Origin of the sequence: Amphibacillus cookii (genome assembly GCF_016908375.1) — a bacterium.
Taxonomy (GTDB): Bacteria; Bacillota; Bacilli; order Bacillales; family Amphibacillaceae; genus Amphibacillus_C; species Amphibacillus_C cookii.
The window spans coordinates 1-50,065 of sequence record NZ_JAFBDS010000014.1; the positions used below are offsets into that span (position 1 = coordinate 1).

Genomic DNA, 50,065 nt, shown 5'->3' on the forward strand with positions numbered 1-50,065 from the left:
ACGATACTTAAATTATTGAACCGCCGTATACGGATCCGTACGTACGGTGGTGTGAGAGGTCGACTAGCCAATTAATGGCTAGTCATCTACTCGATCACGCGTTAGGAAAATCATAAAGAGTCGAAATTGCCGAAGTGGAGTTTTTCTAATATAAGCGGATCATTTAGCTTGTTAAATAGCTTTAAAAGGAATTAATAAAGACTTATTCATTCAATGAGCCTAGGTCGTTTTTCCTTCTTGGAGATTTCGTTCATTTAAACTCCCTACTTTAGTCATATTCAAAAATTAACCATAAAATCTGTATAATGGAAGGGTTGTTTAGAGGAGATTATTATTAAACGAACGAGGTGAACGAATTGGATAAAGAATTACGTAATGCGCTAACTATAGTTGCTGCATTGATACTCTTAATATTACTTCTTTATGGTAAATATGACGTTGATGAAGCAAAACAAATTGAGAACGAAGAACGTACAAGATTGTCGATGATAGCGTCTAGATACTCATTAGGAGTACATATCCAAAATTCAGATGGTGTATTAGATATCGATTTATATCCTACTGATGATACACAAATACTCATAGATAAACTAAGCCTTGTAGCAGAAGTCGTGCCCATTTTTGAAGCGCCTAGGCAACAAATTAATGAAAATGATTGGGTAGCTGTTAGTGATATTTTGGGGGATCAGCGTTTAGAATATAAAGCCTATTATAGAAGTTTAAATGAGGAATTACAGCAAAATTCCGTGCATCCAGAGTCAATAAAGTGGTTTATCTACTCAAGCTCTTTATATGTAAGAGAGGATTTAGAACAGCTATTTAATGAACAAGGAGTTGACTATGATTTTTAAATAAAAGAAAGTATTACTGTAGTAATAGTGTAGAAGATGGTGACAAACGTGCGAAATAAATTTAAAGCTAGATTTAAAGTAGGTGTAGCGCTCTTAGTTATTGGCACTTCATTTAGTTTTTTGTTTCGCCCTAATGATGACATACTAATTAAACAAGAAATTGATCAATTCCTTTATAGGGATACTAATATTTATCATAGTGAAACGAATGATAAGAATGAGGCAATAGCTTTTTATCAATGGTATCGAGCAGATCAATTAGCAGTAATAGAGTTGAACAAAAAACGATTTAATTGGGAAATTGTAAGAGGAGTAACCGAAGGATTTACAGGGGATATACAATTCATTCAATTAGATTACTATGCCGTAATCTTTCAAAGAATTCCTGCTCGTGTCGTGAATGTTGAAATATTAACCCAGAATGAAACGGTCCATAACGGAAGAATAGTAGTGGATGAGCATTATCAGCCTTTTTGGTTTTACTATTCTGACACAGAAGATCTTTCAAATGCAATCATAACGACATATGATGAAGATGGCGAGATTGTCGAAGTTATCGACGTACCTGATCAACCTAACGAAAATTTACAGCGGACCATAACCATTGAATGATGACGAGGAGCTTAGTAACTATATATAAGGTTACTAAGCTTTTTGCACTGAACAGGACAAAATTCTTGTTCGATTGTGAAAGAAGATATGTCAATTGCCCGCTTTTGTTTCAACTGCTTTGCTCTATGGCTACATGTTTAATGATCTCTTAGCTTTTGTTGTTTTGCTATTAACCCCCGGAGGATAAGTCATTTGGTCGATATGGATCGAGTATGTTATTATTTAGCTAATCATACTTGCGAAAAGGGGAGAAATGATGAATATTCTATTTGTCTGCACAGGAAATACGTGTCGAAGTCCAATGGCAGAAGCGATAATGAAGGCAAGAACAAATCATCATGTGAGGTCAGCAGGTATTTCAGCTGTTGACGGCATACCAACGAGTGAGGGGACGGTTAAGGCACTTAAATCAATAGATCTTGATTTTGAAGGGCAATCATCACAACGCATTAATGATCAACTGGTGGATTGGGCTGATTTAATTTTAACGATGACGCGTCAGCACAAACAAGTTGTTGCTACACAATATTCACGTGCTTTTGAAAAACTGTTTACATTGAAGGAATATGTGAGTGAAGACGCTGATGAGAAATGGCAAGACTTAAAGCAAGCCTATCTTAACTTGGAAGAAAAACGCATGCTTGTTCATGAAGAACATGGTCATCAACAAACAGAACAACAACTCAGAGCATTTTTAAGAGAAGAACAAGATGAAATCGAACGGATAGAGAAAGAATTACCAAACTATGATATTGCCGATCCACTCGGGATGGATCAACAAGCATATCAAAAGACATTAACCGAAATTAATGATGCGCTTGAGACGTTAATAAAAAAATTGTCAGAATAATAATAAAGCAACTGTTCTTTCTATCGAAAAATGAGTACAATATAAAAGACTATAATGACTGAGAGGTGTGTGTAAGGATGAAAGTCGTACTAGCATCAGATCATGGTGGGTTTGAATTAGCCAGTGAAATCGAAGCCTTTCTGAAAGAACGAGGTATTGAAGTCGACAATATCGGGTGTGGTTGTCCAGACTCTGTCGACTATTCAGATTATGGAATTCCAGCTGCGGAAAAGGTGGCTGAAGGCGAATATGATCGTGGTATTGTCATTTGCGGGACAGGTATTGGCATGTCGATAGCGGCAAATAAAGTTAGAGGGATTCGCTGTGCGCTTGTTCATGATGTGTATACCGCGCGTGTAACGCGTGAGCACAATGATTCCAATGTCTTGGCAATGGGTGCACGTGTAATTGGTGTCGATTTAGCGAAAGAGATCGTTAAGACTTGGATTGGTGGTCAATTTGAAGGTGGTAGACATGCGCGACGTATTGAAAAAGTGATGGACTATGAATCGAACGAAAACTGAGCCACTAAATTGTGAAGAGCTTGATCAGCAACTTAATCAACTGGTTAAAGAATGGCAAGCGAATGACGATCTTAAAGCAAAGCGTTCTCTAGTCATCGGTTGTTCAACGAGTGAAGTCATGGGTCATGTGATCGGAACATTGGGTAATGAGCAAGTAGCTGACCGTATTTTTAAGGCGATGAAGCAACTTCAAGAAAAAACAGGGGTAGCTCTATTATTCCAGTGCTGTGAACATTTAAATCGTGCCCTCGTTACTGACCGTAATTTTGCTGAAGCTAAAGGTTATGATCCGGTTCATGTGGTGCCAGCCTTAAAAGCAGGTGGGGCAATGGCTACTTATGCCTATCGCAATCTTGATGATCCTGTTTTAATTGAATTTGCGCAAGTCGAAGCAGGTATTGATATTGGCGATTCTATGATTGGGATGCATATTAAACATGTAGCTGTTCCTGTAAGGTTAGAACAAAATCGGATCGGTCAAGCGCGTGTGAACGCGGCTTATTCACGTCCTAAGTTAATTGGGGGAGAGCGTGCAGTCTATAGATAATACAGCTTAAGGAATATTCAATTTAGATAAGGGGATGAAGTAAGATGGAAAACGTAAAAGCTCACGACAAAGAACTATTTGAAGCAATTGAAAAGGAAAAGGCACGTCAACATGATAAAATTGAGTTGATTGCCTCAGAAAATTTTGTATCTGAAACAGTGATGGAAGCACAAGGGTCTGTGCTAACAAATAAATATGCAGAAGGTTATCCTGAAAAACGTTATTATGGTGGTTGTGAGTACGTCGATATCGCAGAAAACCTAGCACGTGATCGTGCCAAGAAATTGTTTGGTGCTGAGCATGTGAATGTCCAGCCACACTCAGGGGCACAAGCTAATATGGCTGTTTATCATGCTTTTTTACAACCGGGTGATACAGTGCTTGGCATGAATTTATCACATGGTGGTCATCTAACCCACGGAAGTCCTGTTAATTTTAGCGGAAAGCTTTATCAGTTTGAAGAATATGGTGTTGATAAAGAAACAGAAACGCTTGATTACGAAGCGGTACGTCAAAAAGCATTAACTGTTAAACCAAAGCTTATTGTCGCTGGAGCAAGTGCCTATCCGCGTTCAATTGATTTTAAGACATTTCGTCGTATTGCTGATGAAGTGGGAGCTTATTTAATGGTTGATATGGCGCATATTGCTGGCTTAGTCGCAAGTGGTGAACATCCAGATCCGATCCCTTATGCAGATTTTGTCACAACCACGACGCATAAAACATTGCGCGGCCCAAGGGGTGGTATGATCTTAACGAAGGCAGAATATGCGAAACAAATTGATAAGGCTGTTTTTCCTGGTATCCAAGGCGGTCCCCTTATGCATGTCATTGCAGCAAAAGCAGCTGCTTTTAAAGAAGCACTGGACCCTCGTTTTGCTGACTATGCGAAACAAATTATTTCAAATGCTAAAGCTTTTGCACAATCGCTTGAAAAAGAAGATGTACGTCTCATTTCAGGTGGAACGGATAATCACTTATTATTACTTGATGTACGCAGTCTTAACTTGACGGGTAAAGAAGCTGAAGAAGCGCTTGATGATGTTGGTATTACAACGAATAAAAACACGATTCCATTTGATCCGGAAAGTCCATTTGTTACAAGTGGGGTGCGTGTTGGAACGGCTGCCGTAACGACACGTGGCTTTAAAGAAACAGAGATGGAGGAAGTCGGAAAAATTATTGCTTTCACGTTAAAGCATCATGCCGATGAAACGAAAAGAAAAGAAGCACGTGCGCGCGTTAAAGCATTAACAGATCAATTCCCTTTATATCGATAAAAAAATAAATGAGTTAATATGATAATCGAACTATAATAGGCGTTTAACCAATTATAGTTCGTTTGTTTATTTTTATAGGACATGTCATTTGCTTTACCTAGTGAAAGTTAGACTAAACCCGTCACATCATGTGACAACATTTAACAGACCTTCATCCTATCCGTGTCCGTGGAAAGCGAGTATATTTCAGTTGCGATGATTCCCGGGACTTACTCATTCAGTATGAACCACTAGTCTAAGTGGAGATAAGCAAGGGGGTGAGACTTCTGCGGGAATAGGATGAGCTGAAGATCCACTTGAGGCGTGATCTTTGCGACTCAAGTTAGCTGAAGCCATCCCCGCGAAAAGCGAATCCCTTGCTTTTCGGAACGACATAACGTGCTAAACGTATGCGGCACATCCATGCAGAAGTAAAGGCAACAAGCCTATTGAACACGATCAAGGTTGAATGACTATTTTCAGTGTGCGAAAGTTTAGTAGTAATAAAAACATTTTTCTACAAAATTCCTACTAAGATGACTTGAAAGCGTTGTGAAATTTCAGTACACTTTTATAGATACATCATTTTAATGAGGAGTGGTCAAACGATGGGAAATGTATTTGTATTGGATCATCCATTAATTCAGCACAAGTTGACCCACATTCGTAAAACGGAAACGGGAACAAAAGAATTCCGAGAACTTGTTGATGAAGTCGCAGGTTTAATGGCTTATGAAATTACTCGCGATTTACCTGTCACTCAGGTGACAATTGAAACCCCAGTAGCAAAAATGGAGTCAAATGTTTTAAGCGGTAGAAAAATTGGCATCATCCCGATTTTGCGTGCAGGACTTGGTATGGTAGAAGGTGTCCTTCGTCATATCCCAACCGCCAAGGTCGGACATGTTGGTTTATATCGTGATCCAGAAACGTTAATGCCGGTTGAATACTATATTAAAATGCCTAATGATATAGCCGAAAGAGAATTAATTGTTGTTGATCCCATGCTTGCAACAGGAGGTTCGGCGAAAGATGCGATTGATTCACTAAAAAAACGAGGGGCCAAAAATATTAAATTAATGTGTTTAATTGCTGCTCCAGAAGGGGTCGATCTTATTAAAGAGGCACATCCTAATGTTGATATATATTTGGCCGCTATGGATGAGCGACTTAATGAGAAAGGTTACATTATCCCAGGTTTGGGCGATGCAGGCGATCGTTTGTTCGGAACAAAATAATGATTTCAAGCAGTTATTAACTTAGAAATCAATACTTTCACTATTGAAAGGAATTATAATGATGAAAAGTAAATTAAAGGTAATGCCAATTTTCGGAACCCGACCAGAAGCGATTAAAATGGCTCCCCTAGTTCTTGAGTTATTAAAAAGGTCTGATCAAATTGAAACTATTGTTACAGTAACGGCTCAACATAGAGAAATGTTAGATCAAGTCTTAGATCTATTTAACATTAATCCAGTCTATGATTTGGATATCATGAAGGCTAACCAAACCCTCTCCAACATTACAACTAGGGTGATTGATGGTCTTGATTGTGTTATTAAAACTTCTAAACCTGATATTATTTTAGTGCATGGAGACACAACTACAACATTTGCTGCTTCTCTATCAGCATACTATAATAAAATAATTGTCGGCCACGTTGAGGCTGGATTACGTACAGGGGATAAATATTCTCCATTCCCAGAAGAGATAAATCGTCAGTTAACGGGTGTACTTAGTGACCTACATTTTGCGCCAACAGACAGAGCTAAATTAAATCTACTTAATGAGAATAAACCGTTAGAACAAATTTATGTAACTGGTAATACAGCGATTGACGCATTAAAAACAACTGTGACTAAGGATTACCAACATAGTGTCTTATCAAAAATTGCTGATAAAAAACTGATCTTAATGACAGCTCATAGACGTGAAAATATTGGCGAAAATATGAGTCAGATGTTTCGAGCGATCAAACGATTAGTCGAAAAACATCAAGATATACATGTGGTATATCCTGTTCATCTTAATCCAAAAGTTCAAGAGATTGCTAATAAGATTTTAGGGGAGAATGATCGAATAGATTTAATTGCTCCATTAGATGTAATTGACTTTCATAATTTATCTTCTCGTTCACATTTGATTTTAACTGATTCTGGAGGTGTTCAAGAAGAAGCTCCATCTCTAGGTGTACCGGTGCTTGTTCTGCGTGATACAACTGAACGGCCAGAAGGTATTCAGGCAGGAACATTAAAGTTAGTAGGTACAAATGAAGATATGATTTTTCAAGCAGCAGATCAATTGTTATCAGATGATAATGCATATGAAGAAATGTCTAAAGCGTCCAATCCCTATGGTGATGGAAAGGCTAGCACTCGAATTGTTGATACAATACTTTATTATTTTAAAAAGACAGATATTAAACCAGAACTTTTTAAGTTTTAAGCATCAACCAGTGTATGTTATAACATACACTGGTTGATTTAATTTAAGTATTGGAAGGTACACGCTAGATTAAATGCATGATTTTAAGTTGCTATCACATACTACATTTAAAAAGGGGATCATCTATAGTGAAGTTAACCTCAATAATGAGTATGATCATTTTTCTCTCCTTAACAATAACACCACAAGTAAATGCAACCATTGACACGAGTCGAGTATTAATTGAACTTGATATAGCTACTGAAAAATTCGAGTTAGAACTAGCTCGAGATTTTCCAAATGTGACGATCATCGAACGATTCGATACTTTATTACAAGGTCTAGCTATTGAAGGTAAAGCAACACAACTTGAACGTATTATTCAACATAAATTGGTAAAGCAAGCTTATCCAATTGCTACATATACGGTAAATCCACAGCACACAGAGCTGATATCAGTTCCAACCACTTCAATAAAAGCAGCAGATCAAGATCAATATACCGGGAAGGGGATAAAAGTAGGCGTGATTGATACAGGTATTGATTATCACCATCCTGATTTAGCACCGAATTTTAAAGGAGGTTACGATCTCGTTGATTTTGATGATGATCCGATGGAAACAACAGCAAATCAAGGTATACCAACTCTTCATGGCACACATGTTGCTGGGATTATAGCAGCGAATGGCGCTTTTCAAGGCATTGCACCAGATGCTGAATTATATGGCTATCGTGGCTTAGGACCAGGCGGGGTGGGAACAACGATTCAAGTGATTGCTGCATTAGAAAAAGCTGTAAATGATGGTATGGACATTATTAATTTATCATTAGGTAATTCGGTGAATGGACCAGATTGGCCAACGAGTATTGCAGTTAATCGTGCTGTTGAAAAGGGGGTTTCTGTTGTGATCGCCAATGGCAATACGGGTCCAGACCTTTGGACGGTAGGTTCACCAGCGACCGCAACAGAAGCGATTTCTGTTGGTGCATCAACAGAGATTTACACAGAACCCGTTTTACAAGCGTTCCCTCATGATCGTTCGATCACCTTACAACCGCTCACGGGCAGTGCTGATTGGGATTTAACCCGTGATTATCCCGTTGTAGATGGGGGATTAGGAATCGACGCTATTGCTGATGCGACAGGAAAGATCGTATTATTTCAACGAGGTGAGATTACATTTACTGAAAAAATGATGGTGGCAGAACAGGCAAATGCAGAAGCGGTACTGATTTATAACGACAGTGATGAGGATATTCAAGCCGGTATAGATTATATATCTGACCAACCTGCTGCTGTTATTAATAAGGAAGATGGTGAATGGCTATTAAAACAAATCAATGATCAAGGAAAGATATGGTTAAGAACATCTTTTATTACACATGATAATGAGATTGCTTCATTTAGTTCAAGAGGACCTGTTACAACCAGTTGGCAAATCAAACCTGAGATTGTTGCACCTGGAGTGGATATTTTAAGTACGATACCTGAGGGTTATGCCAGTTTGCAAGGTACGAGTATGGCAGCACCTTATGTAACAGGTGTATTAGCCGTATTAAAGCAAGCCCATCCCAGTTGGACGCCTCAACAGTTGAAGGGCGCTTTGTTGACACAAGCAGAGCATTTAGCTGAACAAATTCCGACAGAGCAAGGCATGGGGCAAGTTAACCTTGAAGCTGCTATTGATACACCTATTATTATTGAGAATCCGATGGCAAATCTCGGTTTAATTCAAGACAGAAAAGAAGTTAAAACACATCATTTCACAATAGAAAATGTATCTGATCAAGCCACTTCGATTCGGTTTGAGCGCCCAAGTCTCAAGGCTGGGATAAGTTGGAGATTTCCTTCTACAATCATGATTGAACCGGGTCAATCGAAAGATTTACCGGTTTCGGTCACCTTACGTCCCGATCAACTAGAGCAAGGTATCCACCAAGATTATCTAAGCCTAACTATTGATAATCAACATTATCAATTACCTTATTTATTCATTAATCAAACCGCAACTTATCCTAAGGTCGCTGGATTTGAGATTGAGCCGATCTCTGCTAATCCCGATCATTATCAGTGCCGTTTGCAGTTAGCAGAAACAAGTGATCAAATCATAATTGATGTTTATGATCCCTTTACCTACACTCATATTGGGCGTGTCTATGAGCAAGAAGAAGCAGAAGCGGGCATGTTAGAAGTCCAATTGGATTTAAGCGAATATCAAAACCAAGTAGACTATCTATTCAATGTTACAGTAATCAAGGGTGACGACGTTTACTATTACCAACATAATTATTACTCATGAAACCTCAGTGAAATGTCCCCTTTGACTGGTCAGTCGTAAGGGGACATTTTGTAAACACAACGATGAACATGCATTCGTGCGAATAGATGGTGAGGTCATTTTCCGAAGCAAAAGTTTAAGCTACTCGCTATAAAAGGGGCTGCCTGCTTATAAATCGTCGTATAAATTTGATTCATCTAATAAAACAGATATTTATCACAGATAACCGTCCTTAAACCGCCTGGCTCAAGAAGAGAGTGAAGTTAATTAAGCGATCGCTAATGTCCTGATTTACTCAACTAACCATTAGCGGGTGAAGACTGAAAGCGCCCCCTGATGAAGTTTCGTTTTACTGAACGGTGATTCATTTTGTGTTCATCCCTTCTTGTCATTAAGGAAATGCTAATTATGACCCACTATAATTAATATGTAATCGCTTTTAATTGTGAAATTTTCATGTCTATACGCTTTTTTTGACAACGAGTGTTATAATGGGATTATTCGGTTTAAAGATCGCGTTGAAATACGTTGGAGGTAGTCAAATGGATCATTATCAACAAATGATAAGAGGCCAAAAAAAATGGCTTCAAGGTATGATATTGATCATGATTATCGGCACGGTTTTGACATTAGGTCAACGAACATGGCTTGGTTTGTTATTAGGAAGCTTAGCGAGCTATACAAATTTATGGTTACTGCAAAGACATATTAATCAAATTGCTGAAGTCGCCATGGGATATAGACGATTTGCAACAGCTGGGACAATTAGCCGTATTGGCTCAGCTTTACTTGTCGTGGCGTTGGCATGGCGATACGATGCTTATATTAATTTTTTTGCAGTGGTTATGGGGCTGATGCTCAAGTATGTTGTTATTCTGCTTGAGGCTTTTGTTCGTTTGAAAACCGGATCATTAAAATAGAGAAAAGGGGTGAGAATGATGGACCATGGTGCACCAATTATCGAGAATCTATTCGGGATACCTTGGTTAAGTATTGATTTGTCAAGTGCCATGATGATGGTGGTTTCTTGTTTGATTGTCTTTATTCTTGCTGTATTAGCAACACGCAATTTAAAGATGAAACCAACCGGTATCCAGAACTTTATGGAGTGGGTCGTTGATTTTGTTAAAAAGATCATTAACGACTCGATGGACTGGCGTACGGGTAAAGTTTTTTTACCATTAGCTTTGACGTTAATTACTTTTATTTTCATTAGTAATATTCTAGGTGTAATCGTTATTGGGGTTTATGATGGCGATATTTGGTGGAAGTCACCAACTGCTGATGCTGGTGTAACCTTAACCTTAGCTGGTTTTATGATTATTATGACTAACTTTTATGGTGTGAAGATGCGTGGCACAAAAAAGTATGCCAAAAGTTTTGTAAAACCTGTATTCTTCATTTTACCATTTAAGTTAATTGAAGAGTTTACCAATACCATGACGCTGGGATTTCGTTTGTACGGTAATATATTTGCTGGAGAAATACTACTCGGCTTAATTGCAGAGATGGCATTTGTTACCCTACCGATTGCCTTTATTGGTGCTCTTATTCCTATGATTTTGTGGCAAGGATTTAGTTTGTTTATCGGCGCTATCCAAGCTTTTATTTTTACCACGTTATCTATGGTTTATATGTCACACAAAGTAGAAAATCATTAATAACGCCTTGTAGGCAATATAGAGAGAGGTTTGGCAAATCACAGGACCTCAACAACTTGAACTGAATTTAGAGGAGGAAAAAACATGGAAGCTATAGCAGCCGCTATTGCCGTTAGTTTTGCAGCATTAGGCGCAAGTTTTGCTAACAGTATTATTGTAAGAAGTACAATTGAAGGGATTTCACGTCAGCCTGAATTGCGTGGACCACTCCAAACCGTTATGTTAATCGGTATCGCACTTGTAGAGGCAATTCCAATTCTTGCTGTCGTTGTTGCCTTTATGATCTTATAGTTGTGGAATAATTTATTGTTATGGAAGGAGTGGCTATAGTGCAACACGTCGTGATCGGCGCAGCCGTTGGTGGTTTGCATATTGGTAATATTATCGTAACACTTGTCAGTTTTACTGCGCTTATTTTTCTGCTGAAGCGTTTTGCTTGGGGGCCGTTAATTAATGTGATGGAAGAGCGCGAGCATTTTGTTGCTACGGAACTGGAAACAGCTCAAGAGAAGCGAGTCGAAGCAGATCAAGCGATTAAAGAAGCGGATCAGAAATTAGATCATGCACGAAAAGAAGCGAAACAAATTGTTATTGATGCAAAGAAGTCGGCAACCACTTTAGAAGAAAATATTTTGTCAGAAGCTCGGGAAACAGCGAAAAAGATGAGACAGGATGCTGAAGATGAAATGGCTGTCGAACGTCAAGAAGTATTACAAGAAATGCAATCAGAAGTAGCTGATATCGCATTTCAAATCGCTATGGATATTATCCAAAAAGAAATAAGTCCAGAGGATCAAAAACGATTAATTCAAGAGCGTTTGGATCACTTAGGAGAGGACAACTCATGAAAAACCGTCTAAAAGCTAGACGTTATGCCGAGGCCTTGTATCAAGTAGCTAAAGAGAAAGGGAATCACGATCGTATTGAAGCAGAACTGCAAGTGATTAGAGAGGTTTTTCACGATAAATCAGATTTGGTTGGTTTTCTTCAGAATCCACAGCAATGGCTGAATAGAGCGCGTATTATTAAATCGACTTTTACAACCTTTTCTGCCGAAGTGGTTAAGACCTTATTGATCATGGTTGAGCATCATGCAGAAAAAGATGTTGTTGCAATGGTCGATCATTATGTCCGACTATTAAACCAGGATCGTTGTATTGCTGTTGGAGAAATACGGACGGCTGAACCATTAGCTGAGTCAGAAAAAGCGGAAATATCAAATCGCTTCGCTCAAAAATTTGGTTACCAACAACTTAAATTAAATAATATTGTTGATTCACGTGTGATTGGTGGTTTTAAAATTATTGTTAATCAACAAGTATATGATGCGTCTGTTCAAGGTCGTATTCAAGAAATGAAACGGGATTTTGTTCCGTTATATAAAAGGTGATAGGGGTGAAATGGCATGGATATCAGAGCTGAAGACATTAGCGCCCTGATTAAAAAACAAATCCAATATTATCAAAATGACACAGAAATACAGGATATTGGGACTGTTATCGAAACAGGAGATGGTATCGCCCAAATCTATGGTTTGAACAATGCCATGTCTGGTGAGCTTGTTGAATTCTTAGATGGAACAATGGGTTTAGTGCAAAGCCTTGAAGAAGATCGTGTCGGGGTGGTTATTCTTGGTTCACACCTTTCGATTCGAGAAGGCGATGAAGTTCGACGAACAGGTCGAATTATGGAGGTGCCCGTTGGTGAAGCATTACTAGGCCGTGTGGTCAATCCTTTGGGCCAGCCAATTGATGGCAAGGGGCCGATTGATACGGATCAGACACGACCGGTTGAATCTCCAGCACCTGGTGTTATGGAACGGAAATCGATACATGAACCTGTTCAAACAGGGATCAAAGCGATCGATGCACTTGTACCGATTGGACGAGGTCAGCGCGAGCTCATTATTGGCGATCGGCAAACAGGGAAAACAACAGTGGCAGTCGATACCATACTTAATCAAAAAAATCAGAATATGTTTTGCATTTATGTGGCAATTGGACAAAAAGATTCCACGGTCCGGGCTACTGTAGAAACATTTCGCAAGTATGGAGCACTTGATTATACAATTGTCATTAATGCCGGTGCTTCAGCGCCAGCACCACTACAATATTTAGCACCGTATGCTGGTATTGCTATGGGTGAAGCATTTATGTATAACGGTCAACATGTTTTAGTGGTTTATGATGATCTGTCAAAACAGGCAGCTGCTTATCGTGAGTTATCGTTATTATTAAAGCGTCCCCCAGGAAGAGAAGCCTTTCCAGGTGATGTCTTTTATTTACACTCAAGATTATTGGAGCGAGCAGCGAAGTTAAGTGATGAGCTAGGTGGAGGATCCCTTACCGCTTTACCGTTTGTCGAAACACAAGCAGGTGATATTTCAGCTTATATTCCAACGAATGTTATTTCGATTACGGATGGACAAATATTTTTGCAGTCTGACTTATTCTTTTCTGGAGTGAGACCTGCGATTAATCCAGGGTTGTCGGTATCACGTGTTGGTGGGTCAGCGCAAACGAAAGCGATGAAGAAAGTAGCGGGGACACTAAGAATTGATTTAGCTTCATATCGTGAGCTTGAGTCATTTGCACAATTTGGATCAGATTTGGATCAGGCGACGATTGCAAAGTTAAACCGTGGTAAGCGTACGCTAGAAGTGTTGAAGCAAGGCTTGCATAAACCGATTGCCATGGAGAAGCAAGTTATGATTATTTATGCACTGATACACGGTTATTTAGATGACATTCCAGTTGAGGATATCAATCGTTTTGAATCAGATTTTTACACCTATTTAGATGGTGCTTATTCAACGTTATTAGAACAAATTCGGCAAAGTGGGCAATTAGCAGAACCAGAAGACATGGAAGACGCGATTGTTACTTTTGTGAAGCAGTTTGTTCGGTCAGTATAGTGTCGAAGGAGGATGAGTGATGATACCCTCGTTAAGAGAAATTCAAAAGCGAATCAATTCGACTGAAAAAACGAAACAAATAACGAATGCGATGCATATGGTGGCTGCATCTAAGCTAGGTAAATCAGAGACAACCAACCATGCTTTCGTTGCTTACGCTGAAAAAATTGAGGAAATGGTTCATCATATTGTTGAAAGTTATGGTGAGCATAATCACCCGATTATTATTCCACGCAAAGTGAAGAAAACAGCTTACTTTGTTGTGACGGCCGATCGCGGGTTAGCGGGTCCGTTTAACAACCAAGTGTTGCGTCGATTGGAAGAGATTATTGCAGAACGACATCATTCACCACGTGAATATACGATTATATCGATCGGAAGAATAGGTAGGGATTATTTTAAGAAGCGGAACATGCCTGTGCTAAGAACGGTAACAGACTTGCCAGATAACCCATATTTCAGTGATCTTGAGGACTTAACCTTTGATACGGTTCAGTTTTATTTAGATGGTGAATTTGATCAGCTTGAAATGATCTATAATCATTTTTTATCAGCAATGACGCAAGAAGTTCGTTCAAAAAGGATTTTGCCTTTAATTGGTGAAGATGATGTTGAAGATTTAAAGAAATCGCGACATAGTGAATTTATTTTTGAGCCAAATGAAGAAGAGATCTTAAAATCACTTTTACCACAATATGCAGAAAGTTTAATATATGGTGCTTTTCTCGAAAGTAAAGCAAGTGAAAATGCAGCAAGGATGAATGCGATGCGTAATGCAACAGATAATGCTGACAAAATGATTTCGGATTTGCGTATGCAGTATAATCGAGCACGTCAAGCTCAAATCACGCAAGAATTGTCAGAGATTATTAGTGGAGCGGACGCGCAAAATGATTAAACGTTTGTTGTTATAGGAGGAATAATCGATGAGTAAAGGATATGTCACACAAGTCATTGGCCCCGTCATCGATGTTAAATTTGATGAAGGTGAATTGCCGAATACAAACGATGCGTTGGTCGTAAGTGCACATCAAAATGAGCAAATCGTTGAGATTACGCTTGAAGTAGCACTTCACCTTGGTGACCATAAAGTTAGGACCATTGCGATGTCTGCAACAGAAGGGATTAGACGTGGGGATGAAGTTACAAATACGCATGCCCCCATTAAAGTGCCTGTAGGAAAAGAAACATTAGGTCGAATTTTTAATGTATTAGGCAAAGAAATAGATGGAGAGGCCCCATTATCAGAACAGACCAAAAAACTAGCGATTCATCGTCCTGCTCCGGATTTTCGTAAATTGTCAACTGAAACAGAAATATTAGAAACAGGTATTAAAGTTGTCGATTTACTAGCACCTTATATTAAAGGTGGTAAAATTGGATTGTTTGGAGGCGCGGGTGTTGGTAAGACCGTGCTAATCCAAGAATTGATTCACAACATTGCTCAAGAGCATGGGGGTATTTCTGTTTTTGCGGGTGTTGGTGAAAGAACGCGTGAAGGTAACGATTTGTATTTTGAAATGAAAGATTCAGGCGTTATTAAGAAAACAGCGATGGTTTTTGGCCAAATGAATGAGCCACCAGGTGCAAGGATGCGTGTGGCATTAACCGGTTTAACTATGGCTGAATATTTTCGAGACAAAGAGCGACAGGATGTTTTGCTGTTTATTGATAATATATTTCGATTTACCCAAGCAGGATCGGAAGTATCGGCATTGTTAGGTCGAATGCCATCAGCTGTTGGTTATCAACCAACCCTAGCTACAGAAATGGGACGTTTACAAGAGCGTATTACATCAACGAATCATGGTTCGGTTACATCAATTCAAGCCATTTATGTACCAGCTGACGATTATACGGATCCAGCACCAGCGACAACGTTTACCCACTTGGATGCAACAACAAGTTTAGATAGGAAATTAGCAGAGCAAGGTATTTATCCAGCCGTTGATCCATTAAATTCTTCATCACGTGCATTGGATGTGAATGTCGTTGGAGAAGAGCACTATAAGGTGGCCCATCAAGTACAGCAAACCTTGCAACGCTATCGCGAATTACAAGATATTATTGCAATATTAGGTATGGACGAATTGTCAGATCAAGACAAAATTATCGTTGCCCGTGCACGTCGGATTCAATTCTTTTTATCGCAAAACTTTCATGTTGCTGAACAGTTTACTGGGCAACCGGGATCTTATGTGCCAGTAAAAGAAACGGTTCGAGGCTTTCAAGAGATTTTAGCAGGGAAATACGATGATTTACCTGAAGATGCTTTTCGTCTTGTAGGTACGATAGATGAAGCTGTTGAAAAGGCGATGAAAATGGCTTGATTCAAAGGAGGGGCAGACGGTGAAGAAATTAACAGTTGAGGTGGTTACGCCAGATGGTCGCATTGTAAATGATCAGTTTGACATGGTCGTTGTTCACTCTGAAAAGGGAGAATTAGGGATACTGCCTGGTCATGCCCCCTTAATTGCTCCATTAATTATTAGTTCAGCGCGCCTAAAGACAGGAAATGAATCGATGAAAGTTGCAATAGGTGGGGGACTTGTTGAAGTTGATCAAGATCACGTCACATTACTGGCTCAATCAGCTGAAACACCAGCGAAAATTGATGTCCAGCGCGCGCGAAAGGCAAAAGAAAGAGCAGAGCGTCGAATTCAACAAAAACGTGATCATGTTGACTTTAGAAGGGCTGAACTTGCACTGAAACGAGCGATCAATCGACTAAATATGATAGATGAAGATATCTGAGATGAGAAAAACTTTAACGCGGTGATATACTGTGTTAAAGTTTTTCTATATCAGTGTGGCTTATCTTAAGTATTAGTAAAATATTAGCTGTTTTTTTTAATGTTTTCACAGGTAATTGTCCGTAAAACGCCACCTCAATATTGAGAGTGGAAGTTATATCTATTTAAGTGGACGCTAATGTTCAGATTTGCTTCAGTGGGCAAGTAAGATCGTAGACTAAAACCGCCACGTCCTTAAGAAGAATTACAGACTAAGATCGCCACGTCCTGTGGCAACGTCTGCATAACCTACATCCTGTAGGCCCACGTCTATATGACCTACGTCCTGTAGGCCTCCGCCTACTGACTGAAGGTTCGTTTCATCATAGTTCCCATGGTTCCTCTAGGTTGAGGCAAACGTCGGTTAGTCTTTTCCTGTGTTCAGGTGAAAGATGTTATTACGACATAAATCAGCTATATTTCCTGGGAAATAACAAATTATTTAGGAGGTTTAGAATGATTCAAGAACTTGGTGTACAAGCGCTAATCAATATTTTCTCTCATTTGATTTTTATCATTATCACGTGGCAAGTCATACAAGCGGTAAGGTTAGATGGTATTTTTAAGAAAGATAGAATTATAGAAGGACGAATACTGGTTATTTTGATAACGATTGTTATTGGCTCAACTGTGAGTCGGTTTTTCATTGATTTAATCAACTGGACACAGCAAGTTTTATATTTATTCTAAAGGTTAACATGTCGAGATATGACAAATGATTAGGCGTATAGCCACCTTTCACTTGGTCGATAATGATAGATAAAATTAAGTGAGGGTGTTTGTTGATGTCTAAAGTTATTATTCAAAGTCTTATCGCTGTTATAATATCCCATGTTTTATTTGTTGGAAGAGGGGAAACGACATTACATGAGTTGATCAACTTTGCTGATACCTATCAATATCAAATTGAAACAGGCGAGCTTCTGATCAAAGAGACATTTTCATTGGATGCATTTGAAAAGCTAAGAAGCCATATAGAGAGAAGTGGCTTTTTACATAGTGATCAATCTAAGGAGAAGTATGTCAGAATGCTTAGCCCCAATATAACAGAAGAATTAACTATTATTAAATCCGAAAAACAGCAGCAGCTTACGCTAAATTACCAGCTTTCTGGTGATGTGGTTGAACTATTTGAAAATGAAGATTTATATAATCAATTTAAATCATTAATTGGCACGATTTACACAAATAATATGCACAATTATGCTTGTGTTCAACTGACTGGAAATGGTATTATAGATGGTGGCTATTTTTTTGAAAAATTACAAAGTGATTTAATGATTAGTGAGGTCAGTAGACTAATAGAAGAAGATTTCATTGTTGTCTCTGGATTATCAGATCAGTTCAAGAGTAAAATTCCTACAGGAGATGCAGGGATGAATGTGCAAATAGCGAGTCGAATAGGAAGAGATGGTGAAACCACCTTTACAATTGGCACACCTATCCTAACGACTGAATACTAATAAAATATAGACTTTGATGTTAGAGGAGAATGAGCCTTGGAAAAAATAATAATAAAAGGTGGTCGCAAGTTATCTGGAGCTGTAAAAGTTGAAGGCGCTAAAAACGCCGTATTACCAGTGATTGCTGCTACAATTATGGCGAGTAGTGGTAAATCAAAGATTACTAATGTACCGACTTTAGCCGATGTATATACAATGCAAGATGTGTTAACCCATATAAACACAAATGTACAAATGATTAATAATACGTTAACTGTAGATGCTACACAGCCTTTGTTAACAGAGGCGCCATTAGAATATGTGACGAAGATGCGAGCTTCAGTCCTTGTACTAGGCCCGTTACTTGCAAGGTATGGTCATGCTAAAGTAGCAATGCCAGGTGGATGTGCAATTGGCTCAAGACCGATTGACTTACATTTAAAAGGCTTTGAGGCAATGGGAGCAGAAGTACATGTTGGAAATGGCTATGTAGAATTATATACTCATAAACCTTTGAAAGGTGCAAAGGTTTATTTGGATATGCCTAGCGTTGGAGCAACAGAAAATATTATGATGGCGGCTGCGTTAGCAAAGGGTAAGACAGTAATTGAAAATGCAGCCAAAGAACCAGAAATTGTCGATCTTGCTAATTTTTTGAATAAAATGGGTGCTAAAGTTATCGGTGCTGGAACTGAAAATATTAAGATTTATGGTGTTAATCAACTTCGTGGAGCAGAACATGCTATCATCCCTGATCGAATTGAAGCAGGTACGTTTATGACTGCGGCGGCAATCACAGCGGGTAATGTACTTATTGAAGGAGCAGAACTTGAACATTTACGTTCTTTAATTTCCAAAATGGAAGAAATGGGTGTAATTGTTCAAGAAGAACGCACTGGCATTCGTGTGATCGGGCCTGATAAGTTAAAAGCTGTTGATGTAAAAACTTTACCTCATCCTGGCTTTCCAACAGATATGCAATCGCAAATTATGGCTTTAATGCTACAAGCGCAGGGAACAAGTGTCATTACAGAAACCGTTTTTGAAAATCGTTTTATGCATGTGGAAGAATTCCGTCGTATGAATGCCCAAATAAAAATTGAAGGGCGCAGTGTCATTATAGAGGGACCGGCTAATTTACAAGGTGCTGAAGTGCAAGCGACTGATCTAAGAGCTGGAGCTGCTTTAGTGTTAGCGGGGCTTGTTTCTGAGGGCTATACACGTGTGACCGAACTCAAACATATTGATCGTGGTTACGTTAATTTAGCGGAAAAACTTCAATTACTTGGTGCAGATGTCGAACGTGTTAATATTGAAGAAGCTGATGTAGTCATCGAACAACTGGAAAAAATTTCATCATTATAATGAATTTTTAATGTTATTGCTAAAAACAATGGTTAATGAAAAAATGATAGCAACACGCTCCACGGTACTGAAAATACTGTCGAGCGTGTTTTTTGTTTGGGAAATGATAAAAGTAGTTTTTGTCGAAAATAATGTCTTAACTTTTATCACAGCTAACCGTTTGTAAACCGTTTACCTCAAAATAGATATATAGGTGGGCGATAATTCACTCAACTAACCGAACGTCCCTGCTGATTGGAGTTTTGTTTTATGTGTAAGTATAGAAGAATTATTCGCGAGTAGAGCAGAGTATTCGCTTTGCTTCTTGCGCGCTTCTGTAACACTTCAATCATCTTTAATTACTCAACTTTCTCATCTGAATTTTCAGGTCTAGCATAAGGGTAACCCTCATATTAAATATAAGCGTTGCCTTTGAATATAGATTTTCGATTAATTGTAAACCTCGTTTTAGACTCGTAGGTGAGCTATGTTCCGCTTTCCGTGGGCGCACCAAAAGTGAGAAAATCGAATTCATTATGAACCACCCGTCTAAGTGGAGATAAGCAAGGGGTGAGACTTCTGCGGGAATAGGATGAGCTGAAGATCCACTTTAGAAGCGCTCTTAGCTTCTAAAGTTAGCTGAAGCCATCCCCGCGAAAAGCGAATCCCTTGCTTTTCGGAACGACATAACGTGCTAAACGTATGCGGCACATCCATGCAGAAGTAAAGTCAACAAACCTATTGAATACCGCGTCTATTGAACACAATCAAGGTTGAATGACTATTTTCAGTGCGAAAGTTGAGTAATTAAATAACGCTCGCAAACGATAAGGTCATCCGCATAGTCTAGTGATTAATAGCATATAGTTTATTACGGATATCCGTGAAACTTCCGCCACAAAATAAAGAGCAGAGATCATCTCTTTAGGCGGGAGCTAACGGCCGCTAATGTCCTGATTCACTCAGCTAACCATCAGTGGGCAAAGAACAAGGCTGCCTACTGATTGAAAGTTCGTTTTATTGTTAATAATTACTTTGGATCGGAGGGCTTTATTATTAAACCCATATCAAAAGAGCACCATATTTTTAAACCTATCCTTATATTACTAATGATCTTAATTATTGTTGCACTTGGCCTACCATCATCAATTGTTCTATTGAGTTCTAAAGAACCGATGCCAAATCCCCCCTTGGTAGACGATCAATCAATAGATCAAGATTTAAATGAAGAGAGTGTGATTACCGTAAATGTCGAGCGTTCTGAAACCGATCAAGTGGAATCGATCCCACTCGAACAATATGTGATTAGCGTAGTCGCTTCAGAAATGCCGGCTGACTTTGAACTTGAAGCCTTAAAAGCGCAAGCATTAGCGGCTAGGACATATATTGTTCAATATATGATGGCTACCGGTTCGTTGGAATCTGATAAGACGATTACAGATACAGTTCAACACCAAGTATACCGTAGTGAAGAAGAGCTTAAAGCATTATGGGGAGCGGATTTTAACTGGAAGTATGAGAAAATAAGTGAAGCGGTGACAGCCACGGCTGGAGAGATATTGACTTACAATGATTCCCCGATTACACCTGCTTTTTTTTCGACAAGTAATGGTCAAACAGAAAACGCCCAAGATTATTGGGAAAATGAACTTCCTTATCTTATTAGTGTAGATAGTGAGTGGGATAAGGATTCACCGCGATTTTTAGATCAGAAAAGTATACCTATTCATGAGGTGGAGCAATCTCTTGGCATATCTATTAATGAGACCGTTTCTTCACCACGTATGACATATACTGAAAGTGACCGTGTGCAGACTGTTGAATTGGGAGGGCAGATCTTTACAGGTAGAGAGATTAGAGAGAAGTTAGATTTAAGATCAACTGATTTTACTATTGAACAAAAGGATGATCACCTTGTTTTCACAACTAAAGGGTTTGGGCATGGTGTTGGAATGAGTCAATACGGAGCTAATGGTATGGCTAAGGAAGGAAAAGATTATAGCGATATTGTGCTCCACTATTACCAAGGTGTGGACATTTCAACAATAACAGAAGCAATTCCAACCCTAGTTGCAAAAAAATAAAAAATAAATGTATATAAATTCCTCTTTCTGATCAGAATGGTTGCTGAGGTGATGAAAATGAAAGAGGAAAAACGTGGATTATCATACCACTGGAAACGGATCATTAAGAAAAAAGGATTTTTCCCGGCACTTTATCTTGTTGTTGCTGCGCTCTTACTAACTGGTGTGCTTTGGTATCAAAATATGGATCGTATTTCAGAGCCGGATTTGAACCATGATCACAACTTGCAAGATGAATTGCGCGGTGAAAACCCGTATCAATTAGATGAGGCATCTGATCCGGTAACAAACCCTGTCGAAAATGTAAGTTTGCCTGTTTTGTCAGAAAGTGAGATTCAAATTGTTACAAAGTTTTATGATCATGAAGTAGAAGAAGAAGATCAAGAACAAGCTCTTGTGTTTTATAATAATAAGTATTATCAAAGCCAAGGGATTGATATTACGGCCACTACAAGTGATCCTTTGCCTGTAGTAGCAGCGCTAAGTGGAGAAGTTGTGGAAGTGAAGGAAGATCCACTGTTAGGTTTTGTTGTTCAAATTGAACATGATCATGATGTAACTACTTATTACTCTAGTTTAACAGATGTTGAAGTTGAGATTGGTGATAAGGTAGCGCAAGGAGATGTACTTGCCCACGCAGGAACAAGTTTGTTTGGTCAAGACAAAGGAACGCATATCCATTTTGAGTTGCGTAAAGATGGACAAGCGGTAAACCCAGAAACATTTTTAGAACAACCTGTAACTGATATCGTTATTAGTAACGCTGAAGATGTAACAGAAGACCAACCAGATCTCGAACAAGATGAACAAGAAGATGAGGCTGAAGAGGAAGATCTTGAGTCTGGAAGAACAACAACACATAGCTAACGATGTGTCAAACTCAGTGCATCAATTGTACTGAGTTTTTTTGTCGTTAGTCCAAGTCTATGAAATCCACTTATTAATAAGAAGAGTAAGTAGAATCGGTAAAAAACGAGCGAATGCGAGTTTTCTAATTACATTAGATCAATTGACTCAAGCAAACGCTTTTACACGAATAACTGATATTATTTTTATTCAAATGTGTAAGAATGAAACATTGTTTTAAATATTTACATAGCCTATGGTTTAAACGGTTGGTAAACTATATTTAATAGCTATTGTCGAAGAGTTGAAGTATTTGTCGAACGATTTTACCGTTGTTACTCTTGTAAATTTCTGAGAATATGTAACAATAATAGTGTAGAATTTAAGGGGAAGGAGGCAGCTAGTGTCGAATCAAGAAGAGTATCGTAAGCAACAATTGAATTTAAATGCTGAAGCCTATTTCTATTGGCTCGAGTCTCATGTAGACAAGCAAGACCATCTCCTTCTATTACGTGATTTTTTTATGACAACAAATGACGCCTATTCTCAATGTATAGGTTTAGAATTTCTTTATATGCACGGTTATTTTAATTTGATGGATGAGCTGATCGAGAAAAATAAACAAAGCAAAAATAAAGTTAACCGTGATTGGGCGTATTTGTACGAATTAATAATGGCTAAATTGAATAGACAAGTGCATTTGGAGTTTTTGTTAGAAAGTGCTCAACGATTAAATACCGAAGATCCATCTTTGTCTTGTATTAACCAATTATTTATCATTTCGATTCATTTTGATATGTTCGAATATGAAATACTTGGGAATAAACTAGATCGACTTTTAATACAAGTAAAAAACATTTCCCATCCTATTATTGCACCATTAATCAATCAACGGTTAGAATTGGTTTTGTTTCACCACTATTGGAAGCGCAATGAAATGATTTTAGCTCGAAAACATGGTTTTAACGCATTAGCGGGAACCAAAAACCGTTATGTGCTTGCCAATTTGCACATTAATTTAAGTTTATCGTATATATTTGATGAATTTGAGTCTGCCATCTTCCATCTTAATGAATCAAAGAAAAATGCAGAAAGCTTAAATTTAATGTGGATCATTAATATGATTGATAATCAAAATATTCCTTTTTTATGCGCTCACTTTAATCAAGCTTGTGATATAAAAACGCCTGTTAAAAGTGAACAAGCCCATCTAGCCATTGCTAGGGGGGACCTGAAACTTGCTCAACATTTACTATCGGAAGTAACTGAAGATACACCCTTTACTAAATACTATGTAGGGCGTGCTTATCAGGATCGTCGCATCTTACTTCAAGCCTATAATGAATTTATCGAGAAGCGAAGCGATCATTTTTTTGCACGCTTACCCTTGACAGCATTGAAAACTTTGTAGCTTCAGTTTTTCATAAAATATTTAAGGAGGTGACAAGAGATGAAACGTAAATTTATTTCAACCTTAATGGCATTTATAATGGTAGCTGTTTTCAGTGTGGTCCAACTAAGCACGACATCTTTTGCTAAAGCTGAAGTTAAACCATTAGACCCGGGACATGGAACGATTTTCAGCAATCCAGGTGATAGTGTTAATGATCCAGGACATGGAACGATTTTCAGCAATCCAGGTGAAAGTATTAATGACCCAGGGCATGGAACGATCTTTAGCGACCCAGGACATGGAACGATTTTTTAGTTTAATTATGATAAGTCGGCTTCTATTAAAGGAGTCGACTTTTTTATCGTTCTAAAACACGCATATTCAAACGTTGCCACTAATAAAATGATACAAACTACAGAAAGACGGTCTGAGGAATTGTATTTGAATCATACGTGCTTATTCGTGCTAATCTAACTTCCCACACCTTGGCCAAACAACAGGAGGAGGCAAATGATGTGCATGATTATATTAAAGAAAGAACCATTAGAATTGGTCAACATATCATTGATACAAAGAAAACAGTTAGAACAATTGCTAAAGAATTCGGTGTATCTAAAAGTACGGTCCACAAAGATCTAACAGAACGTTTACCAGAATTAAACCCTGAGCTTGCTACTCAAGTAAAAGAAATTTTAGAACACCATAAAGCGATTCGTCACCTTAGGGGTGGAGCAGCTACTAAACGAAAATACGAGCAAACGCCTAACTACTAATCACAGGGTGTGATCCTTCCTACTTCCTTTCCACTTTTCATCATAAATAATGAGTTATCAACGTCACATAAGCAATTGAATCATGGATAATTTCATTAATTCTGTGAAAAATTAATGAAATACATGATTTTGCACAATCTATTTACAAAATAGATTAACTTTACTAACCAATTTATGCTATTATATATTATTAGAGGTAATATCGTTTTTTCGGAAGTTATTTACATAGGGAGGATCGAATTCATGTTTTCAAGAGATATAGGAATTGACTTAGGTACGGCAAATGTATTAATTCACGTGAAAGGGAAGGGGGTTGTCTTGAATGAACCCTCTGTCGTTGCGATGGATCGCTCAAGTGGGCGTGTATTAGAAGTTGGAGAAGCGGCTCGTCGGATGGTAGGGCGTACGCCGGGAAACATTGAAGCGATTCGCCCATTAAAAGATGGGGTTATTGCAGACTTTGATGTCACTGAATCGATGTTAAAGTATTTTATCAATAAAATTAATGTGCGTGGTATGTTTTCGAAGCCGCGTATGTTGATTTGTTGCCCGACTAACATTACCAAAGTAGAGCAAAAGGCAATTAAAGAAGCAGCTGAAAAATCAGGCGGAAAAAAAGTTTACTTGGAAGAAGAACCTAAAGTGGCAGCCATTGGTGCAGGGATGGATATCTTCCAGCCTAGCGGTAATATGGTTGTTGATATCGGTGGTGGAACAACAGATGTCGCTGTCTTATCAATGGGTGATATTGTAACGGCTCAATCGATAAAGATGGCCGGGGATAAATTTGATGGTGAGATTTTAAATTATGTGAAGCGACAGTATAAACTTTTAATTGGTGAACGTACAGCAGAAGATATTAAGATTCATGTTGCTACTGTTTTCCCTGGTGCCCGTCAGGAATCTATTGATATACGTGGTCGTGATATGGTAACAGGATTGCCTCGTACGATAACGATAAAATCAGATGAAATTGAAGAGGCGTTACGTGAGTCAGTCGCCGTTATTATACAAGCTGCTAAAAATGTACTAGAAAAGACACCGCCTGAATTATCAGCGGATATCATTGATCGTGGCGTGATACTAACTGGTGGTGGTGCCTTATTACATGGTATTGATCAACTGTTATCTGAGGAATTAAAAGTACCTGTCTTTTTAGCGGAAGAGCCGATGCATTGTGTGGCGAAAGGAACAGGGATCATGCTGGAAAATATTGATAAAATAGAGAAGCGATCATTAATATAGAAGTATATTTGCTAAACCATTATCTTTTTTACTAATAAATTTTAAGAAAAACCACTTTAATTTGCGAAATTTGTGATAGAATAGACTTATTATTTGTCGTAAATTGAAAGGAAGTGGCCAATTGCTAAGAGGATACTATACTGCAGCAAGTGGTATGACAACGCAACAACGTCGCCAAGATACATTATCAAATAATATAGCTAATGCACAAACCCCTGGTTTTAAACAAGATGAAGCAGCTGTGCGTGCATTTCCTGAGTTATTAATTAAGCGAATGGGGCAAGAGAATCTACCGACGACACGTCAGTTTTCTGTTCCCCACGACCAGAATATTGGATCAATCAACACAGGTGTCTATGTTCAAGAGACGATTGCGGATCATCAACAAGGTGGTTTGCAGGAGACAGGGATGACAACGGATATGGCATTAGTTAATGGCATTATCCCTGATGAGATGGGAAGCATTTTCTTTACTGTGCAGAATGCTGCTGGTGAGGAACGCTATACGAGAAATGGGAATTTTACCATTGACGGTGAAGGTTTTTTGACCACTAATCAAGGGTATTACGTACTAGACCAAGCGGGTGAACCTATTTTTACTGACGGTCAATCGTTCTCGGTAACAAGTGAAGGTATTGTTGAAGTTGGTGATCAAGCTATTCCTTTAAATATAGCTTACACAGCGAATGTAAATGATCTTATTAAAGATGATGAAGATCTTTTTACACTAACAGATGAAGCGGGTGAAATGGTCGATGCACGAGGCCTTGCTGGCTTATCCTTTTCTGTTGAGCATCGTTTTCTAGAAACGTCTAATGTTGACCAGGTCCAAACGATGACGAACATGATGCAAGCATATCGTTTGTTCGAAACCAATCAACAAGTATTACGTGCGTATGATCAAAGTATGGATATCGCAGTTAATCAAATTGCGCGTTTGACTTAAGGAGTGATCAATAAATGAGTAGGATGAATGTTCAAGCTGCTGTGACAATGAATCAGCTGCAAAATAAAATTGATGTTATTGGTCATAATGTGGCTAATTCTAGTACAACAGGCTACAAGAACCGTTCCGCCAATTTTACCTCATTACTCTATCAGAATATTGATAATTTTAGTGATGTAGAGGCTAACGCGACCGGACGTGTAACGCCACACGGTATTCGCCTTGGGTCAGGTGCTAGATTAGGTCATACAAATATCGACTTGTCCGCAGGTGCGATTAATACGACTGAAAGAGGTTTAGACATTGCTTTACTTGAAGATAACCACATGCTGCAAGTAGAAGTAACTGAGAATGGTGTGACAGAAACACGCTATACACGTGATGGTGGCCTCTATTTACAACCGTTTGGAGATAACCAACTGATGCTTTCAACAAGTGAGGGGCACCCTGTTATCGGACAAACGGGTGGACCGATTATTTTTGATGATAATATAGAAGACATTTCGATTAACAATGCCGGACAAATTATTGCTCGCCGTGGTGGTCAAGAAGTCATTGAAGGTCAATTAGCTATTGTTGAAGCGATTAGACCCCAATTTCTCGAAGCAACAGGGGGTAACTTATTTCGTCTACCTGATATTACTGATGAGGCTTATGTGGCGGCGGATATTATTGGTGATGTTGCCGCTATCGATAATCAAATTCAAAGTGGAGCACTAGAATTATCAAATGTTGACCTTTCAACACAAATGACTGAGTTAATTCAATCTCAACGTGCTTATCAGTATAACGCACGTACAATTACAATGCATGACCAGATGCGAGGACTTGTTAATCAATTACGCTAAGGAGTTTCAATTTATGCAACAGACAGATCAAAATAAGGAAAGCAAAGCTAAGCAAGGAGATAAACAAACACGTCGCCAGAAGCGAAAAGAGGAAAAACGACAGTCGACAAAACAACCGTTACGTCGGATTTTCCCCATTTGGCTACGTATTATTGTTATCTTTTTACTTTCGTTTCTTGCCTTAATTGTAGGTATGATCGTCGGTTTTAGTGTCCTTGGAGATGGTGAACCGTTAGATGTATTGCAATTTGAATTTTGGCAACATATTCTTGATATTATTACTGGTGTTGAATAAGAAGCGGATAAGCAGATTAATGTTGTCGTTAATCTGTTTTTTTCTATGATGACGAAAAATGGCCATATATTAATGAAAGGTAGTGAATGAAATGCTTGATATTGAACAAATTAAAGCAACCATACCACACCGATATCCTTTTTTACTTGTAGATGAAATTACTGAAATTGAAGAAGGGAAGCGTGTGGTCGGCAAGAAGAATGTAACGATTAATGAACCGTTTTTTCAAGGACATTTCCCTGAATATCCTGTTATGCCAGGTGTATTAATTGTTGAAGCACTTGCTCAAACAGGAGCGGTTGCTATGCTTAGTAAAGAAGAGAACCAAGGGAAAATTGGTTTCCTTGCAGGTATTGATAAATGTCGATTTAAACGTCAAGTTAAACCGGGAGATACGCTAACCTTAGAAGTAGAAATCACTCGCCTCAAAGGACCGATAGGTAAAGGGAAAGCAACGGCATCTGTAGCAGGTGACCTCGCTTGTGAAGCAGAAATTATGTTCGCCATTCAATAAAAACTCTTATCAAGCGATAAGAGTTTTTTTGCGGTTGTATACTATTTGACGTTGGTGAAGGGAATTCTCCATTTCATGCGTTTGTGAAATGGGGGTAGACTTTCGTTAACGTCTTTTCTATTTCTCTAAAAATAGAAATGGGTTCGGTCATCCAGTGATTCGCTTTCCGCAGGCACGGCTTCAGCTAACTCATGTGCGCACAAAACGCGCACATGAGTGGATCTTCAGCTCGTGCTATTCCTGCAGGAGTCTCATCACTTCCTGACCGAACCCCTATGAATTTACGTGTAGATAGCTAAGTTAAGATCTATTGAATCGAAATCAGCCCAAAATGCACCTAACCAAACAAACATTCACTTATAAAATCGGCAAAAATTCTCACCAACGCCATTTGACAAAGAACCTTTTTTGCACGTTAAGGAGGTATAAAACGAACCTTCAATCGCCCTTTCTCATTGATTATTAGTTGAGTGGATCAGACCATTAGCATCCGTTATCGACCGCCTCAATAGATGATCAGAGTTGAACGATTTACGGACGGTTATCTGTGATAAAGCTTTAACGAAGAAACAGAAATCTTAAATTGCTAAGTATAAGGAAAGTTAATCCAGTCGCTAATGGATTAAAGAATCCAATTATTCTGATTTTGTCACCTACTACGTTAATTCCAGATAGAAAAAGTTAATATGCTCATTTCCTTTAACCACACGGAAACTAAATTTACCGATCATGACATAATAAAGTAATAAATCATGATTATAAATGTTAAACAAGGGCAAACTAACTACTGCAAAAATAAATGAAAAGAGGTGACATATATTGCTTAATAAACTTTTGATGTCGTTAATGATGATCGGGTTATTATTAGGTTGCGCCCAAGAAGACGAGCCGGCACCTGATGATCAACCGGTAGAAGACGAAATGCAAGATGATATGGATAATATGGAAGAAGAAATGGAAGATAATCTTGAAGATGAAGAGATGGATGAGGAAGAAACCGACCCTAATACAGATGAAACAGATGAACCATCTGATATGGGTGATGAAGAGATGTTAGACGATGAAGAAGAATAAGGATAGAGAACAAAAGAGATAATTGAACAAAAAAGTATTTTCAAGACATGAATAATTATTTATGGGTAGAAAATGTTATCAATATAACTTTTTTGAAGTCAACTGTCCTTCACAAATGAAGACTATAGGCTAAACCTAGTCAATGGAGCTTAGAAATATAGTCTATTTATATTCTATAGAGGATTTTCAGTTCTTTCTAAAGCAAACTACGCAAAAAATGTAATCGCTATATACCAAAAAAAATATTTTGAGTAGCGCTACTATCCTCATATGTTGTAGATCCTGTCACAAAAGTGATCGAATGGTAACTAGAATAAATTCAGTTACTATTGGATCACTTTACAGGTTTACTTTTTTCTATGTGAAATCTAATTTTGTTATCTAATAAGTAAATGATTATTATTAAGGATGGTTATATAAGTGAGTGGTATTTCTGTTAAAAAATCATTTTTATTTGCTTTTATCATATTACTTATTAAGACGATGGCGGTTATTCGTGACATTGTGATTGCGTATTATTTTGGAGACTCCTACCAAGCAGATGCCTTTTTAGCTGCATTCGTATTAGTTAACATGATCTATTTGATTTTTACAAATGGCATGAAAAATATTTTTATTCCAGGATATATGAAGGCCATAACTGATAAGAAAGAATCAGATTATACGACATCAATTTTATATGGGACCTTAATTATAAGTTCCATATTAGTAGGCATTTTATTGATTATATATCCATCTATAATTTCATATATTTACCCAGATCGATCAGATATTATGATATCAATTATTCGTCTACTCCTTTTTGCAATAATAGGTGTTGCAATTAATTCGGTTCTAGAGTCTTATTTTGAAGCTAAAAAATCTTTTATCATTTCAGCGCTTTCACAACTAATGGTTTTATCTATTATGATTTTATTTACATTTCTTTTTCAACATCAATTAAACATTTTTGTTTTACCTTATGGATATTTATTAGGTGTTATAATATCTCTTCTCTTTAAGTTAATTTATTCAAAATCTATTATCAAAAAAAAGTTATCACTTAAAACCGTCAAAAATTTTTATTTTAGTTACCCCCCAATAGCATTAACAGTAATGGTTGGACAAATTAATTTAGCAGTCGATCAGTATTTTGCTTTTAGCTTTGGTGAAGGTGTCGTCACTTATTTGAACTATGCTAAAAACCTTGTTCATCTTCCTCAATCATTAATTGCAGCTGTAGTAGCCACATTAATTTTCCCTTCCATTTCCGAAGCTTATGCAAATAAACACTATATTAACTTTATGAAAAATATTAAACAAGGACAGCTCATGATTTTAATATTGCTCATACCATCAATTGTTGGTATGGCACTGTTAATGCCAGAGGTTGTCGCCTTCCTATATCAAAGAGGCGCCTTTAAAATAGAAGCAACATATGCTACAGCTACTGTGGCATATTACTATTTAGGTTCTGTTTTTTTTTATAGTACAAACACCTTAATTGCAAATGGTCTTTATACGCTGAATAAAGGCTGGTATTTGATGTGCCTTGGTTTAATCTCAATATGCATAAATGTTTTTTTGAATTATATTTTAGTTAATCAAATAGGTTATATTGGGATTCCTCTTGCTTCTTCATTAGTTGGTGGTTTCTATGCGTATGCTTCTTATCGTATGTTTGTTAAAGACACTAAGCAGATTTATACGAAAGGCTTTAATATTGTGTTGTTAAAGATTGTTTTATCCACTCTAATCATGGCAGCGGTTATATTATCTATATATAATTTGCCTTTAATAATTAAAATAATAGTTGGTGTTTTTGTTTACTTTATTTCTATTTTTTTCATGAAAATAAAAAGAAGGTGAGAAAAGATGAGAAAATTTCAATTTGACTATAAAAGCTGTTTTCTTCTATTTACACTACTACAGCCGATCATTGACATTACCGTACTACAATTCAATATAATACCATCACTAATAAGAGGTCTATTTTTAATATTAACGGTTATTTATCTTTTAAAAAAGAAAAAAACACGAATTTATCTTATTTTGTTAAGCAGTTATGTATTTTTACATATTTTTATAATTACTTTATTAAAAATTCCCCATGATCTATCAAATGAAGTCTTATATATAGTAAAAACTATATACTTTCCAATTCTTTTACTGATGTTTTCAGATTTACCAAAAGGTAAAGATTTGATGAATATAGCACTTATAAACATGTTAATCATTCAATTTGTTATGTTAACTGCGGCAATTACAGATTCAACCAAGTCAACATATGACATGTTAGCTAAAAAAGGCCACACAGGTTGGTTTTTTTCAGGTAATGAATTAAGTGTTATTCTCTTGATTGGACTTTCATTTATTATATTATCAATAATGTTGTCAATGTCGCATCGACAACTCATTTTAAGGTCAGTTATGTTAGTCACTCATGTAACAGTCATGTTAACTGTTGGAACAAAGGTAAGCCTGTTCAGTATTTTTATCATTTTAATAATTGCAATAGCATGTGAAATTTTTATTGAAAAAAAAAGAAAAGGAGCCATTTTCTTTGTTCTTTTTTTAATAGGTATTTTATTTATCTATCCTTACACGCCGGTTTCCAATAATTCACAATGGATGGATAGTGAGAGTTACAGTAATCACACAAATCAAAATCAAGATTATACAACAGTTAATCAAATGTTAAGTGGAAGAAGTGATTTTCTTATTCAATCGACGAATCAGTTTCGGGAAGCCGGATTTTTATTTAAAGCATTCGGAATGGGATACGGCGGATTATATCAAGAATCACCAAAATTAGTGGAAATGGATGGTTTCGATTGGTTATTTGGCTTTGGTGTGTTCGGAGTGCTTATACTGACTTACCCCTTAATTATGACATTTATTGAATTGTTTGTTTATCTGCAAAGAAAAATAAATACCAAAAGTGTCATTCTTACTGCAACTGTTTTGCTTACTTTAGGAGCCGCACTTACTGCTGGACATGTTCTTTCTTCACCAGCAGTAAGTATATATTTAGTCATTACACTTGCGTTATTGAGAGAACATTTAATACCTGAAAATGAATTAAGAGTACTTGTCATTTCAACGATGTATCCAAGTCAAAAAAACCCGTCTTTTGGTATCTTTATTAAGAATCAGGTTGAGTTACTACGTAAGAATAATATAAAAGTTGATGTTATATCAATAAAATCTCTAAAAATGGGCAAAATTAAAGTAATACCAAAATACACAATTTGGTCGATTAAAAACTTCTTAGCTCTATTGTATAAAGGCAAGCATTATCATGTTATTCACGCACACTATATTTTTCCAAGTGGTTGGTATGGAAAGTGGTATAAAAAACTATTTAAAACAAAGTTTTTAGTTACGGTACATGGTGGAGATGTTGATAAAATGCCGAAAAAACATAGATGGATAAGAAATGAAAGTGAAAGTATTTTGGCAAATGCAGATCATGTCATAGCTGTTGGGGAGATGTTAAGAAAAAGTTTGAAAGAATCATTTAACGTAAATTGCAAAAAAATAACAGTCTTGAACATGGGAGTGAATCGGTATGTTTTTAAGCCAGGTCATAAAAATGCTGCCAGAAATGAGCTTGGTCTTAATCAAAATAAAAAAATCATCCTGTTTGTTGGTAATTTAATAAAAACAAAAGGCTTAGATGAATTAGTTTCAGCTTTAAATGGATTAACACTTGATATGGATTTTGAGTGTCATTTGATAGGAGCGAACAAAGAACCCCAATTTTTAGAAGAAACACTTAGTAAGGCACGATCATCAACTTATGTGCATAAGGCGATTAATCAAGAACAGATAGCTAGGTGGCTTGTCGCATCAGATGTATTTGTCCTCCCCTCTCATATTGAAGGCTTCGGCTTGGCTGCATTAGAAGCAATGGCTTGTCGAACGCCTGTAGTAGGAACAAGGGTTGGTGGTTTGGCTTATCTTTTAGCTGGTGGATCAGGTCTTGTCGTACCAGCTAAGGATACAAAAGCTTTAAAAATGGCTATTGAAAGGGTTCTAACAGATACTAATATTAGGCGTTATTTGGTGAAAATGGGAGATAGAAAAGCTGAAAAATTTGATCAAGAGAAATTAATTACCAAACTCATTCACTTATATCACAACAAGGAGCCATAAACATGAAGAAAAAAAAATTATTATTAATTGCTTCAATAGGAGGACATCTTACCCAATTATTACAATTAGAAACTTGGTTTAAAAATTACCAATACCATATTGTTACAGAAAGGTCTATTATTAGCAGAAAACTATCAAATCAATATCCAATATCCTTATTGCTACAAGGTGGACGTAATTATCCAGTAAGATATGTATTTAAATTATTTTTTAATACAGTTAAGTCACTTTTGATTTTCTTAATTAAACGTCCAGATATTATTATAACAACTGGGGCGCATACAGCGGTGCCAATGTGCTATTTGGCAAAATTATTCAGACGTAAAGTGATATTTATTGAAAGTTTTGCTAAGTCATCTAGTCCAACACTTTCTGGAAGACTTGTCTATCCTATTTCTGATTTGTTTATTGTGCAGTGGGAGTCTATGAAAGAAGTATATCCAAAAGCGGTATATGGGGGGTGTGTCTATTGATATTTGTTGTATTAGGCACACACGAACTAGCATTTACTAGGCTTCTAATAGAGGTGGAAGCTTTAATTGAAGAGAATATTATTAAAGATAAAGTCATTGTCCAAGCCGGACACACTAAGTTTAGATCTGACTTTATGGATATAATACCATTTGTTAGTTATAAACAAATGGATGAATGGTTTAATGATGCACATTATATCATTTCACATGCTGGAACGGGTTCAGTATTAACAGCGTTAAAAAAAGGAAAGACAGTCATTGCTGTGCCTCGATTGAAAAAATTCAAAGAACATAATGATGACCATCAGTTGCAATTAATTAATGTGTTAGGTAATGAAGGACATATAATCCCATGTCAAGATATTAATGACTTAAAAAGAGCTGTGCAAATGGCTCAGTCTTTTCAGCCCAAACCATTTAAATCGGGTAAGGAAAAGCTATGTATGATATTACAGAATTTTATTGAACAGTATTAGTTAAGCATAATCAAATAATATTCATCAAATTACACATAAATTCCATGCTTTATTGTTAATAATGTGTTATAGTATGAAATGAGCTAACTTTACATTAAATTTACTGAAACCATAAAAAGTCTTTACATTTTAAATAAATAGATAAACGAATGAATGCGCAAGGGTCTGAGGAGGAGAAAAATGGAATTACAACTTGGAATAGCTATATGCTTCATATTAGCTTTAACTATAACCCCTATTGTGAAAAAAATAGCTTTTATAATTGGAGCTGTTGATAGACCTAATAATAGAAAAATTCATGCTAAAATTATGCCTAGATTAGGTGGGTTGGCAATATTTTCAAGTTTTATGATAGGCTTCTTCATTTTCAATCCTGACAGTCCCTATGTTTGGTCGATTTTAATTGGTGCGATTTTAATCACCGCTATTGGCATCATAGATGATGTTTATGAGCTAGCTGCTCGATATAAATTTTTCGTTCAAACTATCTCTGCATTAGTTGTTGTATTGGGTGGTGTTGAAATTACCTACGTAAATTTACCTTTTGATTATGCAATTGATTTAGGGTATTTAAGTATTCCTATTACAGTCCTATGGATCGTTGGAATTACCAATGCAATTAATTTGATTGATGGTTTAGATGGACTAGCCGCTGGTGTATCAACGATTGCACTTATTACGATAGCTGGTTTAGCTTTATCGCTAAGCGATATGTTTGTTGCGTTTGTTAGTTTATTATTGATTGGAAGCACACTTGGATTTCTTGTGTTTAATTTTCACCCAGCAAAAATATTTATGGGTGATACAGGTGCGTTATTCTTAGGTTACATGATTGGTGTTCTTTCGGTATTAGGATTTAAGAATGCAACCTTATTTTCCTTAATTGTGCCAATTGCCATACTAGGGGTGCCGATTTTAGATACAATTTTTGCAATTATTAGGCGTGTGGTGCATAAAAAGCCATTATATGCACCAGATAAAATGCATTTGCACCATTGCTTATTTAATTTAGGTTTTAGTCATCGCCAAACAGTTATTCTCATTTATGCTATGAGTGCTTTGTTTAGTATAGCTGGTGTTATTTTTAATCAATCAACAATGTGGGGAACGACGATTACTTTTTTTTCTATGAGTGTATTAATTGAGCTTGTTGTAGAAATGACAGGACTTGTAAGTGAGAACTATCGACCTTTATTAAACCTATTAGGAAAAAGAAAGTAATTACACAAACATTCAAGTGCGCTCAGGCGGCTTGAATGTTTGTTTTTTATGCGTTTATTTTATTCAACATCTTTTAATTTAAAATGTAAAATAATACGATAACGATAGTTCCGAAAGCTTCTGTAGCCATGTACCACACGACTGAAAATCTTAATCTTATGATTGGTGCCCTCAATTCGCCCAGTTTTGTATGGATAGCGGAAGCTGTTCGCAATGTATGGTAAATGCTTTTGTTTAAACGTAGATAGGTTTTGTATACGTCGTTGATTGGTAAAGTGACCTGGGAGCGTTTTTTATAACAAAAGCCTCTTTCTTCATAGCACGTGCAAGCGCCTGGTGTATATGTGAGTGTGCCCTTTTGCATAACGACACGGCTAGTCTTTCTTTTCCCCTCGAGACGGATTCGTTTTAAACGTAATTGTATGATGAGTGCTTTCTTTCCTGGATAGGTTTTCGTCGACCTTAATTCTACAAGAATTGCCCTTGCCTTCTATATCTACACGTATATTCATAGGGATTCGGTCAAGAAGTGACAAGATATCTCCAGGAATAGCACGAGCTGAAGATCCACTCAGAAAGCTATCTTTGCTATACTTAGTGGAAGGGAAGATTAGACTAAACTCGTCACGTCGTGTAACAACGTCTAACCGACCTACATCCTGTGTAAGCCCGAAGCTGTGCCTGTGGAAAGCAAACTTTGCATGACCGAACCCATTTCTATAATTAGAGAACTATGAGTTTCCTGTTGTACAACCTCTAGACTATTGATTATAAATGAATTGAATAATTTTTTGACTTGAATCACCCGTTGAATATTCATTCCATTTTTCCGAAAATAATCGAACCTTTTCTAAATCAAAAGTATTTTCTTTAATTATTCTGATAATATCACTTGTATTGCTAGCGATAGGACCAGGTACATTTTGGCGATAGTCTTCCCAAAACCCTCTTTCTTTCTGATATGCCTTCAAATCATAACTATAAAAAATCATTGGTTTTTTTAATATAGAAAATTCAAACGGAATAGAAGAATAGTCCGTAATTAGAATATCTGTAATGGTTAACCATTCATTTACATTAACTGCATTTGAAGCATCAATGATAAATTCATTATTGATGAATTTGCAATGCTTCCGTACAGCTGGATGTAATTTCAGAATAAGTATATGACTATCTTTAAGTTCTTGAGATAAACGATTAATATCTAATTGAACACTGGCCTGAATTAAATCATCATTTCGAAATGTCGGGGCATAAAGTATAATTTTCTTATTTTTAGCAATGGGATATTGTTTCAATAACTTTACTTTAGTTTTAGTGATTTTCTCTTGATCAAAAAAGAAATCGGTACGTGGTATGCCAGTTCTAACTATACTATTGTTAGATAAATTAAAGCTTTCTTTGAAGATATTTGACATTTTTTCTGAACCTACTACTACATAATCAAAGCGATTATATACATTATAAAAACGCTTTTGGGCGCTCTTTGTTCTATTCTTAATCGAAGGATCTTTAAGTCCAAATTTTTTAATTGCTCCAGCAGCATGCCAAAGTTGAACACATTTAACGTTATGTTTGAAACGCATAACACTTAAGCACCCAAAGTAATTATCTAAAAAGATGACTTTTGACGTTGCTAAATGGTAAATCGCTCGAATAAAATGAACAATATTGTAATCCTCAAATGGTAATACAGTTTGCCGTTTTATATTTTGAAAAGAAATTCGACAGCTTGAGCTTGTTAAAACAATAATTTGATCATTAGTTAATTCTAGGCAGGCACGTCTTACATAATCAATATTATCACCGAACGAAGCTAAGAAAGTTGTTTTTTGTTTTTGTGGGAAAAGTTTAAAAATCATGAATAAAACATGACAAATAAACAAATAGCTAGAGATAATTAATTCTCTAGCCATTGTTCACAGTTTGCATATCTTTTTTGATTTTTGTGGTAGAAATACCAATCGTACGCGGTAAGTAAATAACTTCACAATAGTCTTTCAAAAAATCAAATTTACCGTGCCAATCATCTCCCATTACAAAAGTATCTATATGATGTTTTCTAACATCATCGATTTTCTGCTCCCATTGATGCTCAGGAATTACCTGATCGACATATCGAATAGCTTCTAATATCATTTTACGTGTTTCAAAATTGTGATATGCTTTCTTACCTTTTATGGCATTAAATTCATCTGAAGATATAGCAACAGTTAAATGATCACCTAATGCTTTTGCGCGGCGTAAAATATTGATATGACCGTGATGTAACAAGTCAAATGTACCGTATGTGATTACCTTTTTCATGTGTATCCTCCTATAATATAGATAGCTAATTGGCTTAAATATTATGGCATCTTTATTATCTGTTATTTATTTATTTTAATCCATTTATTCTTGATTTACAAGTATATATATATAGTTTTAATAAATATTGGTTATGACTCAGTTAATTATATATTTTGTTTTTTATGGGATAATAAAAACCGGATCTACGTCTAATGTTTGGGTAGGGGTACTTTCTCCGAAGCATCTACGTGTTTATATTGAGGGGGAAGTCATACGCGTAGACTTCATCAAGCATATCGTTTAAAGTCAAATGCATGTATTCAAACAATTACTTTTAGGAAAAGGACTCGTTTACGCAAAAAAACAGAAAGCGTATCTGATGAATGTAATATTAGATGGTAACTTAAATTTATCTAATAATTTTGCGGAGCGTACCATTCGCTCTTTCGATGTTGAATGGAAAGCTTGGTATTTTTTTACGATAGCTACATTAAAAGATTATAACGTAATTCTTATAGAATCAAAAGCTTTGGGAGACTGAAGAAGAAGGTCTTGTGGCAATAGAAATGTAGAAGGTGGTGGGAGCATAGCCCACCACCGCATTTGACAAAGAACCCAATTCATCTGAGAACCTTGTAACTAGGAAGCCGGGAATGATGGTGTTTACAAAAGCTGCCGTATGGCAAGGCTTTCAACACTAAATAGCGATAAACCATTTTAAAATTCTACTGTACTGACTAAGATCAAACTCGTAACCTATCATTCATTATTATGATAGAATGGGAGGCAAGTGTTAATACTTATTGATTAAAATCCGTAAAAGAAACTCAAATACTTTTATAATTCTTTTCCATCTTTGTGGTTGCTTAATTAGCCTATAAAGCCATTCTAAATTAAATTTAATCCAAACATTTGGTGCTCTCTTTACTTCCCCCGCAACTACATCAAAACTACCTCCTACTCCCATAAATGTTCCTTTATCAAATCGATTAATATATTGAGCAATCCACTGTTCTTGTTTAGGCATTCCTAATGCAACAAAAATGAAATCTGGATTTGACTGCTTTATTTTTTCACAGATAGTCTCATCATTTAATTCAAAAAAACCATGATGATGTCCGGCAACTATTAATTTAGGGTAACGTTGTTTGATTTTTGAAACAACCCTTTGATTCACCTCAGCATTAGCTCCTAAAAAATAGCAACTAAGTTCCATAGCTTCAGCATATTCCACAAGCGATAACATCAATTCGTAGCCAGGTATTCTTTCCGACAAGGATTGTTTTAAACGTTTTGATGCAAGTACTACTCCAATACCGTCAGCGACAATATAGTCAGCACTTAGTACAGCATCTTTATAACGCTTGTTCGCTTTTGTTAACATAACAATTTCAGGGTTTGCAGTTACAATAAACTGTTTTTTTCCACTATCAATATTTCGATATAAGTCCTCATTTAGCAGTTCTTCTTTAGTCTTATTAATAAAAGGTATATCCATTATTTCAACTTGCTCAGTCATTATCTCTACTCCCAACAGTTCGAGCTTATATAAAAAAGCAGAGGTCAACTTAGCCCAACATTCTTATCGCTTAACATCTCTTTTTTATATGCTTTTTTCTCTGTTTTTGTCATTTTCTTGTACTTTTTAAGAAATTCCTCATAATGTAAGACCACATCGTCAGTAGGTCCATATTCTTTTAATTTGCCATACTCCAACCACAAAATTTTATCACAAAACGTTTTAACCTGATTTAAAGAATGACTGACAAAAATCATGGTTTTCCCTTGAGATTTAAACTCTTCCATTTTCGTTAAACTTTTTTCTGCGAATGCTTTATCACCAACGGATAACGCTTCATCAATGATTAAGATATCTGGATCAATAGTTACAGAAATAGCAAAACCAAGCCTCGATTTCATCCCACTAGAATACGATTTTACCGGCTGATCAATAAATTCTTCTAATTCTGAAAAGTCAATGATTTCAGCTTCCATATATTTAATTTCTTTTTTTGAGAAACCAAGCATTAAACACTTCAATTCAATATTTTGCCTGCCAGTCAAATCACCTTTCAAACCTGAAGCCACAGCAATAAGTGAAGCTTGTCCAGTCAACTTAACTTCGCCCATGGTTTGTGGAACAATGCCAGCTATAATATTTGATAATGTTGACTTCCCAGATCCATTAATCCCTAAAAAGCCAATAACATCACCTTGATTAGCAACAAAGTCAATATCTTTTAGTGCCCAAAAGTCTTTACCATAACTTTTAGGTAAGATTAAGTCTTTAATTCGTTCTTTAGAATTACTATATAATTTATACTTCTTTGATACATTATAAATTTCAATTGATTTAGTCATGATATCCCTTCTTTATACAAAGTCAATAAAGTGTTTTCTGAATTTCAGATGAAGAAATGCTCCAAATGAAAATAGCATGGACGTGATGAACCAAAAATACAGTGTGTATGGCCAAAATTCAACAAGATGCCAGCCCAAGCCAAAAAAGCTATAACGATATCCTTCGATTAGGTAATACAAAGGGTTCAACTTTATTATAGTGTCAATAATATCATTCTCAATGGTGCCGATATTCCATAAGATTGGAGAGATGTATAGGCCCATTCTCAAGATTGACTGTAAGAACATTTGTACATCCCGAACAATCGTTGATAAAGTAGACATAACCAATGCTAATGAAAAAGTAAAAGCAAATAATCCAAATAAATAATAAACAAATTGAACATAGTATATATTGACATAGTAGCCTGCAACATTAAGAATTAAAATCGTTATTATAAACATACCAATATGCGTATAATAACGCCCCATCACAATATAATTCGGTATAATACTCATCGGAAAGTTCATTTTCGATAACATTTTTATCCGTGTGTATATTGCTTTGGACCCCTGTATAATTGATTGATAAAAAAAGAGCCAGATAATCATTCCAATTATCATCCAATAGATGAAAGGAACGTGTAAGTTTTCTGCTAACTCTATATCTTCTCTTTGACGAATACCATAGCCAAATACAAACCAATAGATTGCAATTTGAAAAACAGGATTAATTAATTCCCATGCCATCCCAAGGTAATTATCATTATTTTTACTCTTCAATTCATACACTGAAAGACGTCTAATTAAATAGAAGTATTTAAATTGTTCTGTTAATATAGTTAACGCAGATTTCATTTTTCTACCTACCTTAAATTTTGCTTCAAATACTTCTTGCATTATACTAGTTATTTTAGCAAAAGACAATCAACTCTTTTGTTTAAGTGTACAAAAATTTAACATTAAAAGAATTTACCTTCATTTAAATTTAGTGTATCTTTATATTATTACTTATATTAGTGCAAACTAAAACTTGTACGTCTTTAGTATCGACAGGAGTGTTAACTATCCATGAATGGCACAATAAAATTATCCCGAGTAACACATATTTATATCATCTTGTTACTTTTACTTAATATATTTAGCCTAAGCACAGTTGAATCATTAAGAAGTATCGGACGCCTATCTATTCAAACCTCGTTAATTAGTTTCGTTATTATTTTTGCAGTTTATTTAATGCGAGGTTATTATTCATCTAAGTTAATGTTTGTTTACATAACTGTATTTCTATTTATTAAAGTACAAATCATAAGCTTTATAGTAAATAACGATTCAGGTTATCTTTTATTGTTCAATGTTATAGCTACATTCATCTTTATTATTTTGTCTGTACAAGTTAAATGGGATCGTTATTTATTTATTGGTCTTGGTTACGTCATATCGTTGCTTATTATTTTACTATTTATTGATTGGAACACAGCGCAGTACACTACACATCGTTTCCAGAGTATATTTAGAAATCCTAATGCCTTGGCTATTTTTATTTTTTGTTCATTATATTATCAAATAATGGCTGCGTATGCTGTTAAAAAAATAGCATTGAAGATATATTTTTTGTTGATTTTATCAGTAAGCATCGTATTATTACTTTTTACAAATTCTCGATCAGTTTTAATTGCAATTGGAATTATTATAATTGTTACGATCGTACAAATGTATAAGCCTAGAATATTGAAATATCTATTTTTAGCTGCAATGTTTTTTAATGCCAGCTTTCTATTTATTTATGTGAAGCTATACAACACAGCCATTGGTGATTTCATTAACAATATATCCTTGGCGTTATTTGATAAAAATTTCTTTAGTGGGAGGGAAGACATTTGGTATAATGTCTGGCAGCATATTGAACAGTCTTTCTTAATAGGATTCGGTATTAGTGCAAATGCTCGTTCACTAAATGAATCCGGTTATACGACACACAACCAGTACCTTCAAACATTTTTAGAGACGGGGATCCTTGGTTTTATCGTTTTTGTCTTTTTTTTATTCGCCATATGGAGGTTATTGTTAAATAGTCAAAATAGTCTTGAAGGACGATTGTCCACAAGTTTCTTCATAGGAATCCTTATATATAGCAGTTTTGAATTAACTCTATTTCAAAATAATTTTCAAATTGGACTCCTTCAATGGGCGATCATTGCGACAGGAATTGATCTTAGAAATAAAAGAAATAATTAAAATAATTTATACATACACTTAACTTTAGAGAGGATGTTTGTGATGTATGCAAAATTAAATAAGGTAACTTATGATCAGCAGAGCATTAAATTACAAGGTCAATATAATATAAATGCTTTAGATCCAACAGGTATTAAATTAGTTAAGAGAAAAAGTGAAATAACTTCTACTTATTTAATTAACCATGCAAGTGATCAAACATGGACGGCCCTAATTGATATCAATGCATTTCACATTGATAATGGAAAGTGGGATCTGTATTTAATAGGCGATCAATTTGATCCGATACGTGTTAGCGTGGATAAAAATTTTGCCGACTCCCGATTTCCTATAATTATTAATAGCCAACTAGGAAAGCAATTCATCTGCTATTCAACAAAGTATCAAAACTGTTCAATTCAACTTACGCAATTACCTATTTGTTTGGAAAATTATACAACAGTTGTTAATGAAGAAAAGTCTATTGTTGTTAAAGGTACGCTATCTTCAGATTTAATAGATATACATAATATAAAAGGTATTGATTTACTTATTTATCCTAAAAAAGATCCTACACAATATTTCGTCATAACAGTCAACATCTCAACCAATCAGGATTCCTTATCTATTATGTTTAACTTATTGTATTCACAGTTAATAGATATGTCCCATTTAAGTAAAGGTAAGTGGAACATCGATATATTAATAAAAGAAAATAATCGAACATTTAAAGCTAAGTTGTTTGTGAAAGATGAGCAGATTAAACCTAATACTTCCTTATTGATTGAACAAGACACACTTAAAAAGGTATACCTTTACTCAACAATTAATGACTATCTATCACTAGGCGTAGAAAAAATAAAAATAAGCAATGATCTTAGTCTTTGTCAATTTAACAAATCGCATCTTAAAATCCAAGGCTATGCCTATTTAAAAGGTCTTCCGCAAGATAACAGCTACGAATGTAAACGTAAGTTGATAATCAGAGATAGAGCATCTGGAGCTATTTTATACGATGAACCTTTATCCCAAACAAACCATTTAACTTTTAATGATCAACATAAGCATTATCCAAAAGCAGAATTTGCTATTGATATTCCGCTAAAATCATTGTTACCTAAGTTAGGGCTGGGGCATCACATTATAGATATTTGGGTTGCTTTCGATTATCGTTCCTATCATTTTACACAAAAGATCGGTTTTACGGATCATGATTATAAGAAAGACTATTTTGAACAGTATCATAAAACTTTAATAAACAATCGAGTATCTATGACTTATATTGCAACAACACCATATGGAAATATAAAACTACTAAACTACACACATTCTATCGTTAATTATTTGATTCTTAAAAGTGAGAAGATATTATATCAATTTTCCAAAAGACAAATTTGGTTGATTGGTGAACGCCAAGATACTGCTCAAGATAATGGCTATCATTTTTTCAAGTATTGCAGAGAAAATCACCCTGAAATTGATGTTTATTATATAATTGATAAATCATCAAAAGATTATAAGAGAGTAGATCCATTAGGGAATGTCGTTAGCTATGGTAGTTCTAAACATTATCGACTTGCTTGTCAGGCAACAAATTTCATTGGCACACATGATTTAGAATATATACTACCAATACCTGGTTTTGAACTGACATCTTATCGGAAAGGGAATCGTATCTTTCTTCAACATGGCGTACTAGGAAGAAAAAATGTTGAATATCATAGAAATTATTATGTTCATCCATTCAATTTATTCTTTGTTAGCTCTAAAGAAGAAAAAAAATTAGTACAGCAAAAATACTTTTATCCTATAGATGATATAAAAATAACAGGACTATCACGTTTTGATGCTTTAAAGCACAATAATCAAAGCAAAAATTCTATTTTATTAATCCCTACTTGGCGTGAATGGATTACTACGGAAAAACAATTTCTTGAATCTACTTATTTTAAAAGATACTTAGATTTAGTAACAAACACTAAGTTGAATGATTTACTAGAAAGACATAATATAACAATCGATTTTTATCCGCATTATAGAATGCAACCATACATCAAGCATTTTGAATCTATTAATAATAAGTCGATTAATATTATTAAGATTGGTGACGTACATGTTCATGATTTAATTAAGCAAAACCAATTGATGATCACTGACTACTCTTCAGTTTCTTTTGATTTTAGCTACATGAGTAAACCCATTATTTTTTATCATTTTGATTTTGATCGTTTTTTTAAAAAGGGGATTTTAAGACCTGTCGAAGACACATTTCTTGGGGACATAGCGAACAATGAAGAGCAATTAATTGATTTTATAGAAGAGTACATTGAAAGAGATTTTAAAGAAAAAAGCAAAGTTACCGATAACAAAGAAATCATCTTAGAGCATATCGATGCAAAAAATAATGAACGTATCTATAATGAGATTATAGAACGATTGAACAAACAATAGGTGAGCGCATGAGTGCACTCGCCTATTTATTATGAAGTATAGTGTCGACAACTTGAGCTGTTGCACGGCCATTCTCTAGTGAACAAAATTCAGTAATAAATGCCTCATATTTTTCTGGTGGGCTGTACCGATTAAAATCAATTTGTTTTAATTCTTTTAACAATTGGTCATTGTCTTGTATTAATGGACCAGGTGCTATTTGTTCAAAATCAAGGTAAAAACCTCTTAATTCTTGACGATACGCCTCAAGGTCATAAACAAAAAATATTATCGGTCGCCGTAAATTAGCATAATCAAAAAATACTGATGAATAATCGGTAATCAATAGATCTGAAATGAGATATAAATCACTGATATCAGAGTAAGAAGAGAAATCATAAACAAATCCTTTATACTTATCAATATTTAAGTTCTCAGAAACAAGGTAATGCATACGAAGTAAAACAATAAATTCGTCTCCTAATTCCTTGTTAAGATTATCTAAATCTAATTCTAAATTGAAACTATACTTACCTCTACTAAAATACTGATTGTCGCGCCATGTAGGTGCATATAAAATAACTTTTTTATTCTGAGGTAACCCCAGCTTAGTTAATCGTTCTCCCGTATTGTCTTTAGAATTAATTAAACAATCATTTCTTGGATATCCCACTTCAATGATTTCTTGATCAAAGTGAAAAGCACGCCTGAAAATATCCGTGGAATAACGGTTAGGTGAAACAAGGTAATCCCATTTTGAAGCTTCTTTTGTAAAATTATGTTTATATTGTAATGTTGTTGTTCCAGGCATTTTCACATCCTCAATATCTACACCTAGTTTTTTCAGAGGTGTTCCATGCCAAGTTTGCACGTAAATCGTTGATTTCGGCTTTGGAATCCATAAAGGGAGTCTGCTATTTGTTATCCAATACTTTGCTCGCCCCATATAGAGTAGCCATTTAAATGAAAGACGATTAATTGATTTTACTTGAGCGTGCTGTTTCGCTATAGACTTATTAAAGCTCCAGTAGAGTTTATAATCAGGGAAATGCTTACTCATATATTCATAAATTGCGCGTGGATTATCACTAAACTGCTTACCTAAAAAACTTTCGAAGATAACCAACTTCTCATCTTTGGGAAGAAGGGAAATAATTGAGAAACTGATATAATACAATTTAGGTACTACATTTTTTCTGAAAAAATTAAAGATAAGCTTTTTCAATATTATATCTCTTCCTTTCAATTTCTAACATCTTATTACCTAATCCTTGAGGTGAAGATTTTACGGACGGTTATTTGTGATTTTCTCTAAAAAAATGTTGGCTGACTTATCATTCCATCATCTGCATGTTTCACCTTAATTTCCCAAAAACTTTATTGACTATTTCTTCTGATGCATTTCCATTATCCCATTTGCAAAAAGTATGATAAAACTTTTCATATCGTTGGCGATATGAATCTTGAACTTGGTCAATTTCGTTAATAGCTTTAATGACCTGTTGAGTATTGTATAAGAGAGGACCAGGCACCTCGGTTTTTATATCAATATAAAAACCTCTTAACTTATCTCGATATTTTTCTAAATCATATGTGTAAAAGAGAATTGGCCTTTTTAAGTGAGCATAATCAAAAAATACAGACGAATAATCAGTAATTAATATATCGGAAACAAGATAAATTTCTGCTATATCATCATAATTTGAAAAATCAAAAGCAAAACCACTATACGGACTTATATCTAGTTCATTCGCTATAAAATAATGCATCCTTAGTAATACAACGTAATCAGATGAAATCGATTGACGCAATGCTTCTAAATCCAATTCTAAATTGAATTCATATTTACCACGTGCAAAGAATTGATCATCTCTCCAAGTCGGAGCATACAGAATGACTTTTTTATTTGTAGGAATGTTCAATTTATCTTTTAAATTTTTTATATAAGTTGAATGGTTGTTTTTGTATAATAGATCATTTCTAGGATAGCCATACTCTAGCATTTTCTTATCATATTTAAATGCTCGTCTAAAAATATCAGATGAATATTGATTTGGAGAAATTAAGTAATCCCATCTTCGCGACTGAACAAAAAAATCTCTCTTGTAATTTGGATTAGCAGAATGTATATCTTTCATATCAAATACTAATTGTTTTAGTGGTGTACCATGCCAAGTTTGCAAGTAGATATTATCAGGGTGTTTATCAAACCTTTTAGGAATTCTAGAATTACTAACCCAATATTTAGCCTTTGCTAAGTAATAATAATACTTTAAACTAAATCGTTTTACCTGTTTGGCGTTGCCTGGTATAGCTTTTCCTACTTCATTAAATACCCAAACGTATTTGTAATCATAATTATGTTTAAGCATGTACTCATAAATGTACTTAGGGGAATCTGAATAGTTTTTTCCTAAAAAACTTTCAAATAACACTAATTTTTCATCAATGGCTTTTTTAATGAAAAATTGACGATATAAGTAAGTATAGAATTTTTGTTTGCTTTTTAATCCCCATTTTAATAATCTGAGTTGATTGTGTGTATTAATTATTTTTTTATACTTTTTTAATTTATTACTCTTTATTGCATTGATCTCTCGCTTTAAAATTAAAGATTTATTTGTTAATGCATGAGGTTCCAACTTTACAACACATTGTTGCAAAATATGAAATTGCTGATCTATTTTATCATGATCTCGAAAATAAAGGATAATAGCCCTTCGATAATAGTTTAAAAATTGATTATCTATATATGTTAATGCTTTCTGAGATAAATGTTTTTTATTCTTAACAGTTGTCAAAACAGATGCGAAACACTTTATTTTCTCACCCATATCTTCTTGCATTAATGATGGTGCATCAATAGGGTTATCCCTTCTTCTCTTATAGTAAATAGCAGTTTTACAATACGCCATTAACGGTGTACTAGAAATAATATCAGTGATCATCGTTAAATCAGAAAAGTACCTCTCACTTTCACTAAAACGTAGCTTTTGCTGTCTAATGACATCTACATTAATTAGCGTATTTAAAATAGATCTATTTTTAAATAATTTAACTCGTTTCCCTTTATAAACACTTATCTCTGAAGATTCAATTTCCTCATTTCGTGTAAGAAACTTAGTCACACTAATATTTTTACCTGAAATTACATTATACTCTTGACTATACCTAATAAGTTTTTCTAAAGCTTGGCGATCGAGAAAATCATCACTATCTAAAAAAAATACATAATCGCCTGTCATCTGTTGTAAACCAATATTTCTAGAAGCTGCCACGCCTAATGTTTGTCTATTTTGAAACATTTTAATACGTGGATCCCTTTTCATGAAATCATTGATTATTTCTACGCTTTTGTCATCAGAAGCATCGTCTATAATTATAATTTCTAGGTAAGGATATGTTTGATTTATAATTGAAGTTAGACAATCTTTTAAATAAAGCTCTGTATTATATACAGGGATAATTAATGAAATTTTCACCAAATTACTCACCCTTACATTTTTCTTTACATTATATCATAATTTTCTACAAGTGAGTTTTGATGATTATTGTTTTATCCAAATATTCGATTAAGTTAATCATTTTTTTACATATAACTTGTCAATTTTTTTTTTTCGACATTTATCTTAACAAAAATCTCTTTTTCTGAGATAATGACATTGTAGACTATCAAACTAATATAAGGGGGGTGTATATCTCATCATAACCGATAGTTTTCACAATAATAGGTTAATTACTGTGGAAAAATGCTTAATTAACAGTTGAGTATTTTCAAACACGTTTACCCTATGGAGGCTTAGTTTCGGTGAGAAAATTAAATATGCTAAAAAAGTTAATTGTTCTATCTCTTGTCTTTCTAATTGGTTTTTATCAAGTTCCGCTATCCGTACTGGCTAATACAACAGTAGAAACGGAGAGTCTTGAAGAAGAATTAGAGGTTTTGGAGGAAGAAATAGTTAGAGTTGTTATTAGTGATGGAGATACTGTGGATTTATACGCTGAACCGTCTACTGAAAGTGAGATTGTTCATCTAATCCCTCATGAATCAGAGGTTACTTTGGTCATTGACGAAGATGATTATTCTGAAACCGAACATGATTTCAGTAAAGTAGAATTCGTGTCAATCAATGAAAGCGACGAAAACGAATATTTTTTGGGTTTCATTGAAAATGATTATCTTTATACACTTGATGAAGTTGAATCTGTTAAAGAGAATAAAGAAGATGAACAAACTGATTCAGCTTTAATAGATGAAGACAATAACAGTGTTGAAGAAGATTCAACGGAACAAGTTTTAGAATCTGATGAACAGAATGTTGATAGCAGCGAAGAAGAGAAGGAACAAGAAGAGATAGATACTGAAGAGGATGATGAAGAAGAATTTACAGAAATGTCTATCGCTTCTATACAAAGTAATTCTTCAGCAGAAACCTTAAATGGAGTAGCTCTAAAAGATCGAACACCTGTATACAGTGAACAATCTACGAGTTCAACTGTACTAAGAGATTATAGTCAAGGTACTATATTGCTATACCAGTCTTTAAATAGCACTTGGTATCAGGCTTTAGTTATTCTGAATGGTGTTCGTACCACAGGGTACATTCATCGTGATGATGTTGAAACGCTTGATCTATCTAATCAGCAGTCACTTCAAGGTCTTAGCAAGCTTAATTCAACTCATGTTTATTCACAGCCATCTACGAGCTCTAGTACTTTAAGATCCTATAATGCTGGGAGACTCTTAATGTACAAAACTTTTTCTAATGAATGGTATGAGGCAGTTGTCATTATTAATGGGCAACAACAGACAGGGTACATCCATAAGGATCATGTTGAAACCTTTGATCGCTCTAATCAGCAATCACTCCAGGGTCTTAGTTCACGTGATAAAACCCATGTTTATTCACAGCCATCTACGAGCTCTAGTGCATTAAGATCCTATAGCCCGGGTCGCCTTTTGCA

At 35.5% G+C, this 50,065-nt stretch carries 49 protein-coding genes; 41 read left to right on the forward strand and 8 right to left on the reverse strand.

Annotation, left to right across the window (positions count from 1 at the left end):
- Nucleotides 1–356 precede the first annotated feature (356 nt).
- From JOE23_RS16300 to JOE23_RS16480, 37 genes are all read left to right on the forward strand, one after another.
- Nucleotides 357–851, forward strand: coding sequence for a hypothetical protein (locus JOE23_RS16300; RefSeq protein WP_204440165.1), 495 nt, complete (start codon nucleotides 357–359; stop codon nucleotides 849–851).
- A gap of 48 nt (nucleotides 852–899) precedes the next feature.
- Nucleotides 900–1,463: a hypothetical protein gene (locus tag JOE23_RS16305; RefSeq protein WP_204440168.1), complete on the forward strand. Its 564-nt coding sequence runs from the start codon at nucleotides 900–902 to the stop codon at nucleotides 1,461–1,463.
- Between the two features lie 256 nt (nucleotides 1,464–1,719).
- Entirely contained in the window at nucleotides 1,720–2,313 is a 594-nt protein-coding gene (locus JOE23_RS16310; protein ID WP_204440169.1) for a low molecular weight protein arginine phosphatase, read from the forward strand.
- A 77-nt stretch (nucleotides 2,314–2,390) separates the two neighbouring features.
- The gene (rpiB, locus tag JOE23_RS16315; RefSeq protein WP_204440177.1) at nucleotides 2,391–2,837 is read left to right on the forward strand and encodes a ribose 5-phosphate isomerase B; all 447 of its coding nucleotides are present in this window, start codon (nucleotides 2,391–2,393) and stop codon (nucleotides 2,835–2,837) included.
- Nucleotides 2,818–3,384, forward strand: a complete 567-nt coding sequence (locus tag JOE23_RS16320; protein WP_204440179.1) for a TIGR01440 family protein — start codon at nucleotides 2,818–2,820, stop codon at nucleotides 3,382–3,384. Before rpiB ends, JOE23_RS16320 begins: the two co-directional genes overlap by 20 nt.
- A gap of 44 nt (nucleotides 3,385–3,428) precedes the next feature.
- Nucleotides 3,429–4,664 (forward strand): serine hydroxymethyltransferase, encoded by a 1,236-nt coding sequence (glyA, locus tag JOE23_RS16325; protein ID WP_204440181.1) that lies wholly within the window; start codon nucleotides 3,429–3,431, stop codon nucleotides 4,662–4,664.
- Between the two features lie 587 nt (nucleotides 4,665–5,251).
- Complete coding sequence (upp, locus tag JOE23_RS16330) at nucleotides 5,252–5,881, forward strand: uracil phosphoribosyltransferase (protein ID WP_204440183.1); 630 nt, start codon at nucleotides 5,252–5,254, stop codon at nucleotides 5,879–5,881.
- 61 nt (nucleotides 5,882–5,942) lie between these two features.
- On the forward strand, nucleotides 5,943–7,088 hold the full coding sequence (gene wecB / locus JOE23_RS16335) for a non-hydrolyzing UDP-N-acetylglucosamine 2-epimerase (protein WP_204440185.1): 1,146 nt from the start codon (nucleotides 5,943–5,945) through the stop codon (nucleotides 7,086–7,088).
- 128 nt (nucleotides 7,089–7,216) lie between these two features.
- Nucleotides 7,217–9,367, forward strand: a complete 2,151-nt coding sequence (locus JOE23_RS16340; RefSeq protein WP_204440187.1) for a S8 family serine peptidase — start codon at nucleotides 7,217–7,219, stop codon at nucleotides 9,365–9,367.
- 521 nt (nucleotides 9,368–9,888) lie between these two features.
- The gene (locus JOE23_RS16345; protein WP_204440195.1) at nucleotides 9,889–10,266 is read left to right on the forward strand and encodes an ATP synthase subunit I; all 378 of its coding nucleotides are present in this window, start codon (nucleotides 9,889–9,891) and stop codon (nucleotides 10,264–10,266) included.
- A gap of 18 nt (nucleotides 10,267–10,284) precedes the next feature.
- Nucleotides 10,285–11,007, forward strand: coding sequence for a F0F1 ATP synthase subunit A (gene atpB, locus JOE23_RS16350; protein WP_017471038.1), 723 nt, complete (start codon nucleotides 10,285–10,287; stop codon nucleotides 11,005–11,007).
- Between the two features lie 84 nt (nucleotides 11,008–11,091).
- Nucleotides 11,092–11,298: a F0F1 ATP synthase subunit C gene (atpE, locus tag JOE23_RS16355; protein WP_204440197.1), complete on the forward strand. Its 207-nt coding sequence runs from the start codon at nucleotides 11,092–11,094 to the stop codon at nucleotides 11,296–11,298.
- Nucleotides 11,299–11,336: 38 nt separating this feature from the next.
- On the forward strand, nucleotides 11,337–11,855 hold the full coding sequence (gene atpF / locus JOE23_RS16360; RefSeq protein WP_204440199.1) for a F0F1 ATP synthase subunit B: 519 nt from the start codon (nucleotides 11,337–11,339) through the stop codon (nucleotides 11,853–11,855).
- Nucleotides 11,852–12,397, forward strand: coding sequence for a F0F1 ATP synthase subunit delta (locus tag JOE23_RS16365; RefSeq protein WP_204440201.1), 546 nt, complete (start codon nucleotides 11,852–11,854; stop codon nucleotides 12,395–12,397). Before atpF ends, JOE23_RS16365 begins: the two co-directional genes overlap by 4 nt.
- 15 nt (nucleotides 12,398–12,412) lie before the next feature.
- Nucleotides 12,413–13,921 carry a F0F1 ATP synthase subunit alpha gene (atpA, locus tag JOE23_RS16370; RefSeq protein WP_204440203.1) on the forward strand — a complete coding sequence of 503 codons (1,509 nt, stop codon included), beginning with the start codon at nucleotides 12,413–12,415 and terminating at the stop codon, nucleotides 13,919–13,921.
- 22 nt (nucleotides 13,922–13,943) lie between these two features.
- A complete protein-coding gene (gene atpG / locus JOE23_RS16375) occupies nucleotides 13,944–14,819 on the forward strand; it encodes an ATP synthase F1 subunit gamma (protein WP_204440290.1) in 876 nt (291 codons plus the stop codon).
- 28 nt (nucleotides 14,820–14,847) lie between these two features.
- Complete coding sequence (atpD, locus tag JOE23_RS16380) at nucleotides 14,848–16,251, forward strand: F0F1 ATP synthase subunit beta (RefSeq protein ID WP_204440205.1); 1,404 nt, start codon at nucleotides 14,848–14,850, stop codon at nucleotides 16,249–16,251.
- Between the two features lie 19 nt (nucleotides 16,252–16,270).
- Nucleotides 16,271–16,675, forward strand: coding sequence for a F0F1 ATP synthase subunit epsilon (locus JOE23_RS16385; protein WP_204440207.1), 405 nt, complete (start codon nucleotides 16,271–16,273; stop codon nucleotides 16,673–16,675).
- 494 nt (nucleotides 16,676–17,169) lie between these two features.
- A complete protein-coding gene (locus tag JOE23_RS16390) occupies nucleotides 17,170–17,403 on the forward strand; it encodes a DUF1146 family protein (protein ID WP_204440209.1) in 234 nt (77 codons plus the stop codon).
- 95 nt (nucleotides 17,404–17,498) lie between these two features.
- The gene (locus JOE23_RS16395; protein WP_204440211.1) at nucleotides 17,499–18,176 is read left to right on the forward strand and encodes a YwmB family TATA-box binding protein; all 678 of its coding nucleotides are present in this window, start codon (nucleotides 17,499–17,501) and stop codon (nucleotides 18,174–18,176) included.
- 36 nt (nucleotides 18,177–18,212) lie between these two features.
- Nucleotides 18,213–19,520, forward strand: a complete 1,308-nt coding sequence (gene murA, locus JOE23_RS16400) for a UDP-N-acetylglucosamine 1-carboxyvinyltransferase (RefSeq protein WP_204440219.1) — start codon at nucleotides 18,213–18,215, stop codon at nucleotides 19,518–19,520.
- A gap of 1,088 nt (nucleotides 19,521–20,608) precedes the next feature.
- On the forward strand, nucleotides 20,609–21,583 hold the full coding sequence (spoIID, locus tag JOE23_RS16405) for a stage II sporulation protein D (RefSeq protein ID WP_204440293.1): 975 nt from the start codon (nucleotides 20,609–20,611) through the stop codon (nucleotides 21,581–21,583).
- A 57-nt stretch (nucleotides 21,584–21,640) separates the two neighbouring features.
- Nucleotides 21,641–22,450 (forward strand): stage II sporulation protein SpoIIQ, encoded by an 810-nt coding sequence (locus JOE23_RS16410; RefSeq protein WP_204440221.1) that lies wholly within the window; start codon nucleotides 21,641–21,643, stop codon nucleotides 22,448–22,450.
- A 382-nt stretch (nucleotides 22,451–22,832) separates the two neighbouring features.
- Entirely contained in the window at nucleotides 22,833–23,840 is a 1,008-nt protein-coding gene (locus JOE23_RS16415; protein WP_204440229.1) for an AimR family lysis-lysogeny pheromone receptor, read from the forward strand.
- A 39-nt stretch (nucleotides 23,841–23,879) separates the two neighbouring features.
- Nucleotides 23,880–24,137, forward strand: a complete 258-nt coding sequence (locus JOE23_RS16420) for a hypothetical protein (RefSeq protein ID WP_204440231.1) — start codon at nucleotides 23,880–23,882, stop codon at nucleotides 24,135–24,137.
- Nucleotides 24,138–24,337: 200 nt separating this feature from the next.
- Nucleotides 24,338–24,595, forward strand: coding sequence for a sporulation transcriptional regulator SpoIIID (gene spoIIID / locus JOE23_RS16425; protein ID WP_204440233.1), 258 nt, complete (start codon nucleotides 24,338–24,340; stop codon nucleotides 24,593–24,595).
- Between the two features lie 243 nt (nucleotides 24,596–24,838).
- A complete protein-coding gene (gene mreB, locus JOE23_RS16430; RefSeq protein WP_204440235.1) occupies nucleotides 24,839–25,840 on the forward strand; it encodes a rod shape-determining protein in 1,002 nt (333 codons plus the stop codon).
- Between the two features lie 121 nt (nucleotides 25,841–25,961).
- The gene (locus JOE23_RS16435; protein WP_204440237.1) at nucleotides 25,962–26,786 is read left to right on the forward strand and encodes a flagellar hook-basal body protein; all 825 of its coding nucleotides are present in this window, start codon (nucleotides 25,962–25,964) and stop codon (nucleotides 26,784–26,786) included.
- A gap of 14 nt (nucleotides 26,787–26,800) precedes the next feature.
- Nucleotides 26,801–27,634, forward strand: a complete 834-nt coding sequence (locus JOE23_RS16440) for a flagellar hook-basal body protein (protein WP_204440239.1) — start codon at nucleotides 26,801–26,803, stop codon at nucleotides 27,632–27,634.
- A 13-nt stretch (nucleotides 27,635–27,647) separates the two neighbouring features.
- Nucleotides 27,648–27,929, forward strand: a complete 282-nt coding sequence (locus tag JOE23_RS16445; protein WP_204440241.1) for a DNA-directed RNA polymerase subunit beta — start codon at nucleotides 27,648–27,650, stop codon at nucleotides 27,927–27,929.
- Between the two features lie 91 nt (nucleotides 27,930–28,020).
- Nucleotides 28,021–28,443, forward strand: a complete 423-nt coding sequence (gene fabZ, locus JOE23_RS16450; protein WP_204440249.1) for a 3-hydroxyacyl-ACP dehydratase FabZ — start codon at nucleotides 28,021–28,023, stop codon at nucleotides 28,441–28,443.
- An 819-nt stretch (nucleotides 28,444–29,262) separates the two neighbouring features.
- Nucleotides 29,263–29,517 (forward strand): hypothetical protein, encoded by a 255-nt coding sequence (locus JOE23_RS16455; RefSeq protein ID WP_204440251.1) that lies wholly within the window; start codon nucleotides 29,263–29,265, stop codon nucleotides 29,515–29,517.
- Between the two features lie 420 nt (nucleotides 29,518–29,937).
- Nucleotides 29,938–31,365: a lipid II flippase MurJ gene (gene murJ / locus JOE23_RS16460; protein WP_204440253.1), complete on the forward strand. Its 1,428-nt coding sequence runs from the start codon at nucleotides 29,938–29,940 to the stop codon at nucleotides 31,363–31,365.
- Nucleotides 31,366–31,371: 6 nt separating this feature from the next.
- Nucleotides 31,372–33,654: an O-antigen ligase family protein gene (locus JOE23_RS16465; RefSeq protein WP_204440256.1), complete on the forward strand. Its 2,283-nt coding sequence runs from the start codon at nucleotides 31,372–31,374 to the stop codon at nucleotides 33,652–33,654.
- 2 nt (nucleotides 33,655–33,656) lie between these two features.
- Nucleotides 33,657–34,127: a PssD/Cps14F family polysaccharide biosynthesis glycosyltransferase gene (gene pssD, locus JOE23_RS16470; protein ID WP_204440258.1), complete on the forward strand. Its 471-nt coding sequence runs from the start codon at nucleotides 33,657–33,659 to the stop codon at nucleotides 34,125–34,127.
- Complete coding sequence (gene pssE / locus JOE23_RS16475; RefSeq protein WP_204440260.1) at nucleotides 34,124–34,603, forward strand: PssE/Cps14G family polysaccharide biosynthesis glycosyltransferase; 480 nt, start codon at nucleotides 34,124–34,126, stop codon at nucleotides 34,601–34,603. Before pssD ends, pssE begins: the two co-directional genes overlap by 4 nt.
- Nucleotides 34,604–34,783: 180 nt before the next feature.
- The gene (locus tag JOE23_RS16480; protein ID WP_204440262.1) at nucleotides 34,784–35,824 is read left to right on the forward strand and encodes a glycosyltransferase family 4 protein; all 1,041 of its coding nucleotides are present in this window, start codon (nucleotides 34,784–34,786) and stop codon (nucleotides 35,822–35,824) included.
- A 59-nt stretch (nucleotides 35,825–35,883) separates the two neighbouring features.
- On the opposite strand, the gene JOE23_RS16485 is transcribed toward JOE23_RS16480, so the two are convergent.
- The 3 genes from JOE23_RS16485 to tagD all read right to left on the reverse strand — a co-directional run bounded on the left by JOE23_RS16485 (nucleotide 35,884) and on the right by tagD (nucleotide 38,131).
- Entirely contained in the window at nucleotides 35,884–36,081 is a 198-nt protein-coding gene (locus tag JOE23_RS16485; RefSeq protein ID WP_204440301.1) for a transposase, read from the reverse strand.
- A 504-nt stretch (nucleotides 36,082–36,585) separates the two neighbouring features.
- The gene (locus JOE23_RS16490; protein WP_204440264.1) at nucleotides 36,586–37,740 is read right to left on the reverse strand and encodes a CDP-glycerol glycerophosphotransferase family protein; all 1,155 of its coding nucleotides are present in this window, start codon (nucleotides 37,738–37,740) and stop codon (nucleotides 36,586–36,588) included.
- The gene (gene tagD / locus JOE23_RS16495) at nucleotides 37,733–38,131 is read right to left on the reverse strand and encodes a glycerol-3-phosphate cytidylyltransferase (protein ID WP_204440266.1); all 399 of its coding nucleotides are present in this window, start codon (nucleotides 38,129–38,131) and stop codon (nucleotides 37,733–37,735) included. The genes JOE23_RS16490 and tagD overlap by 8 nt, the downstream gene beginning before the upstream one ends.
- Before the next feature lie 292 nt (nucleotides 38,132–38,423).
- Between tagD and JOE23_RS16500 the strand changes: the two genes are divergently transcribed.
- A complete protein-coding gene (locus tag JOE23_RS16500; protein WP_204440274.1) occupies nucleotides 38,424–38,654 on the forward strand; it encodes an IS66 family transposase in 231 nt (76 codons plus the stop codon).
- A 252-nt stretch (nucleotides 38,655–38,906) separates the two neighbouring features.
- Here JOE23_RS16500 and JOE23_RS16505 read toward each other — a convergent pair whose 3' ends face one another.
- From JOE23_RS16505 to JOE23_RS16515, 3 genes are read right to left on the reverse strand one after another with little or no spacing between them, the layout of a single operon-like run.
- Nucleotides 38,907–39,632 (reverse strand): WecB/TagA/CpsF family glycosyltransferase, encoded by a 726-nt coding sequence (locus tag JOE23_RS16505; protein WP_204440276.1) that lies wholly within the window; start codon nucleotides 39,630–39,632, stop codon nucleotides 38,907–38,909.
- A 44-nt stretch (nucleotides 39,633–39,676) separates the two neighbouring features.
- Nucleotides 39,677–40,474, reverse strand: coding sequence for a teichoic acids export ABC transporter ATP-binding subunit TagH (gene tagH / locus JOE23_RS16510; RefSeq protein WP_204440278.1), 798 nt, complete (start codon nucleotides 40,472–40,474; stop codon nucleotides 39,677–39,679).
- A gap of 12 nt (nucleotides 40,475–40,486) precedes the next feature.
- Nucleotides 40,487–41,311 (reverse strand): ABC transporter permease, encoded by an 825-nt coding sequence (locus JOE23_RS16515; protein ID WP_204440280.1) that lies wholly within the window; start codon nucleotides 41,309–41,311, stop codon nucleotides 40,487–40,489.
- Between the two features lie 213 nt (nucleotides 41,312–41,524).
- On the opposite strand from JOE23_RS16515, the gene JOE23_RS16520 reads away from it, so the two are divergent.
- Together JOE23_RS16520 and JOE23_RS16525 are read left to right on the forward strand one after the other, a co-directional pair.
- Nucleotides 41,525–42,691: an O-antigen ligase family protein gene (locus tag JOE23_RS16520; RefSeq protein WP_204440282.1), complete on the forward strand. Its 1,167-nt coding sequence runs from the start codon at nucleotides 41,525–41,527 to the stop codon at nucleotides 42,689–42,691.
- 42 nt (nucleotides 42,692–42,733) lie between these two features.
- Entirely contained in the window at nucleotides 42,734–45,121 is a 2,388-nt protein-coding gene (locus tag JOE23_RS16525) for a CDP-glycerol glycerophosphotransferase family protein (RefSeq protein ID WP_204440284.1), read from the forward strand.
- A gap of 22 nt (nucleotides 45,122–45,143) precedes the next feature.
- Here JOE23_RS16525 and JOE23_RS16530 read toward each other — a convergent pair whose 3' ends face one another.
- Both JOE23_RS16530 and JOE23_RS16535 read right to left on the reverse strand, forming a co-directional pair.
- Nucleotides 45,144–46,325, reverse strand: a complete 1,182-nt coding sequence (locus JOE23_RS16530) for a CDP-glycerol glycerophosphotransferase family protein (protein ID WP_204440286.1) — start codon at nucleotides 46,323–46,325, stop codon at nucleotides 45,144–45,146.
- Nucleotides 46,326–46,455: 130 nt separating this feature from the next.
- Nucleotides 46,456–48,582, reverse strand: a complete 2,127-nt coding sequence (locus JOE23_RS16535; protein ID WP_204440288.1) for a CDP-glycerol glycerophosphotransferase family protein — start codon at nucleotides 48,580–48,582, stop codon at nucleotides 46,456–46,458.
- 326 nt (nucleotides 48,583–48,908) lie between these two features.
- Here JOE23_RS16535 and JOE23_RS16540 point away from each other — a divergent pair.
- Nucleotides 48,909–50,065, forward strand: a 1,157-nt coding sequence (locus JOE23_RS16540; RefSeq protein WP_476692686.1) for an SH3 domain-containing protein, incomplete at its 3' end; no start/stop codon positions are given.

What these genes read in the sequence shown, in the direction of transcription:
- JOE23_RS16310 (WP_204440169.1), top strand. Translation starts at nt 1,720, where the DNA reads ATGAATATTCTATTTGTCTGCACAGGAAATACGTGTCGAAGTCCAATG.
- rpiB (WP_204440177.1), top strand. Translation starts at nt 2,391, where the DNA reads ATGAAAGTCGTACTAGCATCAGATCATGGTGGGTTTGAATTAGCCAGT.
- JOE23_RS16320 (WP_204440179.1), top strand. Translation starts at nt 2,818, where the DNA reads ATGAATCGAACGAAAACTGAGCCACTAAATTGTGAAGAGCTTGATCAG.
- glyA (WP_204440181.1), top strand. Translation starts at nt 3,429, where the DNA reads ATGGAAAACGTAAAAGCTCACGACAAAGAACTATTTGAAGCAATTGAA.
- upp (WP_204440183.1), top strand. Translation starts at nt 5,252, where the DNA reads ATGGGAAATGTATTTGTATTGGATCATCCATTAATTCAGCACAAGTTG.
- wecB (WP_204440185.1), top strand. Translation starts at nt 5,943, where the DNA reads ATGAAAAGTAAATTAAAGGTAATGCCAATTTTCGGAACCCGACCAGAA.
- JOE23_RS16345 (WP_204440195.1), top strand. Translation starts at nt 9,889, where the DNA reads ATGGATCATTATCAACAAATGATAAGAGGCCAAAAAAAATGGCTTCAA.
- atpB (WP_017471038.1), top strand. Translation starts at nt 10,285, where the DNA reads ATGGACCATGGTGCACCAATTATCGAGAATCTATTCGGGATACCTTGG.
- atpE (WP_204440197.1), top strand. Translation starts at nt 11,092, where the DNA reads ATGGAAGCTATAGCAGCCGCTATTGCCGTTAGTTTTGCAGCATTAGGC.
- JOE23_RS16365 (WP_204440201.1), top strand. Translation starts at nt 11,852, where the DNA reads ATGAAAAACCGTCTAAAAGCTAGACGTTATGCCGAGGCCTTGTATCAA.
- atpA (WP_204440203.1), top strand. Translation starts at nt 12,413, where the DNA reads ATGGATATCAGAGCTGAAGACATTAGCGCCCTGATTAAAAAACAAATC.
- atpD (WP_204440205.1), top strand. Translation starts at nt 14,848, where the DNA reads ATGAGTAAAGGATATGTCACACAAGTCATTGGCCCCGTCATCGATGTT.
- JOE23_RS16390 (WP_204440209.1), top strand. Translation starts at nt 17,170, where the DNA reads ATGATTCAAGAACTTGGTGTACAAGCGCTAATCAATATTTTCTCTCAT.
- JOE23_RS16395 (WP_204440211.1), top strand. Translation starts at nt 17,499, where the DNA reads ATGTCTAAAGTTATTATTCAAAGTCTTATCGCTGTTATAATATCCCAT.
- spoIID (WP_204440293.1), top strand. Translation starts at nt 20,609, where the DNA reads ATGATCTTAATTATTGTTGCACTTGGCCTACCATCATCAATTGTTCTA.
- JOE23_RS16410 (WP_204440221.1), top strand. Translation starts at nt 21,641, where the DNA reads ATGAAAGAGGAAAAACGTGGATTATCATACCACTGGAAACGGATCATT.
- JOE23_RS16420 (WP_204440231.1), top strand. Translation starts at nt 23,880, where the DNA reads ATGAAACGTAAATTTATTTCAACCTTAATGGCATTTATAATGGTAGCT.
- mreB (WP_204440235.1), top strand. Translation starts at nt 24,839, where the DNA reads ATGTTTTCAAGAGATATAGGAATTGACTTAGGTACGGCAAATGTATTA.
- JOE23_RS16440 (WP_204440239.1), top strand. Translation starts at nt 26,801, where the DNA reads ATGAGTAGGATGAATGTTCAAGCTGCTGTGACAATGAATCAGCTGCAA.
- JOE23_RS16445 (WP_204440241.1), top strand. Translation starts at nt 27,648, where the DNA reads ATGCAACAGACAGATCAAAATAAGGAAAGCAAAGCTAAGCAAGGAGAT.
- fabZ (WP_204440249.1), top strand. Translation starts at nt 28,021, where the DNA reads ATGCTTGATATTGAACAAATTAAAGCAACCATACCACACCGATATCCT.
- JOE23_RS16465 (WP_204440256.1), top strand. Translation starts at nt 31,372, where the DNA reads ATGAGAAAATTTCAATTTGACTATAAAAGCTGTTTTCTTCTATTTACA.
- pssD (WP_204440258.1), top strand. Translation starts at nt 33,657, where the DNA reads ATGAAGAAAAAAAAATTATTATTAATTGCTTCAATAGGAGGACATCTT.
- JOE23_RS16480 (WP_204440262.1), top strand. Translation starts at nt 34,784, where the DNA reads ATGGAATTACAACTTGGAATAGCTATATGCTTCATATTAGCTTTAACT.
- JOE23_RS16490 (WP_204440264.1), bottom strand. Translation starts at nt 37,740, where the DNA reads ATGGCTAGAGAATTAATTATCTCTAGCTATTTGTTTATTTGTCATGTT.
- tagD (WP_204440266.1), bottom strand. Translation starts at nt 38,131, where the DNA reads ATGAAAAAGGTAATCACATACGGTACATTTGACTTGTTACATCACGGT.
- JOE23_RS16500 (WP_204440274.1), top strand. Translation starts at nt 38,424, where the DNA reads ATGCATGTATTCAAACAATTACTTTTAGGAAAAGGACTCGTTTACGCA.
- JOE23_RS16505 (WP_204440276.1), bottom strand. Translation starts at nt 39,632, where the DNA reads ATGACTGAGCAAGTTGAAATAATGGATATACCTTTTATTAATAAGACT.
- tagH (WP_204440278.1), bottom strand. Translation starts at nt 40,474, where the DNA reads ATGACTAAATCAATTGAAATTTATAATGTATCAAAGAAGTATAAATTA.
- JOE23_RS16515 (WP_204440280.1), bottom strand. Translation starts at nt 41,311, where the DNA reads ATGAAATCTGCGTTAACTATATTAACAGAACAATTTAAATACTTCTAT.
- JOE23_RS16520 (WP_204440282.1), top strand. Translation starts at nt 41,525, where the DNA reads ATGAATGGCACAATAAAATTATCCCGAGTAACACATATTTATATCATC.
- JOE23_RS16525 (WP_204440284.1), top strand. Translation starts at nt 42,734, where the DNA reads ATGTATGCAAAATTAAATAAGGTAACTTATGATCAGCAGAGCATTAAA.